The sequence below is a fragment of the Affinirhizobium straminoryzae genome (genome assembly GCF_007004135.1).
Taxonomy (GTDB): domain Bacteria; phylum Pseudomonadota; class Alphaproteobacteria; order Rhizobiales; family Rhizobiaceae; genus Neorhizobium; species Neorhizobium straminoryzae.
Genome location: NZ_VJMG01000059.1, coordinates 1 through 56,877, shown reverse-complemented (window position 1 = coordinate 56,877; position 56,877 = coordinate 1). Strand labels below are relative to the sequence as shown.

Below are 56,877 nucleotides of genomic sequence, written 5' to 3'. Positions count from 1 at the left end.
GCGGAAAGATCTCGCGGCCCTGCGGCACATAGCCGATGCCGTGCTTGGCGCGCGCATAGGGCGCGAGGCCATTCAGCACCTCGCCGTTGAAGCTGATCGTGCCGGCACTCACGCCATGCTGGCCGGTGATGGCGCGCAGAAGCGAGGACTTGCCCACGCCGTTTCGCCCCAGAACGCAGGTGATCTTGCCCATGGGGGCGCCGATCGATACGCCCCGCAGCGCCTGTGCCGCGCCATAGTGAAGATTGATGGTATCGACTGTCAGCATGCTGCGCCTCCCTTTTTGCTTGAAAGCGAGGGGCTACCCCCCGCTGCCCTGCCGGGCGCCTCTGCAACGATATGAGGCACGGGATTGGGTAAACAGACCCCTCCCCACAAGGAGGAAAGGGGCTTACCCTGCCTCATCGCCTGCGCCCCCATGGGGCCGAGGCGGCACCGCGAAAGGTCTCCCCCCTTGTGGGGGAGATGGCGGTAGCCAGAGGGGGTTAAAGGCAACAGGTTCTGCATCGCCATCACCGCCCCAGATAGTTTTCGATGACTTTCGGATCGTTCGACACGAAATCGATCGAGCCTTCGGCCAGCACCGAACCTTCGGCAAGACACGTCACCTTCACGCCGAGATCGCGGATGAAGCCCATGTCGTGCTCCACCACCACCACCGAACGGCTTTTGGCGATCTCCTTGAGCAGGATGGCGGTTTCGGCGGTTTCGGCGTCGGTCATGCCGGCCACGGGTTCATCGACCAGCAGGAGCTTCGGCTCCTGCGCCAGAAGCATGCCGATCTCCAGCCATTGCTTCTGGCCGTGGCTGAGGCTTGCCGCCAGCTCGTCGCGACGATGGCTGAGACGGATGGTGGCAAGAATTTCTTCGATGCGGTCGCGATCCTCGGCCGTCAGCCGGTAGAACAGCGTGGCGAACACGCCGCGCTTGCGGTTCAGCGCCAGTTCCAGATTGTCCCAGACGGTGTGGCTTTCGAACACCGTCGGCTTCTGGAACTTGCGGCCGATGCCGAGCTGGGCGATGTCGGCCTCATCCTTCTTGGTGAGATCGATCAGATCCTCGAACACCACCTGTCCCGTGTCCGGCCGGGTCTTGCCGGTGATGATGTCCATCATCGTCGTCTTGCCGGCGCCGTTCGGGCCGATGATCGCCCGCAATTCGCCGGGCTCCACGACGAAGGAGAGCGAATTCAGTGCCTTGAAACCATCGAAGGAGACGGAGACACCATCGAGGTAAAGGAGCGATTTCGGTCGGGTTTCGCTTCTGACGAGGTTCATCGGGTCTACTCCGCAGCCTGGACCTGGGACGGGGCCCGGTCATCGTTTTCACTGGCGTCCCTGCCGGCTGCCGCCTTCACCGCCCGCCGCGCCGCAAGGACGGACTGGACGGTGCCGACGATGCCTTTCGGCAAAAACAGCGTTACACCGATGAATAGCGCGCCCAGCGCATAGAGCCACAGTTCCGGGAAGGCGCCGGTGAAGAAGCTCTTGCCGCCATTGACCAGCACCGCGCCGATGATCGGGCCGATCAGCGTGCCGCGCCCGCCAACCGCCGTCCACACCACCACCTCGATGGAATTGGCCGGCGCGAATTCACCCGGATTGATGATGCCGACCTGCGGCACGAACAGCGCGCCGGCAATGCCCGCCATCATGGCCGAGACAACGAAGGTGAAAAGCTTGATGTTTTCCACGCGAAAGCCCAGGAAGCGCACCCGGCTTTCGGCATCGCGCACGCCGACCAGCACCTTGCCGAATTTCGAGCGGGTGATGGCGGAGGCAAGCACCAGGCAGAGCGCCAGCATCAGTGCGGAGAGCGCAAACAGCACGGCGCGCGTACCATCCGCCTGCACGGAGAAGCCGAGGATTTCCTTGTAGTCGGTCAGGCCATTATTGCCGCCGAACCCCATGTCGTTGCGGAAGAAGGAGAGCATCAGCGCATAGGTCATCGCCTGGGTGATGATCGAGAGATAGACGCCGTTGACGCGCGAGCGGAAGGCAAACCATCCGAACACGAAGGCCAGTAGCCCCGGCACGACGACAACCATCAGCATCGCGAACCAGAACATGTCGAAGCCGTGCCAGAACCAGGGCAGTTCCTTCCAGTTGAGGAACACCATGAAATCGGGCAGCAGCGGATTGCCATAGACGCCGCGGCTGCCGATCTGGCGCATCAGATACATGCCCATGGCATAGCCGCCGAGGGCAAAAAAGGCGCCGTGGCCGAGCGAGAGAATGCCGCAATAGCCCCAGACCAGATCGAGCGCCAGCGCCAGCAGCGCATAGCACAGATACTTGCCCATCAGCGACATGGCATAGGTTGGGACATGCAGGGCGCTGTCGGGCGAAAGGAGCAGATTGCTGGCCGGAATGGCCAGGGCCACGGCCGCCAGAACAGCAACCGTCATGACGATGCGACCTTCCAGTGCGCGCAAGATGAAGCTGGTGATCATGCTTCCACCGCCCTTCCCTTCAGCGCAAACAGGCCGCGCGGTCTCTTCTGGATGAACAGGATGATCAGAACGAGCACGAGGATCTTGCCGAGCACGGCGCCGGTCCACGGCTCGAGGAACTTGTTGAGCACACCGAGCGACAGCGCGCCGACCAGCGTACCCCAGAGATTTCCGACGCCACCGAACACCACGACCATGAAGCTGTCGATGATGTAGGACTGGCCGAGGTTGGGGGAGACGTTGTCGATCTGCGACAGCGCCACCCCGGCAATACCGGCGATGCCGGAACCGAGCGCAAAGGTGAAGGCATCGACCCAGGGCGTGCGGATGCCCATGGAGGAGGCCATGCGGCGGTTCTGGGTGACGGCGCGCATCTGCAGGCCGAAGGCGGAGCGCTTCATCAGCACCAGCAAGCCGATGAAGATCGACAGCGAGAAGACGACGATCCACAGACGGTTCCAGGTGACCTGCATCTCGCCCAGCTGGAAGGCGCCGGACATCCAGGAGGGATTGCCGACCTCGCGGTTCGTCGGCCCAAAGATCGAGCGGACCAGTTGCTGCAGCACGAGGGAAATACCCCAGGTGGCCAGCAGGGTTTCCAGCGGCCGGCCATAGAGGAAGCGGATCACGCCGCGTTCGATGACAAGGCCGACGGCAGCGGTGACGAGGAAGGCGACCGGGAGAGCAATTGCCAGCGACCAGTCGAACAGATGCGGCGCCGAGGTGCGGATCGCCTCCTGCACCACATAGGTGGAATAGGCGCCGAGCATCACCATCTCGCCATGCGCCATGTTGATGATGCCCATCACGCCGAAGGTGATGGCAAGGCCGATGGCCGCCAGCAGCAGCACCGAGCCGAGAGACAGGCCGTACCAGACGTTCTGCCCCATGTCCCAGAAGGCAAGCGTCGTCTGGATGCGGGCAACGGCAGCGTTCACGGCGGGCTTGAGGCCCGGATCCATCGTGGCGGATGCGGTCAGCAGCAGGCTGATCGCATCGCGGCCGCCGATCCGGGCGATGGTATCGATGGCGGCATTCTTTTCCTCGATCGAACGGTCGGACACCAGTACGGAGGCAGCCCGCGCCTCTTCCATGCGGGCCTTCACCTCGCGGTCGGCCTCCTTGGCAAGGGCCGTTTCGAGAAGCGCCAGGTTTTCCGCGGATGGCGCGCGCAAGACGGCATCGGCCGCCGAAAGACGCGCCGCACGATCCGGGCTCATCAGCGTCAGGCCGCCGGTGGCTGCCCGAAGGACGCGGCGCAGCGTGTTGTTGATCTTCAGCTTGTTCAGCGCGCCCTTCGGCGCCTCGCCGACACTCTCGCCGCTCAAGGGATCGATCAGCGCCAGATTGGCGCCGGCAGGTTTGGTGATGAAAACAGCGCCATCGGATTTGCGGGCATAGAGATCGCCGTCGCCGAAGGCATTCAGCGCCGGCACGACGCGCGGATCGCCGCTTGCCGCGATCTGGCCGATCAGATCCTCGGCCTGCTTGAAATCAGCCTTGCCGAGCGCATCGATCAACGCCTTCGGATCGGACTGGGCAAGCGAGGGCGCAACAAGCGCGAGGAGGAGGAAAAGGGTTGAAAGGAAAAGTCGCAACATGATCGTAGCCCCTTCTTGCAGCGGACACAGATTGCGCCGCGCGTGGGGCTCACCCCCCTCTGCCCTGCCTGGCATCTCCCCCTGAAGGGAGGAGATCCGATGCCGTTGACGCCGCAAGCCCATGACGACGAACGATCCTTGAGGCGCCGCCGTGTGGCTGGGACGTTACATCCTGCCGATCTCCCCCCTTGAGGGGGAGATGCCCGGCAGGGCAGAGGGGGGTAAGCTTGGTCCAGAACGTTCGATGATCTCGCCGACAGGCTTAGATCAGGCCCCTCCCCCCCCTTTGCGGGGAGGAGGGGTCATTGACCCGATGCAGCTATCAGCTGCCCTTGCCGCCGCACTTGCCGGTGGCAACGTTGAAGTTGCCGCAGGACATCGGCTTGCGCCAGTCGGAGATCAGGTTCTTGGAGTCCGGCAGGTAATCGGACCATTCGTCGCCGACGACCTGCGGAGTCTGCTGGACGATTTCGAACTGGCCGTTGGCCTGGATTTCGCCGATCAGCACCGGCTTGGTGATGTGGTGGTTCGGCATCACGGTGGAATAGCCGCCCGACAGGTTCGGGACGGAGACGCCGATGATGGCATCCAGCACCTTGTCGGTATCGGTCGTGCCGGCAGCCTCGACGGCCTTCACCCAGGCATTGAAGCCGATATAGGCAGCTTCCATCGGGTCGTTGGTCACGCGCTTGTCGTTCTTGGTGAAGGCATGCCATTCCTTGATGAATTCGGCATTGGCCGGCGAGTCGACGGACTGGAAGTAGTTCCAGGCAGCCAGATGGCCGACGAGCGGCTTGGTGTCGATGCCGGCGAGTTCTTCTTCACCCACCGAGAAGGCGACGACCGGAATGTCCTCGGCCTTGATGCCCTGGTTGGCGAGTTCCTTGTAGAAGGGAACGTTGGCATCGCCGTTGATGGTGGAGACGACGGCAGTCTTCTTACCGGCCGAGCCGAAGGCCTTGATCTTGGAAACTTCCGTCTGCCAGTCGGAGAAGCCGAACGGCGTGTAGTTGACGATGATGTCCTCGGCCTTGACGCCCTTCGACATCAGGTAGGCCTTGAGGATCTTGTTGGTGGTCTGCGGATAGACGTAGTCGGTGCCTTCCAGAACCCAGCGCTGCACGCCTTCCTTCTCGGCGAGATAATCGACGGCCGGAATGGCCTGCTGGTTCGGGGCAGCACCGGTGTAGAAGATGTTGCGCGAGGATTCCTCGCCCTCATACTGCACCGGGTAGAACAGGATGGAGTTCAGCTCTTCGAAGACCGGCAGCACGGACTTGCGCGAGGAGGACGTCCAGCAGCCGAACACGGCGGCAACCTTGTCCTGGCTGATCAGCTGGCGGGCCTTTTCGGCAAACAGCGGCCAGTCGGAAGCCGGATCGACGACGACGGCTTCGAGCTTCTTGCCGAGCACGCCGCCCTTCTTGTTCTGCTCCTCGACGAGCATCAGCATGGCATCCTTCAGCGTCGTTTCCGAAATCGCCATGGTGCCGGAAAGCGAATGCAGGACGCCGATCTTGATGGTGTCTTCGGCGGCAAAGGCGCCGTGGAACGCCGTCGTGGACATGATGGCGGCGAGCATTGCGCCGCCGAGCCTTGCCTTGAAATTCATGGTGCGAACCCCTCTTCTCGTTCGTTCCGCAACGGGCCTGTGTTCGGCCGTTAACCGTTGCTTCACGAACTATCGGCTGCTGCACCGCAAAACGGCATACGTAAAATGACGTACACGAGGGGGCGAAAGGGGAAGATCAGAAAAAGGGAAAATACGTGTGGTGCATCCGCGCCCATGGAGCGGCGGACAGCAAGCGCCGGGCGCCGGGCTCAGCACCCGGCGCAGCGTGTGAAAGGCTCAGTGTGGCCGGTTGCGGAGCTTTTCCGCCTCGGCATAGAACTTCTTTTCCCACTCGTTGTGGTTATCCAGCCCTTCGCGGATGAAGGGCGTGAAGATCGCCAGGTTCATCAGGCACCAGTTGACCAGGCGGGCCGGGAACTTCAGCGGCTTGACGAAATCCACGAACAGCACCACGCGGGTCTGGTCGGAATGGTTCCAGGCCTCGTGCTCATAGGCATCGTCGAAGATCAGCACCTTGCCCTCGTCCCAGTGGCAGATCTGGTCCTTGACGCGGATGGCGATCTTGTCTCGCTGCGGCGGCACGATCATGCCGAGATGCAGGCGCAACACGCCGTTATAGGGACCGCGATGGGCAGGCAAATGCTTGCCGGGCTCGAAGATCGAGAACATCACCGTGGTCAGCCCCGGGATCTTCTGCATCGCCTTCCAGGTTTCCGGGCAGGCCTTGATGTTCTGCTCCGACTTCACGCCGAAGCCGAGCAGGAAGAAGGTCTTCCAGTTGTTGTCGGTGGAAATGGTCTTCACATCGGTGGAGATGTCCTGGAAGCTGGGCAACTCGTCCTTGCGCTTCAGGATCTGGTCCAGTTCCGCACGAATGGCGGGATAGGCCTTCTCGACCTCCGCGGCCCAGGGGAACGTTGCGTTGTCATAGACCGGGGGATTGCCCAGTTTGGCATATTTCAGATTGAGGCCTTCCGCCCAGGCGACGATCGCCATGAAGAAGCGGGTGATGCGGCTCGGGCGATCCATGGGGGCGATGCCCTGGGTGCCAAAGGTCTGTTCATTCGGAGAAGCGCTGACGGTCGAGGGTTCCACGGGTGGCCACACATGAATGAAAGTTGACGGGACCCGAAAGACCCAGCGGAAAGGCTTCGGGCGTTCTGCTGCACACACTGAGATGGTGAGCCTGCACGCTGTTGCAAGAGCCTGTGTCACAGTTGTGGCAAACGGGAATCCAGCTTGCAAATCCGTCACAAACCCTCGAAACTGCCCAAACGATCATCATGCACAAATGGACGGCAAGGCACGCATGGCAGCCCGGCAACGCATCATTCCGGTCCGGCGCGACTATAACCGCTGGGTCGCGAACCAGACGCTGGAAGACTATGCGCTGCGCTTCACCGCCAAGAGCGCACGCCGCTTTTCCTCGAGCCGCATTTCGCAGACGGCCATCGGCGCCATTTCCTTCCTCGCGCTGGAGGCGATCGGCGGCGCGATCACGCTCTCCTACGGCACCACCAACGCCTTCTTCGCGATCCTCGCGGCGGCTTTGGCCATGCTCGTCGTCGGCCTGCCGATCAGCCGCTATGCCATCCGCCATGGCGTCGACATCGACCTTCTGACGCGCGGCGCAAGCTTTGGCTATATCGGTTCGACCATCACCTCGCTGATCTATGCGAGCTTCACCTTCATGCTGTTTGCGATCGAGGCCTCGATCATGACGGCGGCGCTGAAGATGGCCTTCGGCATTCCGCCCTGGATCGGCTACATCATCAGCGCCGCCGTCGTCATTCCGCTGGTCATCTATGGCGTGCAGCTCATTTCGCGCTTCCAGCTGGCCACGCAGCCCTTCTGGATCATCCTCAACATCCTGCCTTTCCTGTTCATCGCCTTTTCCGACTGGGAGAAATTCAACCTCTGGCGCAGCTTTGCCGGCATCGATCATTCCAATGCGGTGGTCGGCGGCCCCGCCCCCTTCGATCTTCTGGAATTCGGCGCGGCCTCCGCCGTCATCCTGGCGCTGATGCCGCAGATCGGCGAGCAGGTGGATTTTCTGCGCTTCCTGCCGGCGGAGGGGCAGCGCAAGTGGCGCCACAGGCTCGCCGTGTTCCTGGCCGGCCCCGGCTGGGTGGTGGTCGGCGTGCCGAAACTGCTGGCCGGCTCGTTCCTGGCGGTGCTGACGCTCTCGACCGGCGTGCCGGCGCTGGAAGCGGGCGATCCGGCCCACATGTATCTGACGGCCTTCGGCTACATGATCCCCAACGATACGGCGGCCCTTCTGCTGATGGCGGCATTCGTCGTGGTCTCGCAGCTGAAGATCAACGTGATGAACGCCTATGCCGGGTCGCTTGCCTGGTCGAACTTCTTCTCGCGCCTCACCCACAGCCACCCGGGCCGCGTCGTCTGGCTGGTGTTCAACGTGGCGATCGCGCTGCTTCTGATGGAAATCGGCATCTACCGGCTGCTGGAAGCGACGCTCGGCATCTTCTCGATCATCGCCATGGCCTGGCTCTGCACCATTTCGGCCGACCTCTTCATCAACAAGCCGCTGGGACTGTCGCCGCCCGGCATCGAGTTCAAGCGCGCCCATCTCTACGACCTGAACCCGGTCGGGCTCGGCGCCATGCTGGGCGCGACCGCGATTGCGCTGTCGGCGCATTTCGGCCTGTTCGGCCTGCTCGCCGCCTCGCTCTCGACCTACCTGACACTGACGGCCTTCCTCCTCTCGCCACTGATCGCCTGGGCCACCAAGGGCCATTTCTATCTGGCCCGCAAGCCGCGGCATGCCTGGAAGAACCTGACCTCCATCACCTGCTCGATCTGCGAGCATCCCTTCGAACCGGAAGACATGGCCTGGTGCCCCGCCTATGCGGCGCCGATCTGCTCGCTCTGCTGCTCGCTGGACAGCCGCTGCCACGACATGTGCAAGCCGAAGGCCGAGATGAAGGCGCAGATCGGCAGCGTTGCCCGCTCGTTCCTGTCCGATCAGGTGGTGGAGCGGCTGATGACCCGGCTCGGCCGCTATGCGATGACGGCCATCCTGTCGATCTCGCTGATCGGGGGCATCATGGCGATGATCGCCTATCAGATCAGTGGCACCATGCCGGCCAATGCCGAGGTGATCTATGGCACGATCCTGATCGTGTTCTTCGTGTTTGCCATCATTGCCGGCATCGTCTCCTGGTTTTTCGTTCTGGCGCATGACAGCCGGGTGGTGGCGGAAGAGGAATCCTCGCGCCAGACCACCCTGCTGCTCAAGGAGATCGCCGCGCACAAGAAGACGGATGCCGCGCTGCAGAAGGCCAAGGAAACCGCCGAGGCCGCCAACCGCGCCAAGAGCCGCTATGTGGTGGGCCTCAGCCACGAGCTGCGCACGCCACTGAATGCGGTGCTCGGCTATGCCCAGATCCTGGAGCGGGACGAGAGCATTCCGCAGCCGCGCCAGTCGGCGATCAAGGTGATCAAGCGCTCGGCCGATCACCTCTCCGGCCTGATCGACGGACTGCTCGACATTTCCAAGATCGAGGCCGGCAAGCTGCAGGTCTATTCCAACGAGATCAACATCCACGACTTTCTCGACCAGATCGTCGAGATGGTGCGCCCGCAGGCACAGGCCAAGGGGCTGGATTTTATCCACGAGCGGGCCCGCAGCCTGCCGCATTACGTGCGCAGCGACGAAAAGCGCCTGCGCCAGATCCTCGTCAACCTGCTGTCGAACGCCATCAAGTTCACCGAGCAGGGCGCGATCCGCTTCGAGGTCGGCTATCGCAGCCAGGTCGCCACCTTCACGATTGCCGATACCGGCTGCGGTATCGCGGAAAAGGATCTCGGCCGCATCTACGAACCCTTCCAGCGCGGCGAGGCGGACAATGTGCGGCCGATGCCGGGCCTCGGCCTAGGCCTCACCATCACACGGCTTCTCACCAACACCATGGGCGGCGAAATCTCCGTCGTCAGCCGCAAGGGCGAAGGCTCCACCTTCCGCGTGCGGCTGATGCTGTCGGCCGTCGATCGCCCGAGCACGATGCCGGCTGCCGCGCGCCGGATCGTCGGCCACACCGGGCCGCGCCGCACGGTGGTGGTGGTGGACGACAACGAGGACCATCGCGACCTGATGCGCGAGGTGCTGACACCGATGGATTTCGTGGTGCTGACGGCAAAGGACGGGCCGGACTGCCTGACGCTGATCGAGGGCGTTAAGCCTGACCTCTTCCTCGTCGATATCCTGATGCCCGGCATGACCGGCTGGCAGCTGGTGGCGCGGCTGCGCGAAAGCGGGCAGACGGCGCCGATCCTGATGCTCTCGGCCAATATCGGCGACGGCGCTTCCGTTCGCCGCGAGGGCGACGGCCACAACGACACGCTGGCCAAGCCCGTCGATATCCGCCAGCTCTCGGACAAGCTCGCCCTGCATCTCGGCCTGACCTGGATCTATGACGACGAAGGCCTGCCGCCGGCCATGGCGCCGTCCACCCTCGCCCCGCCCGCCGCGCCGAAAAACCCCGGTCCGCGCCATGTGGAAGACCTGATCCAGCTCGGCGAGATCGGCTATATCCGCGGCATCGAGGCAAAACTTGCGGAGCTGGCGCGCCTGCCGGAAAACCGACCCTTTACCGAGGCACTCGGCGCCTATGTTCAAGCCTTCGATCTCTCGGGCTATAGGACCTTCCTCAACCGATTCACCGAGGAAAGAGTTGCCGACGATGTCTGACCTGGCCCTGCCCCGCGATATCGTGCTGCTGGTGGACGACAGTCCCGAAGCGCTCGGCTTTCTCACCGAGGCACTGGAAACCTCGGGCTTTTCCGTGCTGATCGCCACCACGGGTCAGTCGGCGCTCAATATCGTGGAGCGCATCACGCCGGACCTGATCCTGCTCGATGCGGTGATGCCCGGCATGGACGGGTTCGATACCTGCCGCAGGTTGAAGGCCAATCCGGCCGTCTCGCAGGTGCCGGTGATCTTCATGACCGGGCTGACCGAGACCGAACATGTGGTGCACGCACTGGAGAGCGGCGGCGTCGACTATCTGACCAAGCCGATCAACATCGACGAGCTGCGCGCCCGCATCCGCGTCCACCTTTCGAATGCCCGCTCGGCGCAAAGCGCCCGCGTGGCGCTCGATGCCGCCGGCCGCCACCTGCTGGCGGTGCGCGGCAATGGCGCGCTCCACTGGTCCACCCCGCAGGCGACCCGCCTGATCAACACGGCGGCCGGCAGCGAGGAGGGTCTCGACAGCGTTGTCAGGCAGATCGCCGGCTGGATGGCCGGCCGCGACCGCCCCGGCTTTGCGCGCGAGGCGACCTTCGCCTTCTCGGAACGAGCCGAGGCCCGCCTGCATGTCGTGTTCCTCGGTGCGATCGGCGCCGACGAATACCTGTTCCGCATTACCGGCGGCAGCAGCCGCGCCGACGATGCGGTGCTGCGCGAACATTTTTCGCTGACGCTGCGCGAATCCGAAGTTCTGCTGTGGATCGCCAAGGGCAAGTCGAACAAGGATATCGGCGATATCCTCGGCCTCTCCTCGCGCACGGTGAACAAGCACCTGGAACAGATCTATGTGAAGCTCGGCGTGGAAAACCGCGCCTCCGCCGCCGTCAAGGCTGCAACCGTCCTGCACGAAGTCTGATCCGCCGGGCGGTACGGCAAAGGCCCGGCGCTGATCGCCCGGGCCTTCCATCATTGCGAACCGAATAGCATCCTGGCGCGAGCAGGCTCAGGCAAAGGCCTCGCGGCGGCTGCGGCGGAACAGCAGGACCACCGTGAAGACACCGGTCAGCACGGTCAGCGGTACCAGAGAAAACATCACGTCGGTCGGCGTTGCGCCGCGGGCGACCAGCAGGCCGGTGAACAGAGGGCCGGCGATGGAGCCGAGGCGGCCGACCGCAACGGCAATTCCGACGCCTGTGCCGCGCACCTCGAAGGGATAGCACTGCGGGGCGGTGGCATAGAGGATCGCCTGCATGCACAGGATCGCTGCACCGACCAGCGCACCACCGACGAGCATCAGCGCCAGCGCGACCGGCAGGATGCCCAGCATGATAAGAGCCGCGGCGGAAGCCGCGAAGGCAAGCAGCACGGGGCCAATGGGACGCGCGCTGTCAAAAATCCGTCCGCCGATCAGGCTGCCTGCGACACCGCCGACATTGAACATCAGCTGCACCAGCGAGGCCTCGCTCTTTTCCAGGCCCCGGGCCACCAGCAGCTGCGGCATCCAGTTCAGGAGGACATAAACCACCATCAGGCCGAGGAAGAAGGCGAGCCACAGAAACAGCGTGCCGACCAGCGATTCCGGCGCAAACAGCTTGGCAAAGCCGCCCGTAGCGGACGACACCTTTTGGCGCACGACGGCAAGCGGCGGCAGCAGGAGCTGCACGAAGGGGGCCAGCACCAGCGGCATCAGGCCGCCGACGAGGAAGATCATGTGCCAGTCCCCGCCATGCAGGCCAAGGGTGGCAACACCGCTGGCGATCGCGCCGCCGAGCGGCACGCCGGCATACATGATCGAGACCGCCCAGCCGCGGCGCCCCGGCTCCACCGATTCCGCAGCGATGTTGATCAGGTTCGGCAGAGCGCCACCGAGGCCGACACCGGTCAGGATGCGCAGGACCAGCAGCTGTTCGAAACTGGTGGCAAAGACGGTCGCCACGGAAAAGACACCGAAGGTCAGAAGCGACAGCACGAGGCCGGCGCGGCGGCCCCAGGTATCGGCAATCCAGCCGCCGGACAGCGAGCCGAAGATCAGGCCAAATGTCGCGGACGACAGGAACAGACCGATCTGGGGCGGCGTAAGCCCGAAGGCCGGCGCGAGTTTCGGCACCGCCACCCCGGCCGCCTGCAAGTCAAAACCCTCGATCACAGCAGCCAGAAAGGCGAGCACCAGCGCCCGCCCTCCGCTTGTGCGGAGCGCAGCAGTCTTCGTCATCTTGAAATCTCTCCCATAGACAGGCAGGCTTGGAGCGGCCGCCACCTCCAGCGCTGTCGGTCCATCACCCTTCAGGATCCGACAGAAACTTCCCCGCGCGCCTCCTCCAAGGCGCGATCCGATCCGGCAGATGTCGCGATAACAGCCAGTTCCAGACAAGCGTCAAATTACCGCTATGCACCATAGCAGTCAACACACTTCTGGCGAGCGATGCGTCAGATCGTCTCATCCTCCCGCGATCCGGCACCAAGTGTTTCCACCCTCAGGAGAACCCCATCATGAACCGCTTCGTCATCCTTTCAGGCTGTTCCGGCGGCGGGAAATCCACGCTGCTTGCCGAATTGCAGCGGCGCGGTTTCAGAACGGTGCCCGAACCCGGTCGACGCATCGTCAAGGCAGAGCAGGCAACGGCGGGCGGGGCCCTGCCCTGGGTCAACCTGGCCGAATTTGCCCGGCGCGCCATTGCGCTTGCCATGGCGGACCGCGCAGACCTGCCGGACAAGAGCGGCTGGACCTTCTTCGACCGCAGCCTCGTGGATGCGGCCGCCGCCCTCTGGCAGGCGACAGGCGACGCGTCGGCACTTGATCTCTGCAGGAGGCACCGATACCACCGCACCGTGTTTCTCACACCGCCCTGGCCGGAGATCTACGTGATGAATGGGGAGCGCCGGCACGCCCTTGCGGGAGCGCTTGCGGAATATGACCGTCTGGTCGATCTCTATCCGAGGCTTGGTTACACGATCGTGGTGCTGCCGAAGGTGAGCGCGGCGGAGCGGGCGGATTTTGTGCTGGCCCGGATCGGTGCGGAGGATGCGGTTTGACCGTCTCCCATGCAAAAAGCCCGGCGCGAGGCCGGGCTTTCCGAAGAGAGGCGAAGATCAGGGATCTTCTGCCGGATCTTACATCTGGAAGTAGCTGTACTTGCCGTCCGGGCCCTTCTTCCACTCGTACATGACATAGTCCGGACGGGTGATGTCGCCCTTGGCATCGAAGCCGATGTCGCCGATGGCGGTCTTGAACGGACCCTTGGCCTTCATCGCTTCGGCCACCTTCTGCGGGTCGTTCGACTTGGCGGCCTTGGCGGCGTCAGCGAAGATCTGCATCGCGGCATAGGAGTAGAGCGTGTAGGCTTCCGGCTCGAAACCAGCCTTGCGGAACTTCTCGACGAGGTCCTTGGCGTTCGGGTTCTGGCGCGGATCCGGCGGGAAGGTCATCAGCGTGCCATTGACGGCGTCGCCGGCGATCGACGCCAGTTCGTTGGAGGTGATGCCATCACCCGACATCAGCGGCGCCTTGACGCCCTGGTCGGCCATCTGGCGCATCAGCAGGCCGGCCTCGGTGTGCAGGCCGCCGAAATAGACGATGCCGACGCCGGCATTCTTCATCTTGGAGATCAGCGCCGAGAAGTCCTTGTCGCCGACGGTGATGCCTTCGTAGATGACTTCCTTGATGCCAAGCTTGTTCATGGCCTTCTTGGTTTCATCGGCAAGACCCTGACCATAGGTGGTCTTGTCATGCACGACGGCGACCGGAACGCCCTTGAACTTTTCAGCAATATACTGGCCGGCAACGGCACCCTGCTGGTCGTCACGGCCGCAGGTGCGGAAGGTGTTCCACAGGCCGCGATCGGTGAACTTCGGGTTGGTGGAGGCCGGCGTGATCTGCACGATGCCGTTTTCGGCGTAAACTTCAGAAGCCGGGATCGAAACCGACGAGTTGAAGTGACCGACAACGAATTTCACGCCATCCGCGACGAACTTGTTGGCAACGGAAACGCCCTGCTTCGGGTCAGACACGTCGTCGCCGAGCACGATCTTGATCTTTTCGCCGTTGATGCCACCAGCTGCGTTGATGTCCGCTGCCGCCTGCTCCGCACCCTTCTGGAGCTGAGCGCCGAAGGCTGCGTTCGGGCCTGTCAGCGGGCCGGCAACGCCGACGAGGACATCAGCCCAGGCAGAACCGCCGAAAGCCATGACGGCCGTCAGCGCCACTGCCGAGAGAAGAGACTTCTTCATAATGTTACTCCCAGTTTTTTGAGCGGGTCGGTGTAAGAACCGTGCGCAAGACCCACCACCCCTGCGCCGGTAACTGGTTCCCTTTTCACAACAATCTGAAGCCGAAAGCCTCAGCCTGTCAATTCTTCTTCTTCCAGGAAAAGGTGCCTGCGCGCTCGTAGAGCCAGTAGTAGTTTTCCACCATCTGGCTCGTGCGGCGCTGCCGGAAACCGGCAACCGCAAAGATCAGCAGCAGCACCACATCCAGCACGTAATAGCCGGCCGCCAGGAACGGTCCCTGGAACAGCGCGAAGTGCAGGAAGCGCATCATCACCCCAAGCAGCAGCACGTAGACGAAGACGAGCGGAAGCTCCTTCCAGCCTTCGGCCACGGCACGCCCCGTGCGCCAGGCCGTCCACAGGCCGATCAGCAGCACGATGAAGCGCAGCACGTAGCGGGCGCCGGTATCGCTTTCAAAGAAAAGCCCTTGCATATCCAGTCTCCCCCATGCGCCTCAGTGGCGCCCGCCTTCCAGATAGGCGGCGCGCACTTCCGGATTGGCCAGCAGTTCCCTGCCGGTCCCGCTCATGGTCACCTTGCCGTTCACCATCACATAGGCGCGGTGCGACAGCTTGAGTGCCGCAAACGCATTCTGCTCGACGAGGAACACCGTCAGGCCTTCCTTCTCGTTCAGCATCCGGATCGCCTCGAAGATCTGCTTGACGATCAGCGGAGCAAGACCGAGAGAGGGCTCGTCCAGCAGCAGAAGCTTGGGACGCGCCATCAGCGCGCGGCCGATGGAGAGCATCTGCTGCTCCCCGCCCGAGAGCGTCCCGCCGCGCTGGCTCTGACGCTCTTTCAGGCGCGGGAAGAGCGCAAAGATCTTCTCCACGTCCTCATCGAAATATTTCAGGTTGTCGAGGCCAGCCCCCATCTGCAGGTTTTCATAGACCGTCATGCGCGGAAAAATGCGACGGCCTTCCGGCGACTGGGCAATGCGGCGGCGCGCGATCAGATGCGTTGGCATCTTGGTGATGTCGGTGCCATCGAACACGACGGAGCCATTGCGGGCCTGCGGGCTGCCACAGATCGTCATCATCAGCGTCGACTTGCCGGCGCCGTTGGCGCCGATCAGGCTGACGATCTCGCCCTGGTTCACATGCACGTCGACGCCCGATAGCGCGCGGATGCTGCCATAATAGGTCTCGACGCCGCTGACCTTCAGAAGCGGTTCGGCTGCGGGATTAACGTTGACCGACATCAGAGCGAGCCCCCGTCGAGTTCTTCATGCATGACCTCTTCCAGCTCGTCATCATCCACGCCGAGATAGGCGGCAATGACCTTCGGGTCGTTCTTCACATGGTCCGGCGTACCGTCGGAGATCTTCTGGCCGTATTCCAGCACCACCACGTGGTCGGAAATCTCCATGACGACAGACATGTCGTGCTCGATCAGCAGGATGGAGGTGCCCGTTTCGTCGCGAATGCTGTTGAGCAGCGTGTTGAGCGCCAGCGATTCCTTCGGATTGAGGCCGGCGGCCGGCTCGTCGAGGCACAAAAGCTCCGGCCCCGTGCACATGGCGCGCGCGATCTCCAGACGACGCTGCGCGCCATAGGGCAGATCGCCGGCCGGATCGTCGGCGCGATCGATGAGATCGGCCTTTTCCAGCCACTGGCGGGCAAGCTCGATCGAACCTTCCGCCTCACGCTTGTAGGAGCCGATGCCGAGCAGGCCCATCACGGTATAGCCGGACGCCTTCATCAGCTTGTTGTGCTGCGCCACCAAAAGGTTTTCCAGCACCGTCAGGCCCGAAAACAGGCGGATGTTCTGGAAGGTGCGGGCAACCTTGGCCTTCTTGGTGATCTCGAAATCCGAGAGGCGTTCGAGAAGGTGCTGTTCGCCATTGCGCCGGTTCATGGTGATCATGCCCATGGTCGGCTTGTAGAACCCGGTGATGCAGTTGAAGACCGTGGTCTTGCCGGCGCCGTTCGGGCCGATCAGCGCCGTGATCTCGCCACGCCTGGCTTCGAGCGACAGGTCGTTGATGGCCATCAGACCACCGAAGCGCATCGACAGATGCTCGACCTTGAGAATGGTATCGCGTGTCATGGTCGTGTTTCCGGAGGTCATCAGCCGTGACCCTCCTTGGTGAAGCTACCCGAGACGGACTTGCGCTCCTTGAGGAAGGCCGTCGGCTGGCGCGAGCCAACGAAGCCGCGCGGCTTGAACAGCATGACGGCGACCATGGCCAGGCCGAAGAGCAGCATGCGGTAAAGTTCCGGCGTGAAATCCTCACCGAACACATGCTTCAGGAATTCCATCTCGCGCAAAAGTTCGGTGCCGCCGACCATCACGATCGCAGCGACCGCGATGCCCGTCAGCGAGCCCATGCCGCCGAGGACGACGATCGCCAGGATGACGGCCGATTCCAGGAAGACGAAGCTTTCCGGCGAGACAAAGCCCTGACGCGCCGCGAAGAAGGAGCCTGCGAAACCGCCGAACATGGCGCCGATGGCAAAGGCCGTCAGCTTGGTCTTGACCGTGTCGATGCCGAGCGAACGGCAGGCGATCTCGTCCTCGCGCAGCGCTTCCCAGGCACGGCCGATCGGCATGCTGCGCAGCTTGATCGTCACGTAGGCGGTAATCAGGCAGAGCGCCAGAATGACGTAGAACAGGAAGATCTTGTAGTAAGCCGAGGACATCGGCAGGCCGAAGGATCTTGCAAAATTGTTCGACGCGCCGACATCGAAGGACCAGATGCCGAAGATCGATGCCTTGGCGATGCCGGAAATGCCTGCCGTGCCGCCGGTCACCTCGGTCCAGTTCATCAGCACGAGGCGGATGATTTCACCAAAGGCGAGCGTCACGATGGCCAGATAATCACCGCGCAGACGCAGGACCGGGAAACCGAGAATGATGCCCCAGAACGCGGCCAGGATGCCAGCCATGGGCAGAAGCACCCAGAAGGACAGGCCGAAGGTCTGCGACAGAAGGGCGTAGGAATAGGCACCCACCGCATAGAAGGCGACGTAGCCGAGGTCGAGCAGGCCGGCGAGCCCGACGACGACGTTGAGGCCCCAGGCGAGCATCACGTAGATCAGGATCTGGATGCCGAAATTGTCGACGAATTTCAGCGAACCCTGCACACCGTAAAGGCTGACGACCACCGGCGGGTAGAGAACCAGCGCCAGCATGGCGATCTTCAGGAAGTTCCTGTGAAAGAACCCCTTGTCGTCGGACACTTCGGGAATGCCGGCTTTGGCCTTGGCGAGCTTGCGCCGGTCAATCCGCGGCTTGAAGAAACCGACGACGAGAAAGCGGCCGATGGCGGAAACCGCCACGAAGATGGCGAGAAGCCCCCAGCGGGTGCGCCAGACCAGCGCGTTGTCGATGTTCTGGTAGGTTTCGATGCCGACATAGAGAAGGAACATGCCGAAGGCCAGAATGCCGGCAAAGAGGCCTTCCTTAACGGCCTGGGCCATCACGCCCGGCGCCGCTTCCTTGGCAGGAGACTGTGCATTGGTCATGGAGTTACACCTTCTCCACTTCGGGACGCCCGAGGATCCCCGTCGGCTTGAAGATCAAGACGAAGGCGAGAATGGCAAAGGTTGCCACATCCTTGTAGGCGATGGAGAAATAAGCGGACCACAGGGATTCGATGAGGCCGATCAGGAGGCCGCCGAGAACGGCGCCGGGAAGCGAGCCAATGCCGCCGAGAACAGCCGCTGTGAAGGCCTTGACGCCCGGAATGAAACCATCGGCGAACGAGGCGACCCCGTAATACATCAGGTACATGGTGCCGGCGACGGCCGCGAGCGATGCACCCATGATGAAGGTGATCGAGATGGTGCGGTCGACATCGACACCCAGCAGCGCCGCCATCTTGCGGTCCTGCTCGGTCGCACGCTGCGCACGCCCGAGCGGCGTCTTGTTGACGATATACCAGAAGATGGTGAGCAGCACGGCCGTGACGACCACGATGACCATCTGCTTCAGCGACACCGTGACGTCACCGAAGTGGAAGACATCGTTGACCAGCGGCGGGATCGGCTTGTTGCGCGGACCCTGCGTCACCTGGATGAAGTTGGACAGCACGATCGACATGCCGATCGCCGTGATCAGCGGCGCCAGCCGGAACGAACCGCGCAACGGTCGGTAGGCGACCCGTTCGATCGTCCAGTTCCACAGGCTGGTCACCAGCATGGCAACGACCATCATGATGAGCAGCGCGAGCGCCACCGGAATGCCGGCAATGAAGGATGTCAGGATCAGGAAGACGATCAGGGCGGCGAAACCGCCAAGCATGAAGATGTCACCATGGGCAAAGTTGATCATGCCGATGATGCCATAGACCATCGTATAGCCGATCGCGACCAAGCCATAGATAGATCCAAGAGTCAGCCCGTTCAGGAGCTGCTGGATGAAATACTCCATCAATTTTCCCCCGGACGCGATCCATGAAAACAGACGGCCGCGTCTCTTGTATGTGTGGCCCTTACGGGTTCTTCGCTTTTTAAAATTTCATACTGCTTTCCCTCGAAAAGGGAAGTCAAAATGATGGAGCAACGCCAATTACCCCCAACCGGCCCGCTATCTGGCGTCAAACAGGCCAAACGACCTAGAAAATAAGCAGGAAATGACCAAAAAACCGGCCGGTCACCCCTGCCGCATATGCAGGCCGTCAGGGTCGAAGAGCGGCGCCGGCTGCAGAGTCGCCTCGAGCATTTCGCCGAGCACCTCGATCTGCCAGCCGTCGCGCACCTGCGCATGTGCCTTGGGCACATAGCCCATGGCCACCGAGCAACCCGCCGCATGGGCATAACCGCCGGAGGTGACCCAGCCGACAACCTCCCCGTTCAGCGAGATCGGCTCGTCGCCCAGCACATCCGCATCGCGGGCCTTTACCACGAGGGTGACGAGCCTGAGCGAACCACCCGACAGCTTTTCCTCGATGGCCGCGGTCTTGCCGATGAAATTCGCCTCCTTCTTGAGCGCCACGAAGCGGCCGAGGCCTGCCTCCAGCGGCCCGTAGAGCGGGCGATATTCCCGCGACCAGCTGCCATAGGATTTTTCAAGCCGCAGCGCGTTCAGCGCACGCAGGCCGAACAGGCGGATACCAAAGGGCTTTCCCGCCTCCATCAGCGTCTCGAACACATAGCGCTGGTATTCCGGCCGCATCCAGATCTCATAGCCGAGATCGCCGGTATAGCTGACGCGGCCGATCAGCACGGGTGCCATGCCAAGCTCCAGTTCGCGGATCGCCATGAACGGGAAGGCTTCGGACGAGAGGTCGAGATGCGTCAGGCTCTGCAACACCGCGCGCGCCTTCGGTCCCGCAACCGCCAGCCCGACAAGGCTGAGGCCCAGCGCGTCGATCTCCACCGAGCCGTCCTCCGGCAGGTGGCTCTCGAACCAGCGCATGTGGTAATCCTCGGCGATGCCGGAGCCGATCAGCAGGAAATCCTCGTCATCGAGATTGGCGAGCGTGAAATCGCCGATCAGCTTGCCGGCCTCGTTCAGCATCGGGCAGAGCGCCATCCTGCCGACCGGCGGCACCTTGCCGGCCAGCATGTGATCGAGCCACACGGCCGCCCCCTCCCCGCTGACGGAATACTTGGCAAAGCCCGAGGTTTCCATCAGGCCGACGCTCTCGCGCACCGCCCGCGCCTCGGCGCCGACATGGTCGAAATCTGTGGAACGGCGCCAGGAGAAGCGATCCTCCACACCCTCAGGCGCGAACCACAGCGGCGTTTCCAGCCCGTAGGACGCGCCGAATACCGCGCCCTCCGCCTTCAGCCGGTCATAGACCGGCGTCGTCAGCAGCGGGCGCGCGGCCGGCAGTTCCTCGTTGGGATAACGGATCGAGAAGCGGCGCGAATAGTTTTCGCGCACCTTCGCATTGGTATAGGCAAGCGTCGCATAATCGCCGTAGCGGCAGACATCCATGGCAAACACGTCAAAACCTGGATCGCCCTCGATGATCCAGTTGGCGAGCGCAAGACCCACGCCGCCGCCCTGGCTGAAGCCGGCCATCACCGCGCAGGCGGACCAGAAATTCGTCATGCCGCGCACCGGCCCGACCAGCGGATTGCCATCCGGCGAGAAGGTGAAGGGCCCGTTGATGATCTTCTTGATGCCGGCATTGTTGAAGGCCGGGAAGTGGCGGAAACCGACTTCCAGCTCATTGGTGATGCGCTCCAGATCCTCCGCCAGAAGTTCATGGCCGAAGCTCCACGGCGTCTCGATCGGCGACCAGGGACGGCAATCCTTCTCGTAGGTGCCCATCAGCATGCCGTTGCGCTCCTGGCGGATATAGATCTCGCCGTCGAAATCCACGCAGTGCATCAGTTCCTTGCCGGTCGTACGGTTGAAATCGATGACCTCAGGCATATCCTCGGTGATCAGATACATGTGCTCCATGGCCAGCACCGGCAGCTCCAGTCCCACCATGCGGCCCACCTCGCGCGCCCAGAGCCCGGCGGCGTTCACCACATGCTCGGCGCGGATCTCGCCCTTGTCGGTAACTACCCGCCAGGTGCCCTCCGGCGTCTGCAGCAGTTCTTCCACCTTGGTGTGCAGATAGATCTCCGCGCCGTTCTTCTTCGCGGATTTGGCATAGGCATGGGTGGTGCCGTAAGGATCAAGATGGCCCTCATGCGGATCGAAGACGGCGCCGACGAACTGCTTGGGATCGAGCAGCGGCATCATCTCATAGGCTTCCTCGGCGGAAATCAGCCGCGCCTCGCCGCCGGCATATTTGCCCTTGGCGAGCAGCGACTTCATCCAGTCGAAGCGCTCCGGCGTTGCCGCCAGCATCAGGCCGGAGGTCATGTGCAGGCCGATGTCCTGCCCGGAATATTCCTCGATCTCCTTGTAGAGTTCGACCGTATATTTCTGCAGCTTGGCAACGTTCGGATCGCCGTTGATCGTGTGCATGCCGCCCGCCGCATGCCAGGTGGAGCCGGAGGTGAGTTCGGAGCGCTCGACCAGCACCACATCCGTCCAGCCGAACTTGGTGAGGTGATAGAGCACCGAACAGCCGACGACCCCACCGCCGATGACGACAACCCTGGCATGATTCTTCATTGCGGACGCTCCCCTTGGCCAAGACGGTTTCGAGGGAGCCTAGAGACAGGCCGCGAGCGGCAATAGTCGTTTTCGCGAAACAAATTGTGCCGTTTGCGGCATGGTGGGACCGGGCACAAGGCCGGCGAACTGCCCCCATAACTTGCTCCGCCCTTCCCCCTCCCCTCACAGGGGTGTATCACACCGCCCTTCACCAACCAGCGGAGCGAAAGCCTTGAGCGTTGCCTTCACCAAGGAAGAAAGTGCGGAAACCGCGGCGGAAACCATCCTGCCGGACCGGGTGATTTCGCCGCATCCCAATCTGGTGACGCAGAGTGGTCTTGCTGCGCTGGAGCGGGAACTGGCCGCGGCGCGAGACGCCTATGAGGCGGCAAATGCCATCGAGGATGTGAACGAACGCCGCCGCCAGACGGCCGGCCCGGCACGTGATATCCGGTATTTCGCGGAGCGCCTGCGCACCGCCGATGTGAGGCCAGACCCCGTTTCGACGGCTACCATTGCCTTCGGCAGCACGGTGCGCTTCGCGCGCGACGACGGGCGCGTGCAGACCTATCGCATCGTCGGGGAGGACGAGGCCGACCCCAAGGCCGGCACCGTCTCGCATGTCTCGCCGGTCGCGCGTGCTCTGGTCGGCAAGGCGGTGGGCGATGTGGTGAAGCTTGGCGGGCAGGAACTGGAAGTGCTGGCCATTTCCTGAGCGGCCCGGCCTTCTGCCCCCGTCAACCGGTCCGCACGAAGATCCGGGCGATCATGTCCGTGGCAAAGGCGATGCGCGCGGCCAGTTCGGTCTCAAGCTCCGCCTTGCGCATGTTCAGCATCAGGGCGCGCAGATGGACGGTGCCCAGCACGGTGGACACGAACATGTCCGCGACGATGCGTGGATCGACCCCGTCGGGCAGCCGAAGCGCGGAATCCTGAGCCAGCGCCTGCGTCACATGCCCGAGTGTCTTTTCCACGCAGTCGCGGTGAAACCGCCGCGCCAATTCCGGATACTTGATCGATTCGGCAATGACCAGGCGCGTCAGCGTGATCTGTCGCGGCGATAGGACGAGGGCTGCCAGTTCCTCCAGCATGCGGACCAGCCGGTCGCGCGGATCGCCAAGCGGAGAGACCGAGCGAACCTCGCTCAACGCTATGTCATCATGGCTTTCGACCAGCGCACCAAACAGCGAGGCCTTGTCCGGATAGAACTTGTAAACCGTCTTCTTAGCCATGCCACAGACGCGGGCCACCTCTTCCATGGTTGCATCGCCATAGCCGAATTGCTCGAACACGGACTCCGCTGCCTGCAAAATCAATGTTTTACGCTCGTCGTCCGATAGGCTTGGCGGACGTTTGGCGGCTGCTTGCACCGATGCCATGGCACTCCTTCCCGAGAAACGGCGGTTGACAACAGGAAACGATAGCGTTTCCCTTCCTCTACAAGGAAACGCTATCGTTTCCAGATCATTCTTGCAATCCGTCTTCTGTCCGGAAACCTCGCCAATGCAAACCCATAACCGTGCACTCGCCATCGCCCTGGGCGCCATCTGCGCGCTTGGCCCCTTCGCCACAGACATGTATGTGGCCGCCATGCCGCGCATGGCGGAGGATCTGGCCTCCACCCCGTCCCATATCCAGCTGAGCATGATGACCTATTTCATCGGGTTCACCATCGGCCAGCTGTTCTACGGGCCCGTGTCCGACCGCACCGGGCGCAAGCCGATGATCTACCTGGCGCTGACGATCTTCGTCATGGCCTCGATTGGCTGCCTGCTCAGCGCAACTTCCGGCCAGTTGCTCGGCTTCCGCTTCCTGCAGGGGATCGGCGGCTCGATCGGCATGGTGATAGCCACCGCCTCCATCCGCGACGTGCATACGGGACAGGCGGCAGCAAAGCTGATGTCGGCCGTCGTGCTCGTGCTGAGCATCGCGCCGGTGCTCGCGCCGCTCGCCGGGGGCCTCATCCTGCAAGGGAGCAGTTGGCGCATCATTTTCGCGGCCCTTGCCGGGCTCGGCCTGCTGGTGGCCGTCATCACGGCCGCCATGCTGCCGGAAACCCGCATGGCGGAACTGCGGGCTGCCAGCCGGCCAAGCGCGGCGCTGCACTGGTATGCCCGCCTGCTGGTGACGCGCAGCTTCATTCCCTATGCCGGGGCCCTCGCGCTCGCCCAGGGCGGCTTCTTTGCCTATATCGCCGGCTCCTCCTTCGTGCTGATCAATGTCTACGGCCTCTCGCCGCTGGCCTATGCGGTGATCTTCAGCCTGAACGCGGTCGGCATCGGCATCGGCACCCAGGTCTCGGCGAAACTGGCAACGCAGATCGGCATCCGCGCCATGGTGAAGGTCAGCGCCTCGGTCTCTGCCGCTGCGGGCCTTCTTCTGCTGATGCTGCAGCTTGCCGGCCTGTCCGGTCTGGTCTCGACCTGCGTGCTGGTGTTCGTGATGGTCATGGCGGTCGGCGGCATCATGCCGAGCTGCAATGTTCTCGCCATGGAGGCGCATGGGGCGATTGCCGGCACGGCCGCCGCCCTGATGGGAGCGCTCGGATTTGGCGCCGGAGCGCTCGGCAGCTTTGCCATCGGCATTCTCGATGATGGCACGGCGCTGCCGCTGATCATGGTCATGACGGTTTGCGCGGTGGCCACGGCACTCGTCGCGGTCCTGACCTTTGGCAGGGCCGGTCACCTGCAGAGGGCCGCGGCCTGATTATTCCGGAGAAAACGCGGCCGTCAGCGCAAATTCGCGGCCCATTTCCTTCACCTCCTCAAACAGCGTGCCGGCATAGGAGCGCGGCACGATGATCTCGAAGGCATCCTCGCCCGTGCGGGCGAGATTGCCGGCGACATGGGCGATCTGCATGCTGGCGGACGCGCCGATCGGGAAACGGTCACGGTCAATGTCCACGGCAAGGCACTTGGACAGGATCTTGCGGACATTCGGCCCGGTGATCTGCATCAGCACCCGGCCATCGCTGTGATCGAAAGCGGAGACGCCCTCGATGGCACGCACCAGCCGCAGAAGCGCCTCCGGCCCCACAGAATGGGACACCGCCAGCCATTCGGCCGGACCGCAGATGCGAACGGAGACGCCCTCCAGCGCCTGAAGCGCGGCCTTCACACCGGCCTCGAAGCCGGCATGGGACAGCACGGACAGGATCGTCGGGCGGCGCGCGACCGCCAGATGGTGCGGGTTGGGCTTCGTCTCAAACCCGACGATATGATCTTCCAGAACGTGACGGTGCGCGAAGGAAAGGGTCATGGGCAGCGTCACCTCACACATGCAGGTTCTTGTTGTCGGGATCGACGAAGACCGGCGGGCAGACCTCCGCCAGCACCTCGCTGCCGCGCAGCGCATCCCAGACGACGATCTTCTCGCCATAGCGTTCGCGGCCGGATTTCAGCATGGCAAGCGCGATGAAGGAGTTCAGCGTCGGCGAATAGCAGGCCGAGGACACAAAGCCCTGGTCGTTCACCATCGAGGGCTTGGCGTTCTCCTTGAGCAGATGCGCGCCGGCCTTGATCTCGGCATCCGCCTCCACCGGCTTCAGGCCCACCATCTGCAGCCGGTCGGCGGCCGTCAGGCCAAAGCGGGTCGACAGATGCTTGCCGATGAAATCGGGCTTCTGCATCGCCATCATGCGGCCAAGGCCGACATCGTCGGCGGTGGTGCGGCCGTCGAGTTCGTTGTGGGTGACATGCCCCTTCTCGATGCGCAGCACGTTGAGCGCCTCCACGCCATAGGCGCAGATGCCCTCCTCATAGCCCGCCTCCATGATCGCATCCGCAACTGCCTCGCCATAGCCGGCGGGCACGGCCAGTTCATAGGCCAGTTCCCCGGAAAACGAGATGCGGAACAGGCGCGCGGCAAGCCCGCCCTTCAGCATCACCTCGCGCGCCGACAGGAAGGGGAAAGCCGCATCGGAGAGATCGTCCTCCACCACCCGCTGCAGGATGATGCGGGCCTTCGGGCCGGCAATCGACATCTGCGCCCACTGGTCGGAGGAGGAGGCGAAGCGCACGTCGAGATGCGGCCAGAGCGCCTGCGCGGCAAATTCCAGATGCGCCATCACGTCCGTCGCATAGGCCGTGGTGGTGGTCAGCACGTAATGGTTTTCCGAAAGGCGGCTGGTGGTGCCGTCGTCATAAACGATGCCGTCCTCGCGCAGCATCAGGCCATAGCGGGCCTTGCCGACGGGAAGCTTCAGGAAGGCATTGCTGTAGACACGGTTGAGGAATTCCGCAGCGCCAAGCCCAAAAATCTCGATCTTGCCGAGCGTCGAGACATCGCAGAGGCCGGCGCTGGCCCGCACGGTCCGCACCTCGCGATCCACCGCCTCGCGCCAGGTCTTCTCGCCCTCGCGCGGGAACCAGGAGGAGCGATACCACAGCCCCGCCTCGACGAAGACGGCACCGTTGCGGGCCGCCCAGCCATGCAGCGGCGAGCGGCGCACCGGCCGTGAATGCTCGCCGCGCGCCGTCCCCGCCATCGCGCCGAAGGAAACCGGCGTGTAGAACGGACGGAAGGTGGTGGTGCCGATCTCGGCCGGGGAAACGCCGCGCATGCCGGCCACGATGCCGATGGTGTTGACATTGCCGAGCTTGCCCTGGTCGGTCGCCATTCCGCCGGTGGTGTAGCGCTTGGTCATTTCCACATGCGAATAGGCCTCGCGCTGCGAAAGCCCGAGATCGGCCACCGTCACGTCGTTCTGGAAATCGACGAAGGCCTTGCCCTTCGACCCCGGCACATACCAGAGCGGCGCAAACGCCGGATCGTAATCTCCGGCGACATCGGGAATTTCGGTCTCGTAGGCGGCAAAGCCGAGATCGCGGGCAAGCACCGTCGCCTTGTCGGCGCCGTCGCGCAGACAGGCGGAGAGACGATCGAGCCCCGCCGCACTGCCGGCCGCCACGAAGGCCGCGCCGACATCCGGCGCAAGAAAGGCCTGCCGCTCCTCCGACCAGACGGGCCTGGCGCCGCGCTGGCACATCAGATGCACGACCGGCGACCAGCCGCCGGACATGGCGAGCGCATCGCAGGCAATCTCCTCCTCGAAACCGGAGCGGTCGGCGATGATGCTTTTCAGCGCCCGCGTTCCGCGGGTCGAGGTCACGGCTCCGCCGCGGATCAGCCGCACGCTCTCCGGCGCGATGTCGGCGCTTTCCCTGCGGGCGTCGATCAGCGCCGTCACCTCGACGCCGCTGTCGGTGAGGTCGCGCGCCAGGCCGTAGCCGGAGCCACCATTGGTGAAGATCGCCACGCGCTGGCCGACGGCCACGCCGTAGCGGTTGAGATAGGTGCGCGCCGCACCCGCCGTCATGACACCCGGGCGGTCATTTCCGCCGAACACCAGCGGCCGTTCCTCGGCACCGGCGGCGAGGATCGCGCGCTTCGCCACGATGCGCCACAGCCGTTCGACGGGAAGATCCGGCGTCGGGTGCGCCACGTGCTTCTGCACCTTCTCCACCGCGCCAAACACCATGTCGTCATACCAGCCGAACACCGTGGTGCGCGCCATCAGCGTGACGTTCGAAAGCGTCGCGAGTTCCGCCAGAACTTGCCCGGCGAAATCCGCAGCCTTCAGACCGCCAACCACGGCGCTGTCCGACAGCAGCGAACCGCCGAGACGGAAGCCTTCATCGACAAGGATGACGCGCGCACCGGCGCGACCGGCGGCAAGGGCCGCCATCAGCCCGGCGGGGCCAGAGCCAATCACCAAGAGGTCGCAATGCGCCCAGGCCTTTTCGTAGCGGTCTGGATCTGCCTCGGTGACGAGGCGACCAAGACCGGCCGCCCGGCGGATCAGCGGCTCATACACCTTCTCCCAGAAGGCGGCCGGCCACATGAAGGTCTTGTAGTAGAAGCCCGCCGACAGGAAGGGCGACAACAGGCTGTTGACGGCGCCGATATCGAAGGCCAGCGACGGCCAGCGGTTCTGGCTGGCCGCAGCAAGGCCGTCATACAGCTCGGCCACGGTTGCCCGGGTATTGGGTTCGGAGCGCGCGCCGGCGCCGATGGTGACCAGCGCATTCGGCTCGGCGGATCCCGCCGTCACGATGCCACGCGGGCGGTGATACTTGAAGCTGCGGCCGACCAGCAATTCGCCGTTCGCCAGCAGCGCCGAGGCCAGCGTATCGCCCTGCAGGCCGCGATAGATCTTGCCGTCGAAGGTGAAGGAGAGCGCATTGCCGCGGTTGACGAGGCCGCCGGCCGCGAGACGATAGGACACCATCAGGCAACCTCCCCGCTGCGGGCCTTCGCAACATCGGCGGCATCGCGAACGGAAAACACCGTATGGGTGACGTTGTCGCGCTCCACCACCAGCCAGCGGCGGCAGCCGGCGGTATGGTGCCAGTGCTCCTCTATGCGGCCCTTCGGGTTATCGCGCACATAGACATAGGCATACCACGCCTCGGCACCGGCATTCGGCGCGGGGCGGACAGGCACCGCATCGCCGCGGATCGAAAACTCTTCCTTGGGGCGCACCCCGCAATGGGGACAGGTGATCAGGCTTGCCATGGGTTCTTCGTCTCGTCAGTGCAGGTTCGGCTGCGGGCCCTTGCCGCCCTCGTCCACCAGGAAGCCGCGCTGGAAGCGGTCGAGGCGCAGCAGGCGGGCGGTGTAATGCGGCTCGTCCCTCGCGATCAGATGGGCGAAGCAGAAGCCGGAGGCAGGCGTCGCCTTGAAGCCGCCATAGCACCAGCCGCAGTTGATATAGAGATTGTCGATCGGTGTCCTGTCGATGATCGGCGAGCCGTCCATCGACATGTCCATCACCCCGCCCCAGGCACGCAGCACGCGGGCGCGCGACAGGCCGGGGATCAGCGACACGCCCTCCTCGATCGTATGCTCCACCGTCGCCAGATTGCCGCGCTGGGCATAGGAGGAATAGTAGTCGATATCGGCACCGAACACCAAGCCGCCCTTGTCGGACTGCGAGATGTAGAAATGGCCGGCGCCATAGGTGATGACATTGTGGATCACGGGCTTCAGCCCCTCGGAGACGAAGGCCTGCAGCACATGCGTCTCGATCGGCAGATCGAGCCCCGCCATCTTGCCCGTGACCGAGGTATGACCAGCAGTGGCGAGCGCCAGCTTGTTGCAGCCGATGAAGCCCTTCGAGGTCTCGACGCCGAGCACCCGGCCGGTCTCGTCGCGGCGAATACCCGTCACCTCGCACTGCTGGATCAGATCGACGCCGCGGCTGTCGGCGCCGCGCGCATAGCCCCAGGCCACCGCATCGTGGCGTGCCGTGCCGGCCCGCTTCTGGTAGAGCCCGCCGAGGATCGGGAAGCGCGCATGGTCGAAATTGAGGTAGGGCATCATCTTGCGCACGCCCTCCCGGTCCAGCAGTTCGGCATCGACGCCGTGCATCTTCATGGCATTGCCGCGCCGCGCATACTGATCGCGCTGGCCATCGGAATGGAAGAGATTGACGATGCCGCGCTGCGAGACCATCGCATTGTAATTGAAGTCCTGCTCCAGCCCTTCCCAGAGCTTCAGAGAGAACTCGTAGAAGGGCTCGTTGCCTTCCAGGAGATAGTTGGAGCGGATGATGGTGGTGTTGCGCCCTACATTGCCGGAGCCGAGATAGCCCTTTTCCAGCACCGCGACATTGGTGATTCCGAATTCCCTGGCCAGGTAATAGGCGGTGGACAGCCCGTGTCCGCCTCCCCCGACGATGATCACGTCGTAATGCGGCTTGGGTTGCGGCTCCCGCCAGGCCGGCTTCCAGTGCCGGTTGCCGGAAAAAGCCTGTTTGACGATCTCGAAAGCGGAATAGCGCATGCGGATATCCTAGAACACTCGCCTCACCTTCGCACATGCACTGCAAAGAACAAGGCCCATCCGCCTCACCTCCTGTCTCTTTTCATGGCGACGCCCACGAAAAGGGCAGCCGTGGCCTCGCGGCCACGCCGCAGCGGCTGGCGCAGCCGAAACACCACCGCCAGCAGAGGATGATCTCAGAGAGTAGTCACGCGATTTCAGTCACTTGGGGTCGTTTTCATCCACCCCCCTCCGCACGCGCCTAGACTTGGGGGCAGACGCAAGCGGAGATGAACCATGGCTGATACGACGCCCAATCTGACACTGCCCTACATCCTGCCTTCGCAGGCCCAGAAACACGTGACCCACAACGAGGCGCTGCTGCGCCTCGACCAGCTTGTCCACCTGACCATCGAGGCCGAAACGGCAAGCCCGCCGGCAACGCCGACGGAGGCCAGCCGCTATGCGGTGGCCAGCGGCGCCACAGGCGCCTGGGCAGGCCGCGCCGGCACGATCGCCATCTGGCAGGATGGCGGCTGGAGCTTTTTCGCCCCCCGCGCGGGCTTTCTCGCCTGGTTCCGGTCAATGGGAAAAATCATGGCCTATGGCGGCAGCGGCTGGGTGGAGCCCGGCCTGCCCGATACGCTGACACCGGCCCGGCTCGGCATCGGCGCGACACCTGACAGCAGCAACCGGCTGGCAGTCTCCTCTCCTGCCATCCTTCTGAACCACGCAGGTGCGGGCCATCAGCTGAAGATCAACAAGGCGAATGCCAGCGACACCGCCTCGCTCTTGTTCCAGAGCAACTGGTCCGGCCGCGCCGAAATGGGGCTTGCCGGCAATGACATGTTTTCGGTCAAGGTCAGCGCCGATGGCGCCACCTGGCGCACCGGCCTCAGCATCGACGGGCAGGGACGCGTGACGCTGCCGGCGCGGCCGATGGCGCGCGCCCACCGCGCAGCCGGCACTTCCAGCCCTGCGAGCGGCGCCTCCACAGGATTTTCGACGCTGGCGCTGGAACAGGGCGGGGTGACACTGGGGGCAGCACTTGCCGGCGGCGGCAATACGCTGGTGGTGCCGGCCACCGGCCTCTACGCACTCGGCCTCACCGTATCGGCAGCCTCGTCTTCCGGTCACACGGTCACCCTGCGCCGCAATGGCAGCAGCACGCTGCTTGGCCTCTCCATCCCCTCGGCGGCTCCCGCAACCACCAGCGGCACGACGCTGGCCAGCCTGACCCAGGGGGATGCACTCAGCCTGACGCATGCCGGGACCGCCGTTCTCGACGAGGGACCGGGACGGACGGAAGTCTGGTTGATGCTCGTCTAGCAACATGCCTGCTGAACCGGCCGGGAGAACGCATTTTCTCTTGGCCGGCGGCCTTCAAACCTTGGAAAAGAACATTCTAATCTTACGAAAGGCAAAACGGGCGGCAGATTCCTTCGAAAAATGTGAGGTGAAATGCATTTCGTCAGCGATTTCCGACAAAACCGTGTTCCCGTTTAGCCAAATGTTAAAATCTGCGTGAGTACGGTCGCTGCCGTGGTCTTGTGTAGTGTAGAGAGTCCAATGACCGAAATGATCCGTCCACGAGTGAAATATGTCATCGGTCCCGATGGCAGCCCCCTGACCATTGCGGATCTGCCGCCGGCCAATACGCGCCGCTGGGTGATCCGCCGCAAGGCAGAGGTGGTTGCAGCGGTGCGCGGTGGCCTGTTGAGCCTCGAGGAAGCCTGCGAGCGCTATACCCTGACGGTGGAAGAATTCCTGTCCTGGCAGTCGTCGATCAACGACCATGGCCTTCCGGGCCTGAGAACGACGCGCATACAGCAGTATCGCCACTAGACGGCAGCTTGCGAGCGGAACATGCCTCTCCCCCGGACGAAGGTCCAGGGGCTTGTTGTCGTTGAGCCGCACGCGCCTTTCAATGCATCGACGGCAGGCAGACTGACGGGGCAATGACCGCCCCGCCGCCACCGGGCAGGCAAGGCTGAGCGAGGACCACCGCCAGCCAGACGCAAGCCCACCGCCGGGCAGAACCGCCGGATCGTGCAAGACGCGCGACAGATTGCGACCTTCCTTTCCCGATCGTGTGCGCTAGCTGTCGGCAGACAGCAGACCGAAAGGGAGATCGCGATGCAGATCATTGAAGACAACGACGCCTCCGGCGGGCGCTACCACGCCACCATCGACGGCTCGACCGCCGAGATGACATTCTCGCGCACCTCGCCGAGCCTCATCATCATCGACCATACGCTGGTACCGGATGCCTTGCGCGGCAAGGGCGTCGGCCAGGCGCTTGCACTGCATGCAGTCGAGGCCGCCCGCGCCGGGGGATGGAAGATCATTCCGCTCTGCCCCTTCTTCAAGGCACAGCTTGAGCGGCATCCGGACTGGCAGGATATCCTGAAAAGCTAGGCCCCTCGCCTGCATCCGTTCGGTTGCCGAATGGCTCGCCGTATGACTGGCGCGTTCATCAAGGCGTTGCAAACGGCAAGAAGCGCGCACGCCCCCTCGCGTGCACGCTTCCAAAATCCCGTCACGATAACGACATCAGGCGCGGGCGCGCTGATGCCCGTCGCGTTCTTCCAGGGCAGTTGCCTTGGCAAGTTCCGCCTGTGCCTCTTCCAGCGCCAGTTCGGCGCTTTCCTGCTGCACGCGCAATTCGCGAATCGACACCTGCAAGTTATCGGCACGCTGACGCGCCGCCTTGGCGAAGGTTGGATAGGCGAAGTGATTCGGGTCCGTGATGCCCGATTTCTTCTCTTCCAGCGAAATCTGGTGTTCCAGCTCTTTCGCCATGCGTTCGAATTCCGCCATCATCAGCTGTAACTGCTGCAACTGGCGGCGCTTTTCATTCACCTGAAATTCTTTCAGGCGCACAAGGCTGTCACGCGTCTTCATACGCAATACTCCCGTGGATAGCGAGACCCCGGCTCCTTTTCCAATTCCCCCTGAGTCCGAGCTGCAACACTTCGGACTGAAAAATTGCCGCGGCGTTAATGAAAACCCCGTCCGCGGTAACCTTTCATTTACGGGCATCGTTAATGATAGGGACGATCGTTTAAGGGTCCGTAAATGCCATGGCCGATTTCGGCAGACGACAATGATGAGTCGTATGAATCACTTACGAGGAATTCCTCACGAGAAGATTCAGGTATGGCGCTGGCAGATTCACAAGAGAAATCAGGCGAATACCAAGTTTGTTTAACGAATTCCTGTGCCTTGCCAAAGGGAGTCAGAGTTTGTTAACCAATTGGTGTCAGCTTCCAAATCAGGCAACGTCTGGATCCGTCTCGCGTAGGGGGCCATTCATACCTTCGCGGCGGTAAAGGGGAAAATTATGCGGGTTCTACTCATCGAAGATGACAGCGCGACTGCCCAGAGCATCGAGCTGATGCTGAAGTCCGAGAGCTTCAACGTCTACACGACGGATCTCGGGGAAGAAGGCGTCGACCTCGGCAAGCTGTACGACTACGATATCATTCTGCTGGATCTCAACCTGCCGGACATGTCCGGCTACGAGGTTCTGCGCACGCTGCGTCTGTCCAAGGTCAAGACGCCGATCCTCATTCTCTCCGGCATGGCCGGCATCGAGGACAAGGTTCGCGGCCTCGGCTTCGGCGCCGACGACTACATGACCAAGCCGTTCCACAAGGACGAGCTTGTTGCACGCATCCACGCCATCGTCCGCCGTTCGAAGGGTCATGCCCAGTCGATCATCGTGACCGGCGAACTGGTGGTGAACCTGGATGCCAAGACCGTCGAAGTGGGTGGCCAGCGCGTTCACCTGACGGGCAAGGAATACCAGATGCTGGAGCTTCTGTCGCTCCGCAAGGGCACGACACTCACCAAGGAAATGTTCCTCAACCATCTCTACGGCGGGATGGACGAGCCGGAACTGAAAATCATCGACGTGTTCATCTGCAAGCTTCGCAAGAAGCTGGCAAACGCCGCAGGCGGCGCGAACTACATCGAAACCGTCTGGGGCCGCGGCTACGTGCTGCGCGAACCGGATGGCGGCGAATACGCCGAAACAGCCTGACCCCCCGAACAGACCCGCGATCCGTTAAGCGCCCGGAGCTTGCTCCGGGCGTCTTGCGTTTTTGCACGATGCCGCGCGAATGCCCAAGGCGGCTGGACACGGCAAGGCGACACGGACAGTCCGACCGTCTGCCTTGTCTGCCGACGAAAAGGAAAAGGTTCTGCGGCGTCAGGCCGCGGCGGCATAGGCACCGAACACGGCCGCCAGAATCTTGCGATCGAAGGGTTTCAGCAGGAAATCATCGGCGCCTGCCCGCTTGCCGAGCATCATCTTCTTCAGGTCCGCCTCGATGACGCAGTAATAGATGCGCACGCGCTTGGCCTCGGGCAGCGCCTTGACGCGGGAGATCAGGTCCAGCGCCCCTTCAAGGCCAGCATCGACGATCAGGATAGCCGGCATTTCCGCCTGGCAGCCGATCAGGGCCTCGCGATCGCTACCGGCTTCGGCAACCAGGAAGCCGAGTTCCGAGAGGATGCGCTTGGCAACCGTGCGCACGATCTCGGAACTGTCGGCAATCATCAGGCGCTGCATGGTCCACTCCCACCCGGAACGACATCCTGGCCTTGTCTGTGCAAGGCTCGCATTTCAGGATAATTCGTCCCGGCTAATGAAGCGTTACTGACCAGCGCTCCGGTTTACGCCGCCATCTCGGCAATGAAGAGAATGTGGTCGTCCTCCACCACGTGGCTGAGACGCATGCCGCATTCCTCGGCCAGCAGCACCGTGTAATAGGGCTGGATCGTATGCGCATCGGCCAGTTCTTCGGCCGTGCCGTTGCACAGTTCGACATATTTCTGCGGCAGGCGCAGCATGCGACCCTTGACGGTCAGCGTGAAGCGGGCGTCCGTTTCCGGATTTTCGAGCGCGACATCGATCGAGCCGCCGCGCGGAATGGCGCTGTAGGCGACCATGAACAGGTTGAGCAGCAGCTTGACGCGGTTCTTCGGAATGATGGCGCGCGGACCGCTCCAGCTGACCTCGGTCTTCTTTTCGGCGGCGGCAAAATCCTTGGCCGCCTTTTCCGCCTCCCCGGTATCGATCGAGGCGCCGACGGAGCCCGAGGCGCCGAAGGCAAGCCGGGCAAACTTCAGCCGCACGGAGGCATTCAGCGCCGAGGTGCGGATGAGATCGAGCGCATCGGCATCGGCGCCGCCTTCGTCCAGCAGTTCGAGGCCGTTGTTGATGGCGCCGACCGGCGAGATCACGTCATGGCAGACGCGACTGCACAGGAGCGCTGCCAGATCGGGACCGCTGAGGGTAAGGTTCGGATTCTTCGGCATCTTGGGTTTCCTGGTCCTGCGTCTGAAGATGGAGCGTTCTGTCTCACGACAATGTTGCGTGAAGTTGGCATCGCGGCGCGAACCGCCTGTCTTTCCGCCATAATGACACCATTTTTGGTAAACCGGTTGTTAACAGGATCGTCGCAAGATGGTTAAGCCGCGATCGCAGGCATTAATGGATCAATAAAAACGGACAGGCCAATGCGTTTCGAGAGATTTTTCGCCCTCGCCCGATTGTTTGCCGTACCGATGATGGCCCTTCTCGCCGTCATGCCGGTATCGCCGGCACAGGCTCAGCAGCAGTCCGGCGAACAATATTCGGTGCAGGAAATCGTCGATGCCGGGCACAGTTTCTTCGGCAATACCAGCGGTGCGCTTGCCAAGGTGGTCGAGAATGCCTTCCAGAAATATGGCCTGCCGAACGGCTATATTCTCGGCCAGGAAGGCTCCGGTGCCTTCATCGCGGGCCTGACCTATGGCGAGGGCCAGCTCTACACCAAGAATGCCGGCCAGCATCCGGCCTTCTGGCAGGGCCCCTCGCTCGGTATCGATTACGGCGGCCAGGGTACCCGTGCCATGATGCTGGTCTATAACCTTCCGTCTATCGACACGCTCTACCAGCGTTATGGTGGCGTCAGCGGCTCGGCCTTCGTCGTCGCCGGCGTCGGCATGACGGCGCTGCGCAACGGCAATGTCCTGATCGTGCCGATCCGCACCGGTGTCGGCGCGCGCCTCGGGGTCAATGTCGGCTATCTCAAGTTCACCCAGGCCCCGACCTGGAACCCCTTCTGAGACATCCGGGAAATTCGCGCGATCGCGCGGCCTTTGGGACACAGGCGAGGCAGATTTTGCGCCACCCGTTGTCCCGAGGCCCGCGATCCTCTAGCTCTATCTAATATTCGGCACTCCGGGATGGGACGCTCGTGATCCAGTTCGCGCTTCTATACGGCCTCGGCTTTCTGAGCGCGACCTTGCTGGTCATGGTGCTGGCCTCGCCGGTGCACCGGCGCATCGTGCGCTACACCGAAGACCGCCTCAAGGCGACGATGCCGATCAGCCCCGCGGAGGTGCGCGCCCAGCGTGACATGGCGCGTGCCGTCTATGCCGCCGAAAACGCTCGCACGCGCCAGGAACTGACGGAAGAGCGCGAGAAAAGTCTCCGGCTTCAGCTCGCCTTCGACCGGCTGACGCAGGAGGCCGCCAACCTCGGTGCAAGCCAGCACGAAATGACGATGCAGATCGAGGAGATGAGCATCGAGGCAGCTGACCTGCGGTCGCGCCTGCGGCGTGAGGAGGGCTTCATCCAGCAATTGAAGGAAGCGCTGCGCTCGGTCGAAACCGGTGCCGCCGCCAAGGATGCCGAGATCGAGAAACTGCGGGCGCGCGTGCAGAAGCTGACGCTCGATCTCGATCATCTGAACATCAATCTCTCCACCAGCGAAACGGCATCCGAGCACCTCAAGCAGCGGCTGGCCAGCCTACGCGACGAAGGCGAGAGCCTTCGCGGCGAGCTGAAGCAGATGACGAGACGCGCCAGGGACGCCGAACAGCGACTGTCGCGCGAGGAAGCGCGGGTGGCCCGGCTGGAGGAAAAGCTGGCGCAGGAAGCGGCCGAGAAGGCCGACACCCAGGACGCGCTGGAGCGCCGCCTGCAGGAGATCGAACGGCTGCGCGGCCGCGCCGGCGGAGCCGCCGTCGAATGGCACGAACCGGTCACCGGCAGCTATCCCCTGCCCCGCAAGAAGGCCATGCAGGCGGAGCGAAAAGCCGTCTCGACAAGACGGCGCGAACCCCGCCTGGAGCGGATTCCGCCGCTCGAGGCACCGACACTCACAGCCCCCTCGGAGGATGCACAGGCCATGGCAGACGTGAAAGAGCAGGCGGACGCACTCAGCCTCCGAAGCGCAAGCCTCGGCGACGCACTGGCCGGGGCGGCAACTCCCGAACGGGATGAGGTCTTGCGCCGCGAACTGGCGGAGATGGCGGCCGACATGGTGGCGTTGACGGCCGCCGCCGAAGGACCCGGTTCGCCGATCCTGTCGATCCTTGAACGCGAGCCTCTGGCCAGCCGCGATGACGCCGACCGGAACGAGACGGATGCGGCAAGCCTTGCCGCCCGCACCCGCCAGTCGATCGCCACGCTGAACGCGGCCGGCACCGAGGCCTGAGCGGACAAGTGAGGCGGCGTGTTCTCGGCCGCCGGACGCCTCTCAGATCTGTCCCTGCAACCTTGCAATTTCGTAGAGAGCGACACCGGTGGCTGTCGCCGCATTGAGGCTGTCGAGCCCCGGCCGTTGCGGAATGCGGGCGCTGCCGAAACGATCCAGCACGGCGGCCGGCAGTCCCTCGCCCTCCGTCCCCGTCACGAGCGCCATTCGAGAAGACGGAGCAATGGCACGGATATCGGTTGCGCCGCGCGGCGAAAGCCCCCAGACGGAAAAGCCGCGCGCCTGCAGCGCCGAGAGCAACGCAAGCGGCGTTCCGCCCCGCCCATAGGGGACACTCAGCACCGAGCCTACGGACACACGCAGCGCCTTGCGATAGAGGGGATCGCAGCAACTGTCGTCCAGCAACACGGCATCGGCCCCGAAGGCCGCCGCATTGCGGAAGATCGAGCCGATATTGTCGTGATTGGAAATGCCGCAGGCAACGACCACAAGCGTGGGCTCGGTCAGCCCGTTCAGGAGATCGTCGATGCCCGGCGGCTCTTCGCGGCGGCCGAGCGCCAGCACGCCGCGATGCAGGTGGAAGCCGGCAATGGCATCGAGCACCGGGCCTGAGGCGACATAGACCGGCACGTCGGGCGGAAACGCTGCGAGAATATCGGCGACGCCCTCCAGCCGGTTTTCGAGAAGCAGGATTTTCTCCGCCCGGATCGCCCCGTTCTTCGCATGGGCAGCGGCCAGCATGCGCAGCACGACCGTGCCTTCCGCGATGAAGGCGCCCTCGCGTCCGACCAGATCCCGCTCGCGGATCTTGCAGAAGGGCGCGATCAGCGGATCGTCTGCGCTGTCGATGCGGATCAGCGCGGGGCGCATGCTCATATCAGCGTTCGGCGACCGTGACATCGGCAACGACACGACCGACAGCGAGATCGAAGATCATTGCCTTCCGCACGCCGTTGACGGTGCCGTAGAACAGGATCTGGCTGCCGGACTGCGAGACCGACTGCACGGCAAAGCCCGGCGGCAGGTGGACGGTGGCGGAGAGCGGCTGGTCGGCCGGCACCGAAAAGCCCGCCGAGGCCGAAACGGCAGCCGGCGCCGGAGCCGGCTGGCTGCGCACCTTGTAGACAACCGCGATCAACACGGCCATAAGGCTGACGAACATGATGCCGCCGGACACCAGTTGCAGGCGTACCATCTTGCGCCGGACGTTTTCCATCACCGGATCGAGCGGCTCGTCTTCCTGTTGCTCGGGATCGTGATGGGCCATCGTGCGGGCGTCCTTCGGTTTGACAGTCATCGGATACAAGAAATGAACGACCCCTTTAACGAAGGCGCGACGCCAAGGAAAGTGCTCTGCGCCGGCGAGGATGCCGAAGGACGGCTGGATGCGTGGATCACCGCCGAGATGGGCAGCGATTTTTCGCGCAGCCGCATGAAGGCACTGATCGAACAGGGCGCCGTTACGCTGAACGGCACGCTCTGCACCGAACCGAAGAAGAAGATCGCCGCGGGCGACGTGGTCGAACTCGTGCTGCCGGAGCCGGAAGATCCGGAGCCCAAGGGCGAGAACATTCCGATCGAGGTTCTCTACGAGGACGACGACCTGATCGTGGTGGTCAAGCCCGCCGGTCTCGTCGTGCATCCGGCCGCCGGCAACTGGACCGGCACGCTGGTCAATGCGCTGATCCATCATTGCGGCGACAGCCTCTCCGGCATTGGCGGCGTCAAGCGCCCCGGCATCGTGCACCGGCTGGACAAGGAAACCAGCGGCGTGATGGTGGTGGCCAAGAACGACGTGGCGCACCGGCATCTGGCCGCACAATTTGCCGATCATGGCCGCACCGGCGAGCTGGAACGCGCCTATCTGGCGCTCGTCTGGGGCCGGCCGCGCCAGCTGCGCGGCACGATCGACGCGCCGCTCGGCCGCTCCAGCGCCGACCGCACCAAGCGCACCGTCAAGCGCGAGGAAAGCGCGGACGCACGCGAGGCCGTGACGCATTACGAGGTCGTTGAACGCTTCCACGAGACGCCGGACGCCAACTGCCTCGCCTCGCTGGTGGAGTGCCGGCTGGAAACCGGGCGCACGCACCAGATCCGCGTGCACATGGCCCATATCGGCCATCCTCTGCTCGGCGATCCCGATTACGGCGCAGCCTTCAAGACCAAGGCCAACCTTCTGCCGGACGACGCCCGCAAGGTTGTGAACCGCTTCCGCCGGCAGGCGCTGCACGCCTATCTTCTGGCCTTCGAACACCCCCGCAGTGGCGAGGTTATGGAATTCGAGGCGCCGGTTCCCGACGACATGGAAGAGCTGCTCGCGGCGCTTCGCGCCTGACGGCAGCCCGCGGCGCGCCCAAACATCAGAAAACGATCATGCACGGCGTGGACACATCCGCGCCGCACAACCCTACAGCCACGCGCATTACGCCACCCTGGGTCGCATATTTCAGCAATCCCGGCAGCAATATACCCGGTCCGGCTGCGCCCCAATTTCGCTCCAATGCTCTTCCCTCCTTTTCCTCGGCCGGCAAGGCCTTGAAACCCAACATCGTTCAAACCTTGCCGGGACGTGGGGCGGACGATCCGTGTCTTTGTCGCGGCGCCCGAGGAACAACCAGAGAGGGAAGTGACGATGAACGGTGAGAGCCGAAAATTCATCTTCGACGCGCTGCAGGCGGTCGAGGGCTATATCGATCCGCCGGATGCCCTGGTCTTTTCCACCCTTCTCCATAAGCAGCAGCAGGATGGTGCGATCGGCGGCCTGGCGGAGATAGGGATCTATTACGGCCGCTCCTATTTCCTGCTGCGCCACCTCGCCGGACCCGAGAGCAAGGTTCTGGCGATCGATCTCTTCGATCTGGAAGGAGACGAGGACGGCGCACCTGGCCAATATCGCCGTTTCCTCGAGAATGGCGCGCGCCTCGGTCTGCCGGTCGACCACCAGCTGGTGATCCGTGGCGACAGCACGGCGCTTCGCCCCTGCGACATTACCAGCCGCGTCGGCCCCGTTCGCTTCTTCAGTATCGATGGTGGTCACCATCTGCACCATGTCGCTGCCGACAGCGCGCTTGCCATGGCCTGTCTTGCCGATCACGGTGTCATCGTCTTCGATGACACCTTCAATCCCGCCTGGCCGGAGGTGACGGTGGGGGTCGCGGATTTCCTGCGCACGCATCAGGACCGTTTCGCTGCCTTCTGCATGACCAAGTACAAGACCTATGTCTGCCGCCGCACCTTTCATGCCACCTATGCCGAAACGATCCGCCAGGCGCCCGACCTCTCTGCCTTCGAGCGGACGGACACCACCTTTCTCGGCTCTCCTGTCGTGCGGCTGCACGACCCGATCCGCAGGCGCATGCTCTACGAGCTGATGCGCCGCTCCGGCATGCGGGGACTTTCCGAGCGGGCCTACCGCTGACATGATCCAGATGCCGCCCTGCACGTAATGCGATAACGAGGACGTGAGCAGAGGGCTTTGCTTGAATCACGGTTGCGCCGCACTTATCTGTCAGGTGGATAGGTGCGGGGTCGAGGGAAGACCCGCACCAGATGGCTCGCCTCCGGGACCGCTCAGATCGTGCCCATGGGAGCCGCAAAAAGATCAGAAGGGGGTGCTTTATGGCCCGCAATACTCTGCCATCGATTACCGCCGGCGAAGCCGGCCTGAACCGCTATCTGGATGAAATCCGCAAGTTTCCAATGCTGGAGCCGCAGCAGGAATACATGCTTGCCAAGCGCTATGCCGAGCATGGCGACCGTGATGCCGCCCATCAGCTGGTGACGAGCCATCTGCGTCTCGTGGCCAAGATCGCCATGGGCTATCGCGGCTACGGCCTGCCGATCGGCGAAGTCGTGTCCGAAGGCAATGTCGGCCTGATGCAGGCGGTCAAGAAATTCGATCCGGAACGCGGCTTCCGTCTGGCCACCTATGCCATGTGGTGGATCAAGGCTTCGATCCAGGAATATATCCTGCGCTCGTGGTCTCTGGTGAAGATGGGCACGACAGCCAACCAGAAGCGCCTGTTCTTCAACCTGCGCCGCCTGAAAGGCCGCATCCAGGCCATTGACGAAGGCGATCTGAAGCCGGACCAGGTCAAGGAGATCGCCACCAAGCTGAACGTCTCCGAGGAAGAAGTCGTTTCGATGAACCGCCGCCTGTCCGGCGATGCCTCGCTGAACGCGCCGATCCGGGCGACCGAAGGCGAATCCGGTCAGTGGCAGGACTGGCTGGTGGATGACCATGACAGCCAGGAAGACGTGCTGATCGAGCAGGACGAGCTGGAAACCCGCCGCCGCCTTCTGGAAAAGGCGCTTGGCGTGCTGAACGAGCGTGAACGCCGCATCTTCGAGGCACGCCGCCTTGCCGAAGATCCTGTCACGCTGGAAGAGCTCTCCGCCGAGTTCGACATCAGCCGCGAGCGCGTGCGCCAGATCGAAGTGCGCGCCTTCGAGAAGGTGCAGGAGGCCGTGCAGAAGGAAGCTCTCGCACAGGCCAAGGCACTGCGCGTCGTCGACGCGTAAGACCTGCCTGACCCTTCGAGCCAACGGCAAGCCGCCCCTCCGGGCGGCTTTTTCCGTTATGGCTGCGCGAGACCGCCCGGTGCCGGCTACTCGCTGGAAAGCTGCTGGCGCGAAAAGGCGACGAGCATGAGGGTCCCAAGCACCGCCAGCCAGCCGGCCAGCATGGCAAGGCCAAGCAGGCCTGCCTCGACAGAAGCCTGCGAGAACAGCCAGTCACGCAGCGCCTGCGCGCCATAGGCCGGCAGCGGAATGCCGTCGCTGTCCGAACCGAGATAGACCTGCAGCAGCGAACTGCCGATCGCAAGCAGGAAGGTGGGGATGACGGCCCCCATTAGCGAGCGTGTGGCGACGACAAGGACGAAGGCCAGCGCTGTCAGGACCGCCAGTTCGAGCAGCGCGATCGCAAACGCTGCCGCCAGCAAGGGGAGCGACGCCAGCCGCACGATGACGCCCGCAAGGCCCATACCATTGGCGATGGACAGCATGGCGTTCAGCACCATGTCGCCAAGCACGGCAACAACCAGACCGGCTGAGATCGCCCCGAGGCAGAGGATGAACTTGACGGCAAGAAGCCGGCCACGCGCGTGGCGCGGCACCAGCAGCCGCCAGGTAGCGAAGCGATATTCCAAGGAGAGCACGGAGGCCGTGCCGAAGGCATAGAGCAGATGGCCCATGGAATTGCCGGAAAGCCCCATGGCGTGCGCCGCCGAGAGAAGCAGATCGACAGGCGCATCATCGTGGCGGCCGGTCCGCATGAGGACCAGCCCCTCCATCAAAAGCTTGAACAGGATGGACAGGAGCGGCACCGACAGGAAGCCCCAGAACAACAGCGAGGGCTGGCGCATCAGCTTCAGCCATTCACCGGAGAGAAGCCCTCTCATGGCGCAACCTCGCGCGTCTGCGACAGAAAGACAGTTTCGAGGTCCGGCTTCACCCATTTGGCCTCGTGGATACGGATGCCAGCAACCGCCAGCGTCCGGATGAGGTCCGGCACCTCCGCCTCCTCCACTCGCACGAAGAGGCCCCCCTCACCCGGTTCACCGCGCCCGGCAAGGGCGTGCATGACGCGCTCCGGCTCGTCCACCTTCAGCCAGAAGCGGCCCTGCCGGTCGAGAAGCTCGGCCACCGCGCCTTCGGCGGCAAGGCGGCCACGGCGAAGAATGGCGACGCGGTCGCAGACGCGCTCCACCTCGTCCAGCAGATGGCTGGACAAAAGGACTGTGATGCCCTCGCGCCGGGCGAGATCCAGAAGCAGCGCGCGCATCTCCAGAATGCCGTCGGGATCGAGCCCGTTGGTCGGCTCGTCGAGGATCACGGCCTCCGGCTGAGAGACGAGAGCACAGGCGATGCCGAGCCGCTGCTTCATGCCGAGCGAAAAACCGGACACCTTCTTGTCGGCGGCCCGGACGAGATCGACGCGCGAAAGGACCGGCGCGACCCGATCTATCGTGCCCGCCTGCCGGGCAAACATCTCCAGATGTTCGCGGGCGGTCAGGAAGGGATAGAAGGAGGGTGACTCGATCAGCATGCCGATCCGGCGCCGGCTTTGCGGACCTGCCTCTTCGCCAAACAGGGAAACCCCACCGCGATCCGGCCGCACCAGGCCAGCGATGATGCGTAAAAGGGTGCTCTTGCCTGCGCCATTCGGCCCGAGCAGGCCATAGACACAGCCCCTGGGAATGGAAAGCGTCAGGTCGTCCAGCGCCTTGATGCTCGCGGCACCGAAACCGAAAGCCTTGCCGATGGATTTCACCTCGATCGCCGGCTCTTGTCCCTCAGCCACCGCCATGGTCCACCTGCTCTTCGCCTCGATAGCCGGTGATCCACGGCAAGCGCGGCTTTTGTGTGGTCGCGGACGCCCAATCCGGAAACGACTGGATCCGCCGGAGAGGTCTCCGGCGGATCCAGGAAAACAGTCTTGAAAAGGATTACTGGCCCTGTGGCGGCGAGAGCGCGGCCCAGCCGCGGATCGCCTCGTCGAAGGCCTTGATGCCTTCCGGTCCCTTCTGCAGCGTCAGCAGCGCACGACGTCCTGTTCCATAGATGATCGGCACGTCCAGCCAGTTGCGCGACTTGAGCAGGTCCATGTTGCGGGCGCGGGCATCCGGGAAATCGTTGAGTGCGATCATGTGGAAGTCCGGCGTGATCTTGGCCGGCACGGCCACCAGCGGATCGCCACGGTCCTGCTCGCTCTGCTTCATCGAGATGCGCTGCACGCTTTCGATCGAGCCGCCTTCGAAATTCGGCGGCAAGGAGAAGACAAACTCCACAAGATGGCTGGCCGGCAGCGAAGGATCGGTGTTGCGCTTGAAGGTCAGCAGCGCCGTCATGCCCCGCTCGGGCACGCTGATGCGACCCTGCACGACCGGCTGCGGCTTGCCGTCATCGCCGGTCTCGTTCTGCAGCGACCAGGTCACGGTGCCGGCGATCGAGGTCAGCGAGGACTGGCCGATCTTTTCCTCGTAGAGGAAGATCTTCTCGCCGGCTGCGGCGGGCGTTGCTGCCGGCGGCGTGCCGGCTGCCGGTGCGGCGGGCGCTGCCGGGTTTGCAGGCGCAGACTGTGCGGTTGCGCCTGCGGCGGGTGCATCGGCACCAGCGGCCGGCGGGCTCGCCTGCGCAATCGACTGGCCTGGCGCCCCAACGGACGGCCCCCCCGGGCCCGTATCCACTTCCGTGCCGTTGGCGAGAAGCCGCTGGGTGAACTTCGTCGGACCGGCATTCGCACTGGCGGCCGGCGCATTGGCCGGTGCCGGGGTCGCGCCGTTGCCGGCGGCCGGTGCGGCGGCCGTCGTTGCGCCCTGCGTGGCAGCAGGCGTCTTGGCCGGTTCGACCGGAGGCTGGATGGCGCCACCGGTGACATTCTCGACCAGTTCGTCGAGTGTGGTGCGGTTCTTCCACACCGCAAATCCGCCGCCGGCCACCAGGCAGAGCCCCACCACGGCAAGCAGGATCTTGCCATAGCTGCGCTTCGGCTTCGGCTGCACCCGGTAGGGGCGCGTCGGCATGGTCATGCCGGCCAGGTCTTCTTCATCCGGCGGCCCATCGGCAGCGCGGGCAGCCTTCGCCTCGCCATCGCGGTCATAGCCGATCAACTGCTCCAGATCATTCCATGGATCGCCGGCGGCCGCAGCGGCCGGAGCAGCCGGCTTCGGTTCCACCTTGGCCTTGGCCTGTGCATTGAGCGGCTGAAGATAGGTCGCCAGGGGATCATGCGGCTCCGGCTCGGCCGCGCTCCTGGCTTTGGTCGCCGCAGTGGCAGGGAAATCCGGGAAGCCGGTCACCGCCGGCATTTCCACATGCGCTTCGGCACGGGCGGGCTCGTCGAAATGGGCCTCGAACAGTTCGGCCGCTTCGCGGTCATCAAGACCTGCCGCGCGCGCCGGCGTTTCGACGGAAGCAGCGGTCACGCTTTCCCAGCTCTGGTCCTGTTTCCAGCTTGTATCTTCCGGCCAATGCGAGGTCGCGGCAGACTGCGCGTGATCGTCTGCGCCTGCATCATGGGCAGGCAAATCCTGATGCGCGGAGGCATGCCAGGCATGATCGGCAGGCAACGCCTCCGCATGGCTCGTGGCTGCCACCTCGGGCTCGTCGGAGCCAAGCGGTTCCTCGGCAATGCTCGGCGCAGTCGACGGCGCGTCGGGCCAGACCGGCGTTGCCAGCGAGCGCGGACGCTGCGGGCCATCATAGACAGGATAGACAGGCTCCGGACGCTCCGGCATCGCCAGCGGCGGTTCCGGCATCCGCGACGCATCGGCTCGCGCAAAGGGCGCGTAGGCCGGTTCGTCATCGGCAAAGGGGTCGCCCGATACGGCGGACACCGGCTGGCCGAACGGCGTGTCGCGACCATTAGGGCCGGAGAACTGCGCTGGAGCCGGCGCCAGGTCGTCGTGTTCAGGCTCGAACCCACGCGATGGCTCTTCAGCCACCTCGGCCGGCGGCGCATAATCCACCGAAACGGCTTCGGATGCATCGGCATAGGCCGGAGAATAGGATGGCTCCTCCGGCTCGACCCGGACAGGCTCGACCCGGACAGGCGCGGCCCATACGGGCTCCTCGTGGCGCGCCTCCCCGAAGACAGCCTGCGAAACGGGCGCCTCTGGCTCCGGCCGCACGGGCGCAGTCTCGGCCTCATCGGCATAGGCGCGATCGTACCCGGCAGCGGAAGTCTCCTCCCGCGCATCGTTGACGGGCGCATCGTGGGCGGTCGGCTCCACGTGCTGCGGGGCAGAATCATAGGCATCCTGCTCTGCCGGTGCAAAATCCCGCTGCGGTTCGGCGTCAGGCGCTGCGACCGGATCGACATGGGCGGATGGCGCAGGCGCGGCATAGACCGGCTCATGCTGCGGCTCTGGCTCGACAGCCGTCTGGGGCTGCGCGGGAAAGGCAAGCGCAGCGGGCGCGGGCTCGTCCAGGGCAGGCAAGGCTTCCGCATGTTCGGCCTCGACCTCCCGGATCGCGGCCTCCAGCTTTTCCATCTGGCGACGCAGCATGTCATCCGTCGGGCGCGGCTTCATGTTCTCCAGCTGCCGCTGGACGGCGCCGCGTGCCTTTTCGTAAACCCGGATGCGCATCTCGGGTGTATTGTTCGCCAGCCCGTCCACGGCCCGGCGAATAACCGCTACAAAATCAGCCATTGATACTTTCTCTTGATCACCGGCTCGACGGCCGAGTGAAAAGGTAGATAGCGCTGAACCTTAGTCTTCAAACGGGTCGGTCACAAGTATGGTGTCGTCCCGCTCCGGGCTGGTGGACAACAGCGCCACCGGGGCCCCGATCAGCTCTTCCACCTGACGCACATACTTGATTGCCTGCGCCGGCAGATCCGCCCATTTGCGGGCGCCGACGGTCGATTCCTTCCAGCCTTCCAGCGTGATGTAGATCGGCTCGACGCGGGCCTGCGCAGCCTGCGCGGCCGGCAGATAATCGATCTCCTGACCGTCCAGCCTGTAGCCGACGCAGATCTTCAACTCGTCGAGACCATCGAGAACGTCGAGCTTGGTGAGCGCGATGCCGGTGATGCCGTTGGTGGCGACCGACTGGCGCACGAGCGCCGCGTCGAACCAGCCGCAGCGGCGCTTGCGGCCCGTCACGGTGCCGAATTCATGGCCCTTTTCGCCGAGGAACTGGCCGATCTCGTCCTTCAGCTCGGTCGGGAACGGGCCTTCGCCAACGCGCGTCGTGTAGGCCTTGGTGATGCCGAGGATATAGCCGAGCGCGCCCGGGCCCATGCCGGAGCCGGCGGCCGCCTGACCGGCCACCGTGTTGGACGAAGTGACGAAGGGATAGGTACCATGGTCGATGTCGAGCAGCGAGCCCTGCGCGCCCTCGAACAGGATGCGCGCGCCCTTGCGGCGCTCCTTGTCCAGCATGTTCCACACCGAATCCATGAAGGGCAGCACCTGGTCGGCGATGGAGGTCAGTTCCTCCATGATCGTCTTGTGCTCCACTTCGGCGGCACCGAAGCCGCGGCGCAGCGCGTTGTGATGGGTGAGGATCCGCTCGACCTTGCCTTCCAGCGCGTCGAGATCGGCGAGATCCATGACGCGGATCGCACGGCGGCCGACCTTGTCCTCATAGGCCGGGCCGATGCCGCGGCGGGTGGTGCCGATCTTGGTGCCGCTGTTGGTGGCAGCATCTTCGCGCATGCCGTCCAGTTCGCGGTGCAGGGAGAGAATCAGCGTGGCATTTTCGGCGATGCGCAGATTGGCCGGGGTCACTTCGACGCCCTGCACCTTCAGGCGGCCGATTTCGGCGATCAGCGCATGCGGATCGACGACAACGCCATTGCCGATCACGGCCATCTTGCCCGGACGCACGACGCCAGACGGCAGAAGCGAGAGCTTGTAGCTCACGCCATCGATGACCAGGGTGTGGCCCGCATTGTGACCGCCCTGGAAGCGCACCACGATATCGGCGCGCTCGGAGAGCCAATCGACAATCTTGCCCTTGCCCTCGTCACCCCATTGCGAACCGACTACCACGACATTCGTCATATCTTAGCTTTCCTGCTCCGTCGCGAGGCCTCTGGCACCCGCCCAAACCGGCGCATCTATACTGTGTCATTTACGGGAATGCGACCCGTTTGTGACCTTTTCGCCCGTTTTTGCGTGACAGGCCCGCACATCAGCGTTTATTGCGGCAACAAAACGACCGGAAGGCACCGATCTTTCGCGTCAGGTCCGGGAGGGACGCCTTGCATATCAAAGCCTATGCCTACCTCATCGTCGCGACGCTCTGCTGGGGCGGCAATGCCGTGGTGGGCAAGCTCGCCGTCGGACATGTGAGCCCGATGATGCTGACGATGTGGCGCTGGGCGCTGGCCTCAGCCATCATTTTCGCCATCTCGCTGCCGCAACTGAAGCGCGACTGGCCGGTGGCCAAGAGGCATCTGCCGGTGCTGATCTTCCTCGGCGCGGTGGGCTATACCACCTTCAACGTGCTGCTTTACAGCGCCGTGCACTACACCACCGCGATCAACGTCACGATCGAGCAGGCCGGCATTCCCTTCCTGATCTTCCTCGCCAATTTCATCCTGTTTCGCATCCGTGTCTCGCTAGCGCAGGTTCTTGGCTTTTCTCTGACGCTGGTCGGCGTGGCGCTGACAGCCTCGCATGGCGACCTGAAGACGCTTCTTTCGCTCTCCGTCAATTTCGGCGACGGGCTGATGCTGATCGCGGTCGCGGCCTATGCCGCCTATACGATTGCGCTGCGCTGGCGGCCGCAGGTGGACTGGCGCACGCTGATGGCGATCCCGGCCCTGGCAGCGCTTGTCTGCACGCTGCCGCTGGTCGCCTGGGAACAGGCGCGCAACACGATGATGTGGCCGGATGCACCGGGATGGATCGCAGTGCTCTACACAGCCGTCTTTGCCTCACTGGTGGCGCAGATCTTTTATGTGCAGGGCATCATCCATATCGGTGCCAACCGCGCCGGCCTGTTCATCAACCTGGTGCCGGTCTTCGGAACCCTGTTGTCGGTGGTGATCATCGGAGAGGAACTGCACCTCTTCCACGTGGTCGCGCTGGTGCTGGCGCTCGGCGGCATCGCCCTTGCCGAACGCGGAAAACCGGCGGAACGATAATCCCGCCGGTTGCTGGGTTTGACAGGCCGCGGCGGCTCAGGCGCCGGGCATGCGGTTGTCCAGAACCATGGTGCCGTTCTCGCTGTCGAGCACCAGAACCCGTTGCATGAAACCATCGGCGTCCATGAGATAGCCGATGCGAAGGCTGTCTTTCGGCGCACCACGGCGAATCATCTCGTCCTGCTTGATGCGGGCGCAATCGGTGCAGAGGCCGGCAGGCGCGCGATCCCCGGCAAAGCCGTCGAAATAGGAATCCAGCGCGCCAAAACTTTCGTTGACGGCGATGTTGAGGCTCTGCACCGCGGCATAATCCGTCTCGTAGGGTTTTGGCGCGGGCTTGACCGAGGCGACCGCCGCCTGCGGCATCACCCCATGAAAGGCGGAGCGTGCCAGGCCACCCGGCCCCGCGGCCTCGGCCATGCCGGCGATGGAAACGGTCAGTCCCAAGATCGCTGCAGTCAGGAAAGAGGTCTTCATCATGGTCGCCCTGTCGTGTCGAACGGCGTTCTCACCGTTTCGTTTCGGTTCAACGACCCTTGTCTTCCGGGTCGCCCGGAGCCTCTGCTCCAGCCATGGCACAGCTATAATCCCTTTCTTTTTGAAGGGCGTTTAAGCGGATGGCCGCAATTTTAGCGAAACCCGATTTTTTCCCGAATCGAGAATGAGCACAGGCGGCAGTCTGAAAGCGCGCGCAAAAAGGCAACGAGCCGCACGGAATTTGGCGCTTTTCGCATGCGCTCAGATTGGCTTATCGAGGGAGGGTCGCAGAAGGAGAACCGCCATGGGTGAGGCAAAGCGCAAGCCGTTTTACTGGAACGAACTCAACACGCATGATTTTGCAGCCCTTGCGCCGGACACGACGATCGCGGTGCTGCCGATCGCCTCCACCGAGCAGCACGGACCACATCTGCCGATCGCCACCGACGTTGCCATCGCCAACGGCATGCTGGCGGAATTGCAGCGGCAATTGCCTGAGGATCTCGACATCCTGGTGCTGCCCACCCAGGAAATCGGCAAGGCGAACGAACACATCTATGGCCCCGGCACGCTCTCGCTCGGCGCCGACATCCTCATCCCTGCCTGGACGGCGATCGGCGGCAAGGTGGCGGAAGCGGGCCTGCGCAAGATGGTGATCGTCAATTCGCATGGCGGCAATCTCGATATCATGAACATCGTGGCGCGCGAGATCCGCGTGCGGTTCGGCATGGCGGTCGTTGCCACCCAATGGGCGCGCTTCGGCCATCCCGATGGCATGATCAGCGCGCACGAACAGGCCTTCGGCATCCATGGCGGCGAAGTGGAAACATCGCTGATGCTGCATTTCCGCCCCGAGTTGGTGCGGATGGACAAGGCCGAGGATTTCCGCTCGCGGGCGGAGGAGATGAAGGCGCAGTCCCGCTTCCTGCAGCCGCTGCCCCCGCATTCGCTCGCCTGGATCGCCCACGATCTCAACCCGCATGGCGTGGTCGGCAATGCGAGTGCCGGCACCGCCGAGAAGGGGGCCGCCATCTGCCGCCATCAGGTGGCGGGCTTCATCGAACTGCTGCGCGATCTCGAACGCTATCCGCTGTCCAATCTCTACAGCCGCTGACAGCCGCAGGCCTCAGCGCGTCTGCTCGTCCCGCAGGCCTGCCGCGCCGCCCGCCTGGCGCGGCACATGGCCCTTCGCCTCCAGTTCGGCGACCTGCTGGCCAAGCTCGGCCAGCAGGAATTCGATGAACAGGCTCGCCGCCGCATCGAGCGTCGCCCGCGCCCGGGTAAAAATCTTCATCGGCTGGTGCCGGCGACAGGATTCCGACAGAGGCCGGAACACCAGTTCGCCGCGCCGGCATTCGCCCAGCACATCGAGCGGATTGAGGAAGGTCAGGCCTGTCCCGCGCTTGACCAGATGGCGCAGCGTTTCCGGCGCGCCGGTTTCCACCACTGGCTCCACCGGCACCGGCAGCGGCGCCAGGATGAGGTTGATCATGGTGCGCAGGCTCATGCCGGGCTGGGCGAGCACCAGCGGCTCCTGCACCACCTTGGCAAGATCGATCGGCCCTTCATCCTGCGCCAGCCGATGATCGGGCGGCAGCACGACGCCGATCGGAATATCGAAGCTTGCCAGCGTCCGGAGGCCCGGCGTCGCCGGAATGTTGAAGCCGATGCCGATCTCAACCTCGCCCGACAGCACCGGATTGGCGGTGGTGGTGGCGCCATCGATGGCAAGCTGGATGCGGATGCGCGGATGCCGCTCCACGAAGCGCGCCACGATCTCCGGCATCGGCCCTGCGGCCAGACCGACCGTCGACACCATCGAGACGCGGCCGGCCTGCGGCATCTTCAGGCCGCGCACCCGGGTTTCCAGCTTGTCATAAGCCTTCAGCACCTCGCGGATATGCTCGATACACAATTCGCCCGCAGCCGTCAGGCGCAGGCCGCGCGGCATGCGCTCGAAGATCGGCACGCCGAGTTCCTCCTCCAGCGCCAGAATCTGGCGGTTGATGGCAGAGGAGGCGACATTCAGCCGGGCCGCCGCCTTGCGGATGGAGCCGCAGCGGGCAATTTCATCGATATACTGGAGCTTGCGGGAGTGCAGCATCGGAAGTCCATTGCTTAAATTTTGTCCATGGCGCACACTTTATGCAAGCCTGCAGCCAGCGCTGCCTGAAAGGCATCAATCCGTGCGAATTTTGATGCTTTTCAAAGCGCGAAAGCAATGGCTGAAATGGAAAAAAAGGATGGCGCAGGGACGCGCCACACCACAACAAGGGAACGGTCGGATGGAACAGCTGCGAAAGACACACGCATATCTGGCAGGCCTGGCGCTTGCCTTCGGCCTTGCCGCCGCCGGGTCGGCACATGCGCTGGATGAGGTTTCCTATGGCACCAACTGGCTGGCCCAGGCGGAGCATGGCGGCTTCTATCAGGCGGTTGCCGACGGCACCTACGAAAAATACGGCCTGAAGGTGAAGATCGTGCAGGGCGGCCCGAACGCCGCCAACCGTGCGCTGCTGATTGCCGGCAAGGTGGATTTCTACATGGGCGGGCCGCTGGGCGACATGGACGCCGTCAAGGAAGGCATTCCGATGGTGTCGGTCGCCTCCATCTTCCAGAAGGACCCGCAGGTCCTGCTCGCCCATCCCGGTGTCGGCGTCGACAAGTTCGAGGATCTGGCCAAGCTCGACACCATCTTCATGGGCAAGGACGGCTACGTCACCTACTTCGAATGGATGAAGAAGAACTTCAAGGGTTTTCGCGAGAACCAGTACAAGCCCTACACCTTCAACCCGGCGCCGTTCATCGCCGACAAGAAGTCCGCGCAGCAGGGCTACCTGACCTCCGAGCCCTATGAGATCGAAAAGCAGGCCGGCTGGGCACCGAAGGTCTTCCTGCTCGCCGATGCCGGCTACAGCCCCTATTCCACGATGATCACCACCACGCAGGGGATGATCGACAAGAAGCCGGATGTGGTGCAGCGCTTCGTCGATGCCTCGATCGAGGGCTGGTACAATTACATCTACGGCGACAACAAGAAGGCGAACGACCTGATCAAGAAGGACAATCCGGAAATGACCGATGGTCAGATCGCCTATTCCATCGCCAAGATGAAGGAATACGGCATCCTGGAATCCGGCGATGCGCTGACCAAAGGCATCGGCTGCATGACGGACGCCCGCTACAAGCAGTTCTTCGATGAAATGGTCTCGATCGGCGTCGAGCCGAAGGACCTCGACTACAAGAAGGCCTACACCACCAAGTTCGTCTGCAAGGGCGTGGGCATGGCGCTGAAGAAGTAAGGGGATCGGTATCGCTCGGCGGTGCGCAATGACCTCCTCTGTCCGGCAGGACAGAGGAGGTGAGACGCCCTTACCTTCCGGAAGAACACCGAAGGCCCGCCCTTTGATCGCGTGACGGAATGACAGATTTGCAATCGCTCGACATACCGCCCGGCTCCTCCCACAAGCGTCCGCTGGTGGTGATGCGCAACGTTTCCAAGAGCTTTTCCAGCGGCACGCTGGCGCTCTCCGACATGTCGCTGACCGTCGAGGGCGGCGAATTCGTCAGCCTGCTCGGGCCGTCTGGCTGCGGCAAATCAACGGCGCTCAGGATCATCGCGGGCCTCGGCGACACGACAACCGGCACCATCGACTGGCCGGCCTCGCGCATCAATGTAAGGGGACTGCCGGAAGGCGATATCTCCTTCGTCTTCCAGGAACCGACCCTGATGCCGTGGCAGACGGTGTTCGGCAATGTCTACCTGCCGCTGCGCCTGCGTGGGGTTTCGAGGGCCCATGCTGCCGATGCCATCATGACGGCACTGGACACCGTCGGCCTCAAGGATTTCGCGAAGGCCTATCCGCGCGAACTGTCCGGCGGCATGAAGATGCGCGTCTCGATCGCCCGCGCGCTGGTGACGAAGCCGAAGCTGCTGTTGATGGACGAGCCCTTTGCCGCGCTCGACGAAATCACCCGCCAGAAGCTGAACGATGACGTGCTTAAGCTGTGGCGGGATACCGGCATCACGGTCATCTTCGTCACCCACTCCGTGTTCGAGAGCGCCTATCTGGCGAACCGCATCGTGGTGATGAAGGCAAGGCCCGGCCGCGTGCATGCGGATTTTCCGTTGCAGACCAGCCTCGAACGGGGGCCGCTCTACCGCGCCTCGGAAGACTATCGCGCGGCCTGCGAAAAGGTGTCGGCCGCCCTTCTCGACGCCATGGGCGGCGAAGCCATGGAGATGCACTGATGAGCACGGCCTCTCCCGTCCCGACCGCCGCTTCCGCCGCGAAAAACCGCGAAACGCTGCTGCGTATCCTGATCCCGATCCTTGTCGTCGTGGCGCTGGTGGTCCTCTGGCAGGTGCTGGTGACCGCAACCGGCGTGCCGCAATATATCCTCCCCGGCCCCGGCGCCGTGGCGCAGTCCCTCGTCAAGGACTGGGGCACGCTCGCACCGGCGCTGTGGGTGACGACGCAGATCACCATGGCCGCCCTTGGCCTGGCGCTCATCGGCGGCGTCGGGATTGCCATCTTCCTCATCCAGTCGAAATGGATCGAGACGGCCTTCTATCCGATCGCGGTGATCCTGCAGGTCACGCCGATCGTGGCGATCGCGCCGCTGATCCTCATCTATGCGCCAACCACGCAGGTTGCCCTCCTCATCTGCGCCTTCCTCGTCGCCTTCTTCCCCATTCTCTCCAACATGGTGCAGGGGTTGAAGAGCGTCGACCACAACCTCTTGAACCTGTTCGACCTTTACGGCGCCTCCCGCTGGCAGACGCTGATCTATCTGAAGCTGCCGGCCTCCCTGCCCTACTTCATGACGGGGCTCAGGATCGGCGGCGGACTGTCGCTGATTGCCGCCGTGGTCGCGGAATTTGCCGCCGGCTCCGCCGGTGCCGGATCCGGCCTCGCCTTCCGCCTGCTGGAAGCACAGTACCGATTGAACATCCCGCGCCTGTTTGCCGCCCTCGTGCTGCTCTCGGCGCTTGGCGTGGTGATCTTCGGCATCACCTCCTTCATTGCATGGCTTGGGCTGCACCGCTGGCACGAAAGCAGCGTCCGGAGAGAAAACTGATGGACTTCACCGATATTCCGAAGGCTCCGCACTTCGTTCTTGCCAATGCCACCCTGCCCGCCATTGCCGTGGAAGGCTTTGCGGCGCCGGCGAAGGAAGGCCTCGTATCCGCCGATCTGGTGATTGCCAACGGCCGCGTCGATGCCATCCTGTCTCCCGGCACGGCGCCCGCCGCCCTGCCGCGCACCGATCTGCGCGACGGCATGGTCTGGCCCTGCTTCGTCGACATGCACACCCATCTCGACAAGGGCCATATCTGGGAGCGCCGCCGCAACCCGGACGGCACATTCATGGGCGCGCTTGAAAATGTCGGCGCCGACCGCGCTGCCCGATGGACGGCGGAGGATGTGCGGGCGCGCATGGAATTTTCGCTGAAGACGGCCCATGCCCACGGCACCGGCCTGATCCGCACGCATCTGGACAGCCTGCCGCCGCAGCACCGCATTTCCTTCGAGGTGTTTTCCGAGATCCGCGAGGACTGGAAGGGCCGGATCGCCCTGCAGGCCGTCTCGCTGCTGCCTCTCGACGCGGTGCTGGACGAGACCGTGTTCGGCGACATTGTCGCGGTGACGAAACGCCATGGCGGCCTGCTGGGCGGAGCGACCCGCATCCTGCCCGACTTCGAAAAGATCCTGGAAACGTTGTTCCGCGCCGCCAGCGACAACGGCCTCGACATCGACCTGCATGTGGACGAGACCGAGGACAAGCAGGTCCTGACGCTGAAGACCATTGCGGAGATCAAGCTGAAGACCGGCTTTGAGGGCGCAGTCACCGTCGGGCATTGCTGCTCGCTGGCGAGACAGGACGACGAGCTCGCCAAACGCACCATCGACCTCGTGGCGGAGGCCGGGCTTTCGGTCGTGTCGCTGCCAATGTGCAACATGTATCTTCAGGACCGCCATGCCGGGCGCACGCCGCGCTGGCGGGGGGTGACGCTGTTTCACGAACTGGCGGCGGCCGGCGTGAAGACCGCCGTCTCTTCCGACAACACGCGCGATCCCTTCTATGCCTATGGCGATCTCGATGCCGTGGAAGTGTTTCGCGAGGCGGTGCGCATCCTGCATCTCGACCACCCGCTGGATGAGGCCGCCCGCGTCGTCACCACCACGCCGGCCGACATTCTGGGCCGGTCGGATCTCGGCCGCATCCGCGCCGGTGCACCCGCCGATCTCGTGCTGTTTTCGGCGCGCCGCTGGAGCGAATTCCTTTCCCGTCCGCAGGCGGACCGCATCGTGATGCGGAATGGCATGGGCATCGACCGCCGCCTGCCGGATTACCGTGACCTTGACCCGATCATGAGCGAGTGACGACATGGCCGATTACGCGAAAATCAAGCAGGAACTCGATGGCATCGCGGTGGAGGACAATCCGGCGCTGGTGCGCCAGAAGAGCCGGGATTTCTACTGGTATTCGCCGATCCTGAAGGCCGAGCTGGACAATGTCACCGCCGATCTCGTCGTCTCGCCGAAATCGGAGGAAGAGGTCATCCGCACGCTGAAGGTCGCGTTTGCGCATGGCGTGCCGGTCACGCCCCGCGGCGCCGGCACCGGCAATTACGGCCAGGCCATGCCGCTGTCCGGCGGCATCGTGCTGAACCTCATCAACATGAACAAGGTCAAGGAAATCCATCCCGGCCGCGTGATCTGCGAACCCGGCATCATCATCGCCGAACTGGACAAGCAGACAAAGGCGCATTCCGGCCAGGAACTGCGCTTCCACCCGTCGACGGCCCAGACCGCCACCATCGGCGGCTTCATCGCCGGCGGCTCCGGCGGCGTCGGCTCCATCCACTGGGGCGGCCTTCGCGATCTCGGCAATATCCTGCGCCTGCGCGTCGTCACCATGGAGGCCGAGCCGCGCGTGCTGGAACTGACCGCCTGGGATCTGCAGAAGGTCAGCCACGCCTATGGCACCAATGGCATCATCACCGAGGTGGAAATGCCGCTGGCCCCGGCCTATGACTGGGTAGACGTGCTGGTCGGCTATGACGACTTCATGGATGCGGTGCGCTTTTCCGACGTGCTGGCCCACAAGAACGGGCTGCTGCTGAAGGAGATCGCGCCGATCGCCGCCCCCATACCTTATGACTATTTCCCGCGCCACAAACCCTTCATCCGCCATCGCGGCCAGTCGATCGTGGTGGTGATGGTGGCGCCCCATTCCATTGATGCATTTACGGCGCTGACAGAGCGCATGAAGGGCGAAATCCTGTACCGCTCCGACAAGGTGGAGAGCATGAAGGGCATTCCGCATGCCTATGAACTTGCCTGGAACCACACGACGCTGCGCGCGCTGAAGGTCGATCCCACCTTCACCTATCTGCAGGTCCAGTATCCGAGCCCGGACCATGTGGCCAAGGTCGGCAAGATGGTGGAAATCTTCGGCGACGAAGTGCCCGGCCATCTCGAGTTCATCAAGTTCGACGGCAACATGCAATGCGCCGGCCTGCCGCTGGTGCGCTACACCACGAAGGAGCGGCTGGAGGAGATCATCAAGATCCACGAGGATCACGGCTGCCCGATCTTCAACCCGCACCGCTATACGCTGGAGGAAGGCGGCATGAAGCAGACCGACGAGGTGCAGCTTGCCTTCAAGAAGGAAACCGATCCGCAAGGGCTGCTGAACCCCGGCAAGATGATTGCCTGGGAGAACCCGAGCTTCGATTTCAAGGCGGGCAAGAACTATCTGTTTCCCGGTTTGCAGGCTTTTGCGGAAGCGGGGGAGTGAGGATCGCACAGGCTGCGGCTGGGGCTCCCCCTCACCCGGCCTCCGCTTCGCTCGGCCACCCTCTCCCCAAGGGGAGAGGAGAACCGCAAACGGTACGGCCCATCCCTTCTCCCCTCGGGGA

General features: G+C 63.6%; 51 protein-coding genes (1 of these 51 only partly in view). 21 read left to right on the top strand and 30 right to left on the bottom strand.

Annotated features, from left to right (window positions below):
- From urtE to olsC, 6 genes are all read right to left on the bottom strand, one after another.
- On the bottom strand, positions 1–268 hold the 5' end (the start) of the coding sequence (gene urtE / locus FNA46_RS18915; RefSeq protein WP_143126767.1) for an urea ABC transporter ATP-binding subunit UrtE. It extends 428 nt beyond the left edge of the window; only the first 268 of its 696 coding nucleotides appear in the window; it begins with the start codon at positions 266–268; its stop codon lies off the left edge, out of view.
- Positions 269–512: 244 nt separating this feature from the next.
- On the bottom strand, positions 513–1,277 hold the full coding sequence (gene urtD, locus FNA46_RS18910; RefSeq protein ID WP_143126766.1) for an urea ABC transporter ATP-binding protein UrtD: 765 nt from the start codon (positions 1,275–1,277) through the stop codon (positions 513–515).
- A gap of 5 nt (positions 1,278–1,282) precedes the next feature.
- On the bottom strand, positions 1,283–2,452 hold the full coding sequence (gene urtC, locus FNA46_RS18905; protein WP_143126765.1) for an urea ABC transporter permease subunit UrtC: 1,170 nt from the start codon (positions 2,450–2,452) through the stop codon (positions 1,283–1,285).
- Positions 2,449–4,056, bottom strand: a complete 1,608-nt coding sequence (gene urtB, locus FNA46_RS18900) for an urea ABC transporter permease subunit UrtB (protein WP_143126814.1) — start codon at positions 4,054–4,056, stop codon at positions 2,449–2,451. Before urtB ends, urtC begins: the two co-directional genes overlap by 4 nt.
- A 319-nt stretch (positions 4,057–4,375) precedes the next feature.
- Positions 4,376–5,665 carry an urea ABC transporter substrate-binding protein gene (gene urtA, locus FNA46_RS18890; RefSeq protein ID WP_143126764.1) on the bottom strand — a complete coding sequence of 430 codons (1,290 nt, stop codon included), beginning with the start codon at positions 5,663–5,665 and terminating at the stop codon, positions 4,376–4,378.
- A 237-nt stretch (positions 5,666–5,902) separates the two neighbouring features.
- The gene (olsC, locus tag FNA46_RS18885) at positions 5,903–6,721 is read right to left on the bottom strand and encodes an ornithine lipid ester-linked acyl 2-hydroxylase OlsC (RefSeq protein ID WP_246103206.1); all 819 of its coding nucleotides are present in this window, start codon (positions 6,719–6,721) and stop codon (positions 5,903–5,905) included.
- A 214-nt stretch (positions 6,722–6,935) separates the two neighbouring features.
- Between olsC and FNA46_RS18880 the strand changes: the two genes are divergently transcribed.
- Together FNA46_RS18880 and FNA46_RS18875 are read left to right on the top strand one after the other, a co-directional pair.
- Positions 6,936–10,337: a hybrid sensor histidine kinase/response regulator gene (locus FNA46_RS18880; protein ID WP_143126762.1), complete on the top strand. Its 3,402-nt coding sequence runs from the start codon at positions 6,936–6,938 to the stop codon at positions 10,335–10,337.
- Positions 10,330–11,253 carry a response regulator gene (locus FNA46_RS18875; protein WP_143126761.1) on the top strand — a complete coding sequence of 308 codons (924 nt, stop codon included), beginning with the start codon at positions 10,330–10,332 and terminating at the stop codon, positions 11,251–11,253. The genes FNA46_RS18880 and FNA46_RS18875 overlap by 8 nt, the downstream gene beginning before the upstream one ends.
- A gap of 87 nt (positions 11,254–11,340) precedes the next feature.
- On the opposite strand, the gene FNA46_RS18870 is transcribed toward FNA46_RS18875, so the two are convergent.
- Entirely contained in the window at positions 11,341–12,549 is a 1,209-nt protein-coding gene (locus FNA46_RS18870; RefSeq protein WP_143126760.1) for an MFS transporter, read from the bottom strand.
- A gap of 278 nt (positions 12,550–12,827) precedes the next feature.
- Here FNA46_RS18870 and FNA46_RS18865 point away from each other — a divergent pair, with 278 nt between their 5' ends.
- Positions 12,828–13,370: an AAA family ATPase gene (locus tag FNA46_RS18865; protein WP_143126759.1), complete on the top strand. Its 543-nt coding sequence runs from the start codon at positions 12,828–12,830 to the stop codon at positions 13,368–13,370.
- 78 nt (positions 13,371–13,448) lie between these two features.
- Here FNA46_RS18865 and FNA46_RS18860 read toward each other — a convergent pair whose 3' ends face one another.
- From FNA46_RS18860 to FNA46_RS18830, 7 genes are all read right to left on the bottom strand, one after another.
- Positions 13,449–14,564 (bottom strand): branched-chain amino acid ABC transporter substrate-binding protein, encoded by a 1,116-nt coding sequence (locus tag FNA46_RS18860; protein ID WP_143126758.1) that lies wholly within the window; start codon positions 14,562–14,564, stop codon positions 13,449–13,451.
- Positions 14,565–14,682: 118 nt separating this feature from the next.
- Positions 14,683–15,036, bottom strand: coding sequence for a DUF6867 family protein (locus tag FNA46_RS18855; RefSeq protein WP_143126757.1), 354 nt, complete (start codon positions 15,034–15,036; stop codon positions 14,683–14,685).
- A 21-nt stretch (positions 15,037–15,057) separates the two neighbouring features.
- Positions 15,058–15,804: an ABC transporter ATP-binding protein gene (locus FNA46_RS18850; protein WP_143126756.1), complete on the bottom strand. Its 747-nt coding sequence runs from the start codon at positions 15,802–15,804 to the stop codon at positions 15,058–15,060.
- A complete protein-coding gene (locus FNA46_RS18845) occupies positions 15,804–16,673 on the bottom strand; it encodes an ABC transporter ATP-binding protein (protein ID WP_143126755.1) in 870 nt (289 codons plus the stop codon). Before FNA46_RS18845 ends, FNA46_RS18850 begins: the two co-directional genes overlap by 1 nt.
- Complete coding sequence (gene livM / locus FNA46_RS18840) at positions 16,673–18,025, bottom strand: high-affinity branched-chain amino acid ABC transporter permease LivM (RefSeq protein ID WP_425468785.1); 1,353 nt, start codon at positions 18,023–18,025, stop codon at positions 16,673–16,675. Before livM ends, FNA46_RS18845 begins: the two co-directional genes overlap by 1 nt.
- Positions 18,026–18,074: 49 nt before the next feature.
- Complete coding sequence (locus tag FNA46_RS18835) at positions 18,075–18,977, bottom strand: branched-chain amino acid ABC transporter permease (RefSeq protein ID WP_143126753.1); 903 nt, start codon at positions 18,975–18,977, stop codon at positions 18,075–18,077.
- Between the two features lie 222 nt (positions 18,978–19,199).
- Positions 19,200–21,629 carry a GcvT family protein gene (locus FNA46_RS18830; RefSeq protein WP_143126752.1) on the bottom strand — a complete coding sequence of 810 codons (2,430 nt, stop codon included), beginning with the start codon at positions 21,627–21,629 and terminating at the stop codon, positions 19,200–19,202.
- Positions 21,630–21,843: 214 nt separating this feature from the next.
- Between FNA46_RS18830 and greA the strand changes: the two genes are divergently transcribed.
- Positions 21,844–22,326, top strand: coding sequence for a transcription elongation factor GreA (gene greA, locus FNA46_RS18825; RefSeq protein ID WP_143126751.1), 483 nt, complete (start codon positions 21,844–21,846; stop codon positions 22,324–22,326).
- A 22-nt stretch (positions 22,327–22,348) separates the two neighbouring features.
- Here greA and FNA46_RS26150 read toward each other — a convergent pair whose 3' ends face one another.
- A complete protein-coding gene (locus FNA46_RS26150; protein ID WP_281288970.1) occupies positions 22,349–22,990 on the bottom strand; it encodes a TetR/AcrR family transcriptional regulator in 642 nt (213 codons plus the stop codon).
- Positions 22,991–23,114: 124 nt separating this feature from the next.
- On the opposite strand from FNA46_RS26150, the gene FNA46_RS18815 reads away from it, so the two are divergent.
- Positions 23,115–24,317, top strand: a complete 1,203-nt coding sequence (locus FNA46_RS18815) for a multidrug effflux MFS transporter (protein WP_143126749.1) — start codon at positions 23,115–23,117, stop codon at positions 24,315–24,317.
- Here FNA46_RS18815 and FNA46_RS18810 read toward each other — a convergent pair whose 3' ends face one another.
- The 4 genes from FNA46_RS18810 to FNA46_RS18795 are packed head-to-tail and all read right to left on the bottom strand — an operon-like array spanning position 24,318 to position 29,396.
- On the bottom strand, positions 24,318–24,869 hold the full coding sequence (locus FNA46_RS18810) for a sarcosine oxidase subunit gamma (protein WP_143126748.1): 552 nt from the start codon (positions 24,867–24,869) through the stop codon (positions 24,318–24,320).
- Positions 24,870–24,882: 13 nt separating this feature from the next.
- Positions 24,883–27,840: a sarcosine oxidase subunit alpha family protein gene (locus tag FNA46_RS18805; protein WP_143126747.1), complete on the bottom strand. Its 2,958-nt coding sequence runs from the start codon at positions 27,838–27,840 to the stop codon at positions 24,883–24,885.
- Positions 27,840–28,127, bottom strand: coding sequence for a sarcosine oxidase subunit delta (locus FNA46_RS18800; protein WP_143126746.1), 288 nt, complete (start codon positions 28,125–28,127; stop codon positions 27,840–27,842). Before FNA46_RS18800 ends, FNA46_RS18805 begins: the two co-directional genes overlap by 1 nt.
- A 15-nt stretch (positions 28,128–28,142) precedes the next feature.
- On the bottom strand, positions 28,143–29,396 hold the full coding sequence (locus tag FNA46_RS18795) for a sarcosine oxidase subunit beta family protein (RefSeq protein WP_143126745.1): 1,254 nt from the start codon (positions 29,394–29,396) through the stop codon (positions 28,143–28,145).
- Between the two features lie 276 nt (positions 29,397–29,672).
- On the opposite strand from FNA46_RS18795, the gene FNA46_RS18790 reads away from it, so the two are divergent.
- From FNA46_RS18790 to FNA46_RS18780, 3 genes are all read left to right on the top strand, one after another.
- Positions 29,673–30,704: a DUF2793 domain-containing protein gene (locus tag FNA46_RS18790; protein WP_143126744.1), complete on the top strand. Its 1,032-nt coding sequence runs from the start codon at positions 29,673–29,675 to the stop codon at positions 30,702–30,704.
- Between the two features lie 240 nt (positions 30,705–30,944).
- Complete coding sequence (gene sciP, locus FNA46_RS18785) at positions 30,945–31,220, top strand: CtrA inhibitor SciP (RefSeq protein ID WP_006725852.1); 276 nt, start codon at positions 30,945–30,947, stop codon at positions 31,218–31,220.
- A gap of 291 nt (positions 31,221–31,511) precedes the next feature.
- The gene (locus tag FNA46_RS18780; RefSeq protein ID WP_143126743.1) at positions 31,512–31,793 is read left to right on the top strand and encodes a GNAT family N-acetyltransferase; all 282 of its coding nucleotides are present in this window, start codon (positions 31,512–31,514) and stop codon (positions 31,791–31,793) included.
- A 135-nt stretch (positions 31,794–31,928) separates the two neighbouring features.
- Here FNA46_RS18780 and FNA46_RS18775 read toward each other — a convergent pair whose 3' ends face one another.
- The gene (locus FNA46_RS18775; protein WP_143126742.1) at positions 31,929–32,279 is read right to left on the bottom strand and encodes a flagellar export protein FliJ; all 351 of its coding nucleotides are present in this window, start codon (positions 32,277–32,279) and stop codon (positions 31,929–31,931) included.
- Between the two features lie 439 nt (positions 32,280–32,718).
- Here FNA46_RS18775 and ctrA point away from each other — a divergent pair, with 439 nt between their 5' ends.
- Positions 32,719–33,420, top strand: coding sequence for a response regulator transcription factor CtrA (ctrA, locus tag FNA46_RS18770; protein ID WP_143126741.1), 702 nt, complete (start codon positions 32,719–32,721; stop codon positions 33,418–33,420).
- Positions 33,421–33,588: 168 nt separating this feature from the next.
- Here the strand turns inward: ctrA and FNA46_RS18765 are convergent, their stop codons facing one another.
- Both FNA46_RS18765 and chpT read right to left on the bottom strand, forming a co-directional pair.
- The gene (locus FNA46_RS18765) at positions 33,589–33,951 is read right to left on the bottom strand and encodes a response regulator (protein ID WP_143126740.1); all 363 of its coding nucleotides are present in this window, start codon (positions 33,949–33,951) and stop codon (positions 33,589–33,591) included.
- A gap of 104 nt (positions 33,952–34,055) precedes the next feature.
- Positions 34,056–34,700 (bottom strand): histidine phosphotransferase ChpT, encoded by a 645-nt coding sequence (gene chpT, locus FNA46_RS18760; RefSeq protein ID WP_143126739.1) that lies wholly within the window; start codon positions 34,698–34,700, stop codon positions 34,056–34,058.
- A gap of 201 nt (positions 34,701–34,901) precedes the next feature.
- Here chpT and FNA46_RS18755 point away from each other — a divergent pair, with 201 nt between their 5' ends.
- Complete coding sequence (locus FNA46_RS18755) at positions 34,902–35,492, top strand: DUF1134 domain-containing protein (protein WP_143126738.1); 591 nt, start codon at positions 34,902–34,904, stop codon at positions 35,490–35,492.
- Positions 35,493–35,623: 131 nt separating this feature from the next.
- Positions 35,624–36,868, top strand: coding sequence for a coiled-coil domain-containing protein (locus tag FNA46_RS18750; protein WP_143126737.1), 1,245 nt, complete (start codon positions 35,624–35,626; stop codon positions 36,866–36,868).
- A 42-nt stretch (positions 36,869–36,910) separates the two neighbouring features.
- On the opposite strand, the gene FNA46_RS18745 is transcribed toward FNA46_RS18750, so the two are convergent.
- Both FNA46_RS18745 and FNA46_RS18740 read right to left on the bottom strand, forming a co-directional pair.
- Positions 36,911–37,738, bottom strand: coding sequence for a TrmH family RNA methyltransferase (locus tag FNA46_RS18745; protein WP_143126813.1), 828 nt, complete (start codon positions 37,736–37,738; stop codon positions 36,911–36,913).
- A gap of 7 nt (positions 37,739–37,745) precedes the next feature.
- Positions 37,746–38,135 carry a hypothetical protein gene (locus FNA46_RS18740; RefSeq protein WP_143126736.1) on the bottom strand — a complete coding sequence of 130 codons (390 nt, stop codon included), beginning with the start codon at positions 38,133–38,135 and terminating at the stop codon, positions 37,746–37,748.
- A 42-nt stretch (positions 38,136–38,177) separates the two neighbouring features.
- Here FNA46_RS18740 and FNA46_RS18735 point away from each other — a divergent pair, with 42 nt between their 5' ends.
- The 3 genes from FNA46_RS18735 to rpoH all read left to right on the top strand — a co-directional run bounded on the left by FNA46_RS18735 (position 38,178) and on the right by rpoH (position 41,389).
- Positions 38,178–39,203 carry an RluA family pseudouridine synthase gene (locus FNA46_RS18735; RefSeq protein ID WP_143126735.1) on the top strand — a complete coding sequence of 342 codons (1,026 nt, stop codon included), beginning with the start codon at positions 38,178–38,180 and terminating at the stop codon, positions 39,201–39,203.
- A 297-nt stretch (positions 39,204–39,500) separates the two neighbouring features.
- Positions 39,501–40,286 carry a class I SAM-dependent methyltransferase gene (locus FNA46_RS18730; protein ID WP_143126734.1) on the top strand — a complete coding sequence of 262 codons (786 nt, stop codon included), beginning with the start codon at positions 39,501–39,503 and terminating at the stop codon, positions 40,284–40,286.
- A gap of 200 nt (positions 40,287–40,486) precedes the next feature.
- Entirely contained in the window at positions 40,487–41,389 is a 903-nt protein-coding gene (rpoH, locus tag FNA46_RS18725; RefSeq protein WP_143126733.1) for an RNA polymerase sigma factor RpoH, read from the top strand.
- Positions 41,390–41,475: 86 nt separating this feature from the next.
- Here the strand turns inward: rpoH and FNA46_RS18720 are convergent, their stop codons facing one another.
- The 4 genes from FNA46_RS18720 to FNA46_RS18705 all read right to left on the bottom strand — a co-directional run bounded on the left by FNA46_RS18720 (position 41,476) and on the right by FNA46_RS18705 (position 47,382).
- On the bottom strand, positions 41,476–42,270 hold the full coding sequence (locus FNA46_RS18720) for a hypothetical protein (protein ID WP_143126732.1): 795 nt from the start codon (positions 42,268–42,270) through the stop codon (positions 41,476–41,478).
- Complete coding sequence (locus FNA46_RS18715; protein ID WP_246103205.1) at positions 42,267–43,172, bottom strand: ABC transporter ATP-binding protein; 906 nt, start codon at positions 43,170–43,172, stop codon at positions 42,267–42,269. Before FNA46_RS18715 ends, FNA46_RS18720 begins: the two co-directional genes overlap by 4 nt.
- A 145-nt stretch (positions 43,173–43,317) precedes the next feature.
- Positions 43,318–46,023, bottom strand: coding sequence for a hypothetical protein (locus FNA46_RS18710; protein WP_143126730.1), 2,706 nt, complete (start codon positions 46,021–46,023; stop codon positions 43,318–43,320).
- A 60-nt stretch (positions 46,024–46,083) separates the two neighbouring features.
- Complete coding sequence (locus tag FNA46_RS18705) at positions 46,084–47,382, bottom strand: adenylosuccinate synthase (protein ID WP_143126729.1); 1,299 nt, start codon at positions 47,380–47,382, stop codon at positions 46,084–46,086.
- 200 nt (positions 47,383–47,582) lie between these two features.
- Between FNA46_RS18705 and FNA46_RS18700 the strand changes: the two genes are divergently transcribed.
- Entirely contained in the window at positions 47,583–48,470 is an 888-nt protein-coding gene (locus FNA46_RS18700; protein WP_143126728.1) for a DMT family transporter, read from the top strand.
- Positions 48,471–48,506: 36 nt separating this feature from the next.
- On the opposite strand, the gene FNA46_RS18695 is transcribed toward FNA46_RS18700, so the two are convergent.
- Complete coding sequence (locus tag FNA46_RS18695; protein WP_143126727.1) at positions 48,507–48,950, bottom strand: transglutaminase-like cysteine peptidase; 444 nt, start codon at positions 48,948–48,950, stop codon at positions 48,507–48,509.
- 301 nt (positions 48,951–49,251) lie between these two features.
- Here FNA46_RS18695 and FNA46_RS18690 point away from each other — a divergent pair, with 301 nt between their 5' ends.
- Entirely contained in the window at positions 49,252–50,061 is an 810-nt protein-coding gene (locus FNA46_RS18690; protein ID WP_143126726.1) for a creatininase family protein, read from the top strand.
- A gap of 12 nt (positions 50,062–50,073) precedes the next feature.
- On the opposite strand, the gene FNA46_RS18685 is transcribed toward FNA46_RS18690, so the two are convergent.
- Positions 50,074–51,051 (bottom strand): LysR family transcriptional regulator, encoded by a 978-nt coding sequence (locus FNA46_RS18685; protein ID WP_143126725.1) that lies wholly within the window; start codon positions 51,049–51,051, stop codon positions 50,074–50,076.
- A 181-nt stretch (positions 51,052–51,232) separates the two neighbouring features.
- Here FNA46_RS18685 and FNA46_RS18680 point away from each other — a divergent pair, with 181 nt between their 5' ends.
- The 5 genes from FNA46_RS18680 (at position 51,233) to FNA46_RS18660 (ending at position 56,756) form a co-directional block, all read left to right on the top strand.
- The gene (locus FNA46_RS18680) at positions 51,233–52,249 is read left to right on the top strand and encodes an ABC transporter substrate-binding protein (RefSeq protein ID WP_143126724.1); all 1,017 of its coding nucleotides are present in this window, start codon (positions 51,233–51,235) and stop codon (positions 52,247–52,249) included.
- 119 nt (positions 52,250–52,368) lie between these two features.
- Positions 52,369–53,199, top strand: coding sequence for an ABC transporter ATP-binding protein (locus FNA46_RS18675; protein ID WP_143126723.1), 831 nt, complete (start codon positions 52,369–52,371; stop codon positions 53,197–53,199).
- Positions 53,199–54,029 carry an ABC transporter permease gene (locus FNA46_RS18670; protein WP_143126722.1) on the top strand — a complete coding sequence of 277 codons (831 nt, stop codon included), beginning with the start codon at positions 53,199–53,201 and terminating at the stop codon, positions 54,027–54,029. Before FNA46_RS18675 ends, FNA46_RS18670 begins: the two co-directional genes overlap by 1 nt.
- Entirely contained in the window at positions 54,029–55,336 is a 1,308-nt protein-coding gene (locus FNA46_RS18665; protein ID WP_143126721.1) for a cytosine deaminase, read from the top strand. Before FNA46_RS18670 ends, FNA46_RS18665 begins: the two co-directional genes overlap by 1 nt.
- Positions 55,337–55,340: 4 nt before the next feature.
- On the top strand, positions 55,341–56,756 hold the full coding sequence (locus FNA46_RS18660) for an FAD-binding oxidoreductase (RefSeq protein ID WP_143126720.1): 1,416 nt from the start codon (positions 55,341–55,343) through the stop codon (positions 56,754–56,756).
- Positions 56,757–56,877 lie beyond the last annotated feature (121 nt).

Coding starts and splice junctions, on each gene's coding strand:
- urtD (WP_143126766.1), bottom strand. CDS start 1,277: ATGAACCTCGTCAGAAGCGAAACCCGACCGAAATCGCTCCTTTACCTC.
- urtC (WP_143126765.1), bottom strand. CDS start 2,452: ATGATCACCAGCTTCATCTTGCGCGCACTGGAAGGTCGCATCGTCATG.
- urtA (WP_143126764.1), bottom strand. CDS start 5,665: ATGAATTTCAAGGCAAGGCTCGGCGGCGCAATGCTCGCCGCCATCATG.
- FNA46_RS18880 (WP_143126762.1), top strand. CDS start 6,936: ATGGCAGCCCGGCAACGCATCATTCCGGTCCGGCGCGACTATAACCGC.
- FNA46_RS18875 (WP_143126761.1), top strand. CDS start 10,330: ATGTCTGACCTGGCCCTGCCCCGCGATATCGTGCTGCTGGTGGACGAC.
- FNA46_RS18870 (WP_143126760.1), bottom strand. CDS start 12,549: ATGACGAAGACTGCTGCGCTCCGCACAAGCGGAGGGCGGGCGCTGGTG.
- FNA46_RS18865 (WP_143126759.1), top strand. CDS start 12,828: ATGAACCGCTTCGTCATCCTTTCAGGCTGTTCCGGCGGCGGGAAATCC.
- FNA46_RS18860 (WP_143126758.1), bottom strand. CDS start 14,564: ATGAAGAAGTCTCTTCTCTCGGCAGTGGCGCTGACGGCCGTCATGGCT.
- FNA46_RS18855 (WP_143126757.1), bottom strand. CDS start 15,036: ATGCAAGGGCTTTTCTTTGAAAGCGATACCGGCGCCCGCTACGTGCTG.
- FNA46_RS18850 (WP_143126756.1), bottom strand. CDS start 15,804: ATGTCGGTCAACGTTAATCCCGCAGCCGAACCGCTTCTGAAGGTCAGC.
- FNA46_RS18845 (WP_143126755.1), bottom strand. CDS start 16,673: ATGACCTCCGGAAACACGACCATGACACGCGATACCATTCTCAAGGTC.
- livM (WP_425468785.1), bottom strand. CDS start 18,025: ATGGCCCAGGCCGTTAAGGAAGGCCTCTTTGCCGGCATTCTGGCCTTC.
- FNA46_RS18835 (WP_143126753.1), bottom strand. CDS start 18,977: ATGGAGTATTTCATCCAGCAGCTCCTGAACGGGCTGACTCTTGGATCT.
- FNA46_RS18830 (WP_143126752.1), bottom strand. CDS start 21,629: ATGAAGAATCATGCCAGGGTTGTCGTCATCGGCGGTGGGGTCGTCGGC.
- FNA46_RS26150 (WP_281288970.1), bottom strand. CDS start 22,990: ATGGCATCGGTGCAAGCAGCCGCCAAACGTCCGCCAAGCCTATCGGAC.
- FNA46_RS18815 (WP_143126749.1), top strand. CDS start 23,115: ATGCAAACCCATAACCGTGCACTCGCCATCGCCCTGGGCGCCATCTGC.
- FNA46_RS18810 (WP_143126748.1), bottom strand. CDS start 24,869: ATGACCCTTTCCTTCGCGCACCGTCACGTTCTGGAAGATCATATCGTC.
- FNA46_RS18805 (WP_143126747.1), bottom strand. CDS start 27,840: ATGGTGTCCTATCGTCTCGCGGCCGGCGGCCTCGTCAACCGCGGCAAT.
- FNA46_RS18800 (WP_143126746.1), bottom strand. CDS start 28,127: ATGGCAAGCCTGATCACCTGTCCCCATTGCGGGGTGCGCCCCAAGGAA.
- FNA46_RS18795 (WP_143126745.1), bottom strand. CDS start 29,396: ATGCGCTATTCCGCTTTCGAGATCGTCAAACAGGCTTTTTCCGGCAAC.
- FNA46_RS18790 (WP_143126744.1), top strand. CDS start 29,673: ATGGCTGATACGACGCCCAATCTGACACTGCCCTACATCCTGCCTTCG.
- sciP (WP_006725852.1), top strand. CDS start 30,945: ATGACCGAAATGATCCGTCCACGAGTGAAATATGTCATCGGTCCCGAT.
- FNA46_RS18780 (WP_143126743.1), top strand. CDS start 31,512: ATGCAGATCATTGAAGACAACGACGCCTCCGGCGGGCGCTACCACGCC.
- FNA46_RS18775 (WP_143126742.1), bottom strand. CDS start 32,279: ATGAAGACGCGTGACAGCCTTGTGCGCCTGAAAGAATTTCAGGTGAAT.
- ctrA (WP_143126741.1), top strand. CDS start 32,719: ATGCGGGTTCTACTCATCGAAGATGACAGCGCGACTGCCCAGAGCATC.
- FNA46_RS18765 (WP_143126740.1), bottom strand. CDS start 33,951: ATGCAGCGCCTGATGATTGCCGACAGTTCCGAGATCGTGCGCACGGTT.
- chpT (WP_143126739.1), bottom strand. CDS start 34,700: ATGCCGAAGAATCCGAACCTTACCCTCAGCGGTCCCGATCTGGCAGCG.
- FNA46_RS18755 (WP_143126738.1), top strand. CDS start 34,902: ATGCGTTTCGAGAGATTTTTCGCCCTCGCCCGATTGTTTGCCGTACCG.
- FNA46_RS18745 (WP_143126813.1), bottom strand. CDS start 37,738: ATGCGCCCCGCGCTGATCCGCATCGACAGCGCAGACGATCCGCTGATC.
- FNA46_RS18740 (WP_143126736.1), bottom strand. CDS start 38,135: ATGGCCCATCACGATCCCGAGCAACAGGAAGACGAGCCGCTCGATCCG.
- FNA46_RS18735 (WP_143126735.1), top strand. CDS start 38,178: ATGAACGACCCCTTTAACGAAGGCGCGACGCCAAGGAAAGTGCTCTGC.
- FNA46_RS18730 (WP_143126734.1), top strand. CDS start 39,501: ATGAACGGTGAGAGCCGAAAATTCATCTTCGACGCGCTGCAGGCGGTC.
- rpoH (WP_143126733.1), top strand. CDS start 40,487: ATGGCCCGCAATACTCTGCCATCGATTACCGCCGGCGAAGCCGGCCTG.
- FNA46_RS18720 (WP_143126732.1), bottom strand. CDS start 42,270: ATGAGAGGGCTTCTCTCCGGTGAATGGCTGAAGCTGATGCGCCAGCCC.
- FNA46_RS18710 (WP_143126730.1), bottom strand. CDS start 46,023: ATGGCTGATTTTGTAGCGGTTATTCGCCGGGCCGTGGACGGGCTGGCG.
- FNA46_RS18705 (WP_143126729.1), bottom strand. CDS start 47,382: ATGACGAATGTCGTGGTAGTCGGTTCGCAATGGGGTGACGAGGGCAAG.
- FNA46_RS18695 (WP_143126727.1), bottom strand. CDS start 48,950: ATGATGAAGACCTCTTTCCTGACTGCAGCGATCTTGGGACTGACCGTT.
- FNA46_RS18690 (WP_143126726.1), top strand. CDS start 49,252: ATGGGTGAGGCAAAGCGCAAGCCGTTTTACTGGAACGAACTCAACACG.
- FNA46_RS18685 (WP_143126725.1), bottom strand. CDS start 51,051: ATGCTGCACTCCCGCAAGCTCCAGTATATCGATGAAATTGCCCGCTGC.
- FNA46_RS18680 (WP_143126724.1), top strand. CDS start 51,233: ATGGAACAGCTGCGAAAGACACACGCATATCTGGCAGGCCTGGCGCTT.
- FNA46_RS18675 (WP_143126723.1), top strand. CDS start 52,369: ATGACAGATTTGCAATCGCTCGACATACCGCCCGGCTCCTCCCACAAG.
- FNA46_RS18670 (WP_143126722.1), top strand. CDS start 53,199: ATGAGCACGGCCTCTCCCGTCCCGACCGCCGCTTCCGCCGCGAAAAAC.
- FNA46_RS18665 (WP_143126721.1), top strand. CDS start 54,029: ATGGACTTCACCGATATTCCGAAGGCTCCGCACTTCGTTCTTGCCAAT.
- FNA46_RS18660 (WP_143126720.1), top strand. CDS start 55,341: ATGGCCGATTACGCGAAAATCAAGCAGGAACTCGATGGCATCGCGGTG.